Below are 57,671 nucleotides of genomic sequence, written 5' to 3'. Positions count from 1 at the left end.
CCAACCAAATTAGCAACTCTCTCGCTCTGCGCAGCCCTGTCTCAATATCGAAAGTATCGTTCAAATGCGGGTCGTTAATTAAACCTTTCCAACCTGTCGTGGTGCGTGGCTTTTCAAAATAAACGCGCATCACAATATACAGCGTGTCTATAGATGATTCATGCAACTCTTTTAGTTTAAGCGCATATTCTTTTGCCGCTTTAATATCATGAATTGAACACGGACCACAAACGACTAACAAGCGATGATCATCGCCATGAATAATATCAGAAATGATTTTTCTAGAATCAATCACGCCTTGTAAAGCATGCTCACTAACTGGAAGCTCTTTGCTAAGTTCGTCAGGGGTAACTAATACTTCTTCTGATGAAACGTGAATATTATTAACTGTGTCTTTTTGCATTTTTTTACTCTTTATAGGGAAACGGATGAAATGTTAAACGTGAGACGAAAACAGCAAGAGGAGGCATAAAAATATCGTGAACTTTGCTACCAAACCATGATGTAAATTTTTGTTTACACGAGAAATTACACGAAAAATATCGTTATTTGACTTTTTAACAAACTATTGTATCAGCTTCAAGTTGAATATGAATTAATTTGCAATAATTAAAAAAAAGCGCCAATTTAAGAACTAAACTAGCGCCTTTCAGTAATATTGACTCTGTAAGGTAACCATACACCTACTAAAGTTGTGGTAATTAGTAATTGAAGAATTAAGCAAATTCCCAATTCATAATGTTGTATTTATTATCTATACAGCAGGATAAACATAACTTGCTTGTATGCCTAATGGAATACCAATTGCCCAATAAATAAGCAAGAAAATTGTCCAAGCAATGAGAATAGTAATACTAAATGGCAACATCAATGATAGTAAGGTGCCAATACCTGTCGATTTCACATAACGCTGACAATACACCACGACTAAAGGAAAGTACGGCATCAATGGGGTAATAATATTCGAAGATGAGTCTCCTAAACGATAAGCTGCTTGTGTTAAGTCTGGCGAAATTCCTAATTGCATTAACATAGGTACAAAAATCGGTCCCAATAAGGCCCATTTCGCCGATGAGGAGCCAACGAATAGATTCACAAAAGCAGTCAACATGATTATACCAACAATTGTGATCATAGGCGGCAATGCCATTCCTTTAAGGAACTCAGCACCGTTGATAGCCATTAGTGCGCCGAGGTTGGATTTACCAAATGCATCGATAAATAAAGCGCAGAAAAAAGCCATAACAATGTAATAACTCATTCCCTGCATCGCTTTAGTCATGCTATCGATCATATCTTTGGTCGTACTGTACGTACCTGACATGAATCCGTACACCACACCAGGCAACAAAAATAGAAGAAAGATAAGTGGAACAATAGACTGCATAATAGGCGCAGAGAAGCTTGTCAGTTCACCACTTGCATCGCGCATCGGTGATGTCTCAGGGATCAAAATAGCAATTAACGCACCGATCCCAAAAAGCATAACAAGACCCGACACGCGAAGTGCTCTAGTTTGTTTAGCCGATAATTCATCAAAGCGAGGGATTTCATTTGGATCGCCATCGACCTCTACATCTTTCAAACGAGGTTCAATAATTTTATCCGTGATATACCAAGCAATTCCGACAATTAACAACGTTGAAGCTGAATTAAAAAACCAGTTATTTAACGGGTTTACTTGAATATCCGGGTCAATTATTTGTGCCGCAGCTTGTGTGAACGACTGCAGTAAAGGATCGATCGCTGATGGGATAAAGTTAGCGCAAAAACCACCGCTCACACCAGCAAACGCCGCAGCGATCCCTGCAAGAGGATGCCTACCCATTGCGTAAAATATGACACCTGCTAGTGGAATAACCAAAACATAACCGGCATCAGTGGCGGTATGACTGACAATCGCAACTAACACAACCATAGGCGTTAGTAAGGTTTTAGGCGTCGAATCTAACATACGCTTCAAGCCTGCACTGATAAAGCCACTGTGCTCCGCAACGCCCACTCCCAACATGGCAACGAGGACAACACCCAAGGGTGCGAAACCAGTAAAGATGCCAACCATACGACTTAAAAAATCAGCCATTGCCGCACCCGTTAATAAATTTTTAACTTCAATCGCTGAACCAGTGCGGGGATCAACAGCATCGAATGTCATTTGGGAAAATATCGCGGAACATACCCAAATAATGACTAAACAGATAAAGAAAATGATAGCAGGATCAGGTAGCTTATTGCCCACTCGCTCCACTTTATCAAGCGCTCGTGTAACCCAAGTTGCGGATGCTTGTTGCATAGATGTCTCCGTTATTATTATTTTTAAACGGTAATGTGCAACACACCTACCATTTAACTTTTTTTGAATATCAACTCGTTATGCTGCTGAAAACACACACGATAGAGCCAAAAATGTTAATTGCGGATGCAATTAAACATGCTTCTTCAAAAATTATCCACTTGTTTTTAGTTAAGTATGAAGCAGGCAAAACCTGCCCATTGATATGTAAGAGTAGCGATAAGCTCAAATATTACGCGAGCTTCAACAGTAAAACTTGATATGAACAAAAACGATTAATATGAAAAATAATTATTGACTAATTTTAAGCCAACAATATACTGTACAAATAAACATGTATAATCATATTGAGGTGATACAAATGAATGCATCTACTTATTTAAGCGCCAACACAAATACACACAGGCAATTTCCGCTTGGAATTAATAGCAGCTCAGACGCATATTCTGGTTTAGTAATAGAGCGTGTATCTAGCGGAATTAAGAGCATTGACCAATTAATTCAACGCTACGGAGTTTGCTTGAACAGCCGAGAAAATCAACTTGCCGATAATGCTTTTCAAAAATCACTAGTGTTGTATGGACAGGACCAACGACTCGATTACGTCAACTTACCACCCTGCATGTATATAACCATTGCTGAAGCTGATGCTGATACGAAATTTGTTATTCACCGCCTCTATCTGCCATACAAAAACGGTGTTCGCTTTGCCACCTATTTGTTAAATGAAGACGGTGACATTATCGAAAGCGTTTGCTATCAGCGCAATAGTAAATATTTGCAGGCATTCAAAGTAATACGCAAACATATTTTCATGACACATTGTGCCCTTAATACTGAGGCAGCATAAGTTTAGGCCAGCCTACTTGACCTTGACCATCTAAACCTGGTCTGAATATTTAATTGTGCGTCTAAAAATAATCTGTCTCGCCTTTTTTATTTAAGCTAATTTTATGCTTTTTCTTCCCTCATCTTTTGTTAAGCGATTTTTCTGAGTTCAAATCTAACATTACGCTGTATTTTTATTCAAATAGACAAAAAAATGGAATAAGATAAACCAAATCAAAAAAACAGTCTTCAAAATGGAATTATTAACAAGACTAACAGCGTTGCTTATACAAAGTTAATTGTAGCTCAACCGCTATAGGGCACTAAAATTTGATGCTAGAAAAAGAGCTTTTAGATGCGTTGAACTGCGTTCCAGAGCATATTGCTTTAACGTCACTCGATGGTCGTGTTATTTTTTGCAATAAGTTATGGGAGCAAGGTCTTCATAAGTATGCTAAGCAAGAGCTATTCGTTAAAGCTGGAGATACATGGCCTAACCATGACATACCTGACAAAGTATTTTTGGAAAGTATCCAAATTGCACTTAAACAAGCAGCAGCTGACGTAGGCTTATCAGCCTCAGTACAAACAGAGTTTTTCCATCAAAGTTATCAACATAAACTAATTTGTACACTCAACTCTTTTAGTAGCAATAACGAGACAATGCTTGTTATTAGTATGAATATTTTGATGGATGCTGATGCAAGTAAAACTCTACCGTTCAAATTAACTCAGGATGAAGGAATTATTCTGAACAGCTTACTGGAAGGTGTCGTTATTCAAGATGCAAGTGGTGTGATCATTTCAAATAATCCAGCATCAGAAAAAATATTGGGGCTTAGCAGCGCGCAAATGCGTGGGCTAGACAATGCTGATCCTAGCTGGGGCACCATTACTGAGGCTGGCAACCCTTGTCCTCCCGAAGACCACCCCTCATCACTTGCAATATCATTAGGCAAACCCGTTTATGATTTTACCATGGGCGTTAATGATTCGTCTGGCCATGTTCGCTGGCTAAAAATCAATTCTCAGCCTATTTTTGCTAACGGTGCAGATAAACCTTCAGTTTCAATTACATCATTTGTGGATATTACTGAAGAAAAACGCCGTCAAAAATCATTATTTAAACTATCTGAACGCTTAAAATTAGCCCTCAAAGCAGGGCAACTGGGTGTATGGGAGTTTGATACAAAAACGGGCAAAATAAGCTGGGATGAACGGATGTTTGACATCTTTGATGTTAAACCCGCTGAATTCACTGGGCAGTTTTCAGATTTTATAAACACGCTCCATCCAGATGACAAAGAGAGAACAATACAAATATTTGCTGATTCGTTAGAGAAAAAACAGAGCATGGCTTTTGATTTTCGCATTATTGACAGTCACGAGAATATTCGACATCTTTCAGGTACCTCAGAGATCATTCAAGGTAGCAATGGTGAACCAGATATTTGTGTTGGTATTAATCAGGATATTACGCTTCAAAAAAATGCGAAACAATTACTCCTAGACCAACACATTAAATTATTAAATTTTGTCAGCGCGATGCCTGTAGCTGTTTTTTCGGTGGTTAATAATTCCATCACTATTAATAAGCGTGGCGAGCACTTAACGGGTTACTCTAAAACCGAATTGTCCCGTGTGGAAGATTTTTTCAACTGCTTATTTTCTGGAAAGCTGGAGCCGAACCAAGACTTTTATGAAAGTGTTACCAGAAATACTGACTTGCAATCAAAAAGCACGATGCAGATACAACATAAAGATGGTTCACGTCGATGGATTACTTTTGAAGGTTGTAATTTAGCTGACAGACAGGCTTGGGTCATGATAGATATGACAGAACAAGTTAATGCTGAAAAAGAATTAAAGAAACTCGCCTTTTTTGACAGCCTAACAGGTCTCCCAAACAGACATTCGATAGAACAAAAATTGATAGCTTTAGTCGATATAGCGAAATCTACAGGAACACTATTCGGCATATTATTAATTGATTTAGATTCTTTTAAAAACGTAAACGATAATTACGGTCATATTGTTGGGGACCAGCTATTGACTCGAGTTTCTAGGCGTCTGAAGAAGCGACTAAGAGAGGATGATACCTTAGGTCGCATTGGTGGCGATGAATTTATGATTATCGTTCGAAACATAAGAGATAGTGATAAGTTGATTAGTATTGCGAATAGCTTCATTGATGCGTTTACAACTCCCGTTGTCCTTAACAATAGCGTTAGACTATCCTTAAATGTCACGATAACCATTGGCGCCAGCCTTTATCCGATTCATGGTGAAGATTATGTACACTTGTTTCGAAACGCAGATACGTCACTTTATCACGCTAAAGCAGAGGGTAAAAATAGGGCGCAATTATATCAAAGTGAATTTACTACGAGTTTAAAAACAAAATTAGAGCTTGAAGCTAATATAGAGCTTGCGATTGCAAACCAAGCCTTTTCACTTCACTTCCAACCTATTGTAAATTGCTCAAACAATCAGATTTTGAGCGCTGAATGTTTAATGCGCTGGTTTCATCCTGAACTTGGCTACATTACCCCAGACAAATTTATTAGTGCGGCTGAGACGACAGGCCAAATAGTGAGATTAGGTAGATGGGTTATTAGAGAATCGTTTAAAGAGTTCGTAAAGTGGCAACAAAATGGTATTGAACTCGAATATCTAGCCATTAATTTATCTCCTGTGCAGTTTAACGATGGCTCACTGATTAATGATATTTCGATTGCACTTGCTGAAACCGGTATCAACCCGAAAAGTATTGTGTTTGAAATAACTGAAGGGATGTTAGTACACAACCAAAGCTATACAAGTAACATTTTGAAAAAAATGAAAAAATTGGGTATTCGATTAGCCATTGATGACTTTGGTACTGGATATTCCTCCCTAGCCTACTTGAAATATTTCGATGTCGATATTTTAAAAATTGATAGAAGCTTCATTATGGACATACCGGATAACCCCCAAGATATGCAAATTACTGGAGCGATACTTTCAATGGCGCAGGATTTAAACTTAAAAGTTGTTGCCGAAGGTGTTGAAACTGAAGGGCAACTAGCGTTTTTAAAAGCACATAATTGTAATACATATCAAGGCTATTTCAAAAGCCCAGCAATTAGTGGAGATGAATTTGTAGCGTTATTCAAAAACGATAAACAAGTGGTGTAATATTACTTAATTTACGACCAATGTGATGAGCCTAAAAACAAAAAGCCCGCAATTAAGCGGGCTTTTGAATGTTAACGATGACACTAAATTAAAATTAGTTAAGTTTTTCTTTGATACGTGCAGATTTACCTGAACGTTCACGTAAGTAGTACAACTTAGCGCGACGAACAGCACCACGACGTTTCACTTCAATAGAAGAAATTGCTGGGCTGTGAGTTTGGAACACACGCTCTACACCTTCACCACTAGAAATCTTACGTACAGTGAAAGCAGAGTGTAGACCACGGTTACGCTTAGCGATTACTACGCCTTCGTATGCCTGAAGACGTTCTTTTTCGCCTTCTTTTACTCTTACTTTAACAACTACAGTGTCACCCGGGCCAAATGCCGGGACATCAGTTTTGAGCTGTGCTTGCTCAATCATTTTGATGATATTTTGACTTACTTTACTCATCAGATCCTCTCATCCTAGTTAACTGTCTTCTTGCTGCAACTTCTGCTCACGTTTAAGTTGAGTCAGAATTTTTTGTTGCTCCTCAGTCAGAGCTAGGTAATTTAATAAATCAGGGCGTCTTTCCAATGTTCTTTCTAAAGACTTTGTGAGTCGCCACTGCCTAATTTTTTCATGATTGCCACTTAACAACACACTAGGAACTGCTTCACCATTTAGTACTTCGGGCCGCGTATAATGAGGACAATCTAATAAACCATTAGTGAATGAATCTTCCACTGCTGATTGATTATGCCCCAATACATCTGGCAACAATCTCGATACGGAATCCATCAACACCATTGCTGGTAGCTCGCCGCCACTTAAGACGTAATCCCCAATCGACCATTCCTGGTCAACTAAGGTGTTAATAACGCGCTCATCAATGCCTTCGTATCGCCCTGCTACTAATATTATATTAGGTAGCTGAGTTAAAGACTGAACCTCAGTCTGGTTTAGTGTTTTACCTTGCGGTGATAAGTACACAACCAAGCTATTTTCACCTAATGCTTTTTTTGCATCAGATATTGCGTCTGTTAATGGCTGCACCATCATCAGCATTCCAGGGCCACCGCCATAAGGGCGATCATCAACGGTTCGATGTTTATCAGTGGTGTAATCGCGGGGATTAAACATATCCACTTGTATAATGCCGTTTTTTACTGCTCTGCCGAACACTCCTTGATTCAAGAAGGGTTCAAACATTTCAGGAAATAGCGTCACTACACCGAAACGTTGGGTAGGTTTCATTAAAAACCTGGGTCCCAGTCCACCGTAATAGACTTAGCCTGCTTATCAACACTCAACACAACTTGGTCGTGAAGGAATGGCAATAAACGTTCTTTTTGACCGAATGCATCGTTTGTTTTTGCTTTTACAAGCATGACATCGTTTGCACCTGTTTCGAACATGTCCTTAATGACGCCCAAATCGTAGCCTTTATCGGTTACCACCTGCATGCCTATTAAGTCCTTCCAGTAAAAGTCTTCTTCTAACTCGGGGAGAACTGATGTCGGAACCGAAATCTCAGCATTTTTAACATGCTCAGCATCGTCTCGTGAATCTACTCCAACCAACTTAGCGACTAAACCTTTACCTTGCGCTCGCCACTCGTCAATTTGTATCTCTTGATTATCACAACCGTTGCCGTTTAAGCGCCAAGGCGAATAACCAAATATATCTGCTGTGACCTGTGTAAAGCTGTTTATTTTGACCCAACCTTTCACTCCGTAAGGAGCACCGATTTTGCCAACAATAATTGTGTCAGACGCTGAACTCATCTTTACCTCAAATCACTGATACGAAAGCGCTACTAAGCAGCAACTTTTGCATCTTTTACCAAGCGAGCTACGCGGTCAGAAACACCTGCACCTACGCCTACCCAATACTCAACACGCTCTAGGTCTAAACGTAAACGTTCAGCTTGACCTTGTGCAGTTGGATTGAAGAAACCCAAGTTTTCAATGAACTTACCGTTGCGTGCACGACGACTGTCTGCAACAACTACTTGATAAAATGGACGCTTTTTAGCGCCACCACGTTGTAAACGTATAGTAACCATATATGCCTCAAACTCTTTGTAGTGTTACCGTTAACATACCTAGTTCCAGCTGTGCCGGAAAAAAGGTGCGCGAATTATACGCCCCACGGCTTATTTTGCAAGGTAATTGTCATTTAAAAGCCAAACGGAGCAGAGCGAGTCCCCTATCCATAAGAAACCTTCACAAAACAGGGATGTTTTGTGTGAGCGGTCAGGATGACGAAAAGCGCGTTTCTTATGGATAGGGGACTCGCTCTGCTCCGTTTGGCATTTAATTCCGCATACGTTTGAATTTAATTCTGCACGCGTTTAGCTTTTAATTGCACATAAAAAACGGGCTAATTAAGCCCGTTTTTTATCACAGAAATTACCAATTATCTCGGGCCAAATCCACCAGGACCACCCGGAGGCATCATGCCCCCCATCCCGCGCATCATTTTCTTCATGCCGCCACCCGACATTTTTTTCATCATCTTTTGCATTTGCATAAACTGCTTAAGTAGCTTATTCACGTCTTGAATTTGTGTACCCGAGCCGGCAGCTATGCGGCGTTTGCGTGAACCTTTAATAACATCCGGACGCTGACGCTCGCCGGGAGTCATCGAATTGATAATGGCTTCCATTTGATTAAACTGTTTATCATTCGCTTGGTCTTTAATTTTAGCAGTCATGTTACCCATGCCCGGCATCTTATCCATGAGCGACATCATTCCGCCCATGTTTTTCATCTGTTCTAACTGCTCTTTGAAGTCTTGTAGATCAAATCCTTTACCCTTCTTCATTTTCTGAGCAAGTTGCTGCGCCTTGTCTTTATCGACTTTGCGCTCAACTTCTTCGATCAAGCTTAGTACATCGCCCATGCCCAAGATACGACTAGCGATTCGCTGAGGATGGAAAGGTTCTAAGGCATCTAGCTTTTCACCCATACCCAAGAATTTAATTGGTTTGCCGGTAATGTGTTTAACCGATAAGGCGGCACCGCCACGAGCATCACCGTCAGCCTTCGTCAAAATCACGCCAGTTAATGGTAGCGCTTCGTTGAATGCTTTCGCCGTGTTGGCTGCATCTTGACCTGTCATAGCGTCAACAACGAACAGGGTCTCAACAGGCTTAACGGCCTTATGTAGCTCCTGAATCTCTTGCATCATTTCAGCATCAACAGCCAGTCTACCCGCCGTGTCCACAATCAATACATCAATGAACTTTAGCTTTGCCTGAGCGATTGCGCCTTCGACAATATCAATCGGTCGTTGTAATGCTGATGAAGGGAAAAACTCAACATCAACCTCTTCGGCCAAAGTTTGAAGCTGTTTAATAGCGGCAGGTCTATAAACGTCAGCGCTCACTACCATCACTTTTTTCTTTTCACGTTCTTTTAGGTACTTTGAGAGCTTGCCGACACTGGTGGTTTTACCCGCACCCTGCAAACCAGCCATCATAATGACTGCTGGCGGGGTTGCCGCAAGGTTTAAACCTTCGTTCTCAGAACCCATTATTGTTTCAAGTTCACCTTGAACAATTTTAATCAACATTTGACCAGGGTTTAGACTTTTAGAAACCTCGATACCAACTGAGCGCTCTTTAACGCGCGCTACGAAGTCTTTAATGACAGGCAATGCCACATCCGCTTCAAGAAGCGCCATACGAACTTCACGCAAGGTTTCTTTTATATTGTCTTCGGTTATTCTGCCTTTACCACTGATGTTCTTGAGGGTTTGGCCTAATCTGTCTGATAAATTTTGAAACATATAAATAATTTGATTTCGCTATGATTACCCTAGAGTATACAATACTTATGTTGCGCATATCGATACCGTTTTGCTATAAAGTCATCGGTAAGTTAATAAAGGTTAAATGATGGATTATACTTTTGCTGTGTACGTGCCTACCTTTTGTCTATATTTATGGGCAGGTATAGCGCTGACCAAAGCTTTTTTTTCACCTCACAATCAAGTAAGTAAACTGCCCCATTATTTATTATATGCAGCAACGCTTGGTCATTTAGCGATTATTTTATTAACTAATATTAATAACCAATCTGAACAATTGACTATGACGCAAGTTGCCGTTTTGCTTGCGTGGTTAGTTACGGTCACAATGTTGACCGCTAACGCGTATATAAAAAATTTAGTTTTTTTGCCGGTCGTAAGTTTATTTTCCGCCCTGTTTATTACCCTGCAAATTTTTGTACCACAAACTGCTGGTATTCATGTCAACATGAGTTTTGGGCTTATCAGTCATATTATTTTAAGCTTGTTCGCATTTGGTGTGCTAAGTATTAGCTTTTTATACGCTCTTCAGCTTTCTTACATTAATTATCAGTTGAAACACAAACAAATATCATTGGCGAATAATCAACTTCCTCCGCTACTTTCAGTAGAACATATTCTGACAAAATTAATGATAGTCGGCACCATATTGCTCGCTATCGCGCTGGCTTCGGGCTTTATCTTTATACCGAATATGTTTGCTGATGGATATGCACACAAAACAATCCTATCAAGCTCCGCCTTTCTTGTTTATGCACTTGCCTTGCTGCTGCATCACTTCTCGGGATTAAAAGCGCGCATCCTAGTTACGTTTAATTTAGTGGGCGTTACGCTGTTGACACTGGCTTATTTTGGTAGTCGATTTGTACGAGAGATTATCTTATAATATGGCCCAAGTTAAATAAGTTACTCCGCATATATCGCAATGCTTAGTTGCAAAGCGCTTTTTTAATACTAGATACTCGCTTTTGAATAGTGGATACTAGCTCTTAGAAAATAATGACTAAAACACGTACCAAAACGTTTTATTTATTCACACATTTACAACGAGGAAACTCATAGTTGGACGCTATTTCCACTGAAACACTTTTTACTATTCTTGCTGTTTTGATTGTCGTTTCAGCCTATTTTTCAAGTTCTGAAACAGGCATGATGACGATCAACCGATACAAGCTAAAGCACTTAGCGAACGAAGGCGATCCCAGAGCATTGCGCGTTCAAAAATTGATTGACCGACCTGACAAACTTATCGGACTAATCTTAATTGGCAATAACTTAGCAAATATTGCGGCTTCGCTTATCGCAGGTATTATCGCCTCTCGATACTTTGGTGAGTTTTACGGTACGATAGTAACTACATTCGGCTTGACCCTCGTAATGCTGGTATTTGCAGAAGTAACGCCAAAAACCTTAGCAGCAATGTATCCAGAAAAAATAGCATATCCAAGCTCTCTCCTTCTGTTGCCTCTGCTGTTTATATTTACTCCATTTGTAAAGTTAGTGAACGGATTCACCAATATCATCCTAATGATTTTGCGCATAAACCCAAATGGCGACAACGGTGACTCCTTAAGTCGAGAAGAATTGCGCACCGTTGTTTACGAAGCTGGAAACCTTATTCCGAAGAAACACCAAGACATGTTGGTGAGTATCCTAGATCTGGAAAAAGTCACCGCAGAAGACATCATGGTTGCACGCAGTGATATTTACGCCATTGATATCAATGACGATTGGAAAGATATTCAAAAACAGCTTACGCATTCGCAACATACCCGCGTTTTGCTTTACCGTGACAGTATCGATGATGCAGTCGGCTTCATCCACGTGCGCGATGCGCTTAGACTGTTATCAAAAGATCAATTTACAAAAGCGACCATGTTGCGCGCTGTTAAGGAAATTTATTACACACCGGACTCCACATCACTGCATACCTTAATGTATAAGTTTCAAGCGGTAAGAGAACGTATTGGCCTAGTGGTAGACGAGTATGGCGATATTCAGGGCTTAGTGACCTTAGAAGATATATTGGAAGAAATCATTGGCGATTTTACAACTTCAATGCTTCCTGATTACAGTAAGGAAGCGATTGAGCAGCCTGATGGAAGTTACTTGGTAGACGGTAGTGCCAACATTAGAGAACTAAATAAAGAAATGGATTGGTATTTCCCGACGGAAGGCCCAAAAACGCTAAATGGCTTAATATTAGAGTATTTAGAAGAAATACCAGAAAACAACATTAGTTTGCGATTGGCTGGATATCCAGTAGAGATAGTTGATATCAGCGGTAATATGATAAAAACAGTTAGAATTTTACCACTCTATTATAAATCGCTTGCAGATGTAGAAGCGGCATTGAAACAATAAGTAGCTCGAGCCGCCCATCGGTATTAATCTATCTTCGTGAGTTTAGCAGGATCACGTTAGGGGCTTTTTCAACTCGCTTGTCGCGTGCGCGTTGTTTTATAGCCTCAACCTTTTCATTCAAAGCGGTCAACTTTTTTAAAATGTCTTGGAGTTCCTCATCATCGTTAATATCAGCATCTTGAGCATGTTTTTCAAGCGTTTGATACAACGTTAATGGGAGTGACTTTTTTGACATATGAGCAGTTCAAGCACTTGGGTTGATGAGTATAAGGTATGTATCGGTAATATTAGAAAATACTAAATATATGATCGACAAGAAGGTCACAAAAAATCGTAGTACTGTTGAAAAAAGTCTGAATTCTTCCCGTTAATCAATCGCTAGTGAAGAAAAACTAAATTTAGAGCGCTATTAGGTGAGACTTTGATAAAACCCCAACTGGCTCCCCATTGAAAGCACTGGATCGTAGTCAATCATTAATACGTCAGCAGTATCAAATATTCGCGCATTAAATCCATGACAAACAACATCGCTCAACAAACTCACCAGTGGCATATGACTAATTATCAGCAAACATTGAATAGCGTTGTCTTGCAAAAGCTCAAAGTCAATGAGATTTTGAACTTGCTTTGCATTTCCAACGGGCGTGACTTTATCAGTCTTCGCTATTCTTTCTATCGGTAAAAACGCTTCAACGGCAGTCAATGTTTCAATTGTTCTAACATATGGACTCACCAAAGTAAGGTCAACTTGACTTAACTTTGCATTTTCCTTTAATTGTTTAGCCATCCATTTTGCCGCATGCTCTGACTGCGTGATACCAAACCGTGTAAGATGTCTTGATTGATCATCTTGTTTATATGGCTCAGCCTCACCATGACGCATTACAAATATAATCATGAAATATTTATCTTTTTTATGAAGTTTTCTGGCAACTGGACGCTAACACTTTATTAGGCCAGTTCACATTATCTTTTAGTATAAATTTAACGACAGCGGTCGAAAATCCTTTACAACTATTCTAATTACAGGTTTTATTACAACATAAGACAAAAGGAAACGCATTGCCCCAATCAAGACTAACAAATCGAGATTACTCTTCACGCGAACTTGAGAATGGACTCGAGTATGCTTTGATAGCTTGTTCTGATGCGCAAAAAGCGTCAGTTTCTATATCAATTGAGATGGGACATTTTAGTGATCCTGATGACTGCCAAGGCCTATCTCATCTTATGGAACATATGCTTTTTGCAGGCAGCGAGCATTATCCCGATGGTAACTTTTTAAATCAACTGCTAAATACGCATGGGGGCTTCGTAAATGCTTGGACTTCAGCGGAAACTTGTAATTTTCATTTTGATTGTCCCCTAAACCAGTTCTCCAATGCATTAGATGTTCTGATTGATATGCTTACGAGGCCATCCTTAACTGTAGAGGGTATAACGCAAGAAATCGATGCCATTGACGCAGAGTTTTCTATGAGAAAGCAGGATGACGTGCGCCGTCTTTACGACGTTCACAAACAGACTTGTAATCCAAAGCACCCTTTCAGTCGATTTAGCGTTGGCAACAAGCGCATATTTACGCAATTTAGTAAAACGGAACTACAGCAAAAATTGCACATGCATCATCAACGCTATTTTGATGCGAAAAATATGAAGGCTTGCATTGTTTTGCCCAAAGAAGCGGCAAGCGCGGAACTCATAACCTCCATTGAAGCAAAATTTCTTACTATCAAGTGCAGCGATATCAGTAGCGTAACAAAGCGCTATCCAGAGCTTTATTTAGCGCATCATAAAAACTGTTTAATTGAGGTAAAACCCTTTAAATTCGCACAAAATCTGATGCTGACTTTTTGTTTGCCTTCTGTTTCTCAATGGTATCGCAGCAAGCCAATTCTTTTGCTCACTCACTTAATTGAAGACTCATCTGAAAACACATTACAACATTACCTTAAGCGAATGGCGTTTATAATTGATTTGACGGCTAGCGGTGGCATTGAGGGTGAAAATTACCAAGATATCAACATTAACTTACGATTAACCGAACTGGGTTTAGAAAATACCGAAAAGATCATTCAGATAATTTTACAGTGGTTTAACTTTTTACGAGAAAAAGGCATTGAAAAATGGCGATTTGAAGAAAAAGCACAGCAATTAGCTTTGCAAGTTAAACATGCATCGTTGTCTTCAGCAATCGATGAGGCAGCCCTACTCTCCACTAAGCTGCATGAGCTAACGCTGCAACAAGCGTTGGAATCTGAAGTTATAATGGACTACTTTGATAACGCAATTTTTCAACAATTTTTTGCTTATTTCAAAAAAGAAAATTTACGAGTGTACTGCATTAATCCAAAAGCAAAATGTGATGATGTAACAACCCAATATGAAGTGCCATATAGCATCAGAGCTTTGGACGTCATCGATGTTGAGCATGATTTAACATCGATGAAACTACCTCCACAAAATCCCTATATGAGCGAAAACTTTGGATTGGCGGCAAAAGAACTTCAAAGAACACAGATAAAAACGATCCAAAGTTCTGACTTCTTATTAAAATTTGTTCAAAATCATCAATTTAAAACCCCGAAAGGCGATTGCTACCTCTCATTAGAAAATCCTAATATGATTGGGAATGCTCGTAACGTCGCGATAAAAAGACTGTGGATTTCTTGTTTAAGCGAAGCTCTTAGCGAAGCATACAGCGGCGCTGAAATGGCAGGAATTTATTTCAGAGTATACGGTCACCAGGGAGGCATGACACTGCATACGAGTGGTTTTTCTGATAGACAACTCATGCTGTGTCAGGAAATTCTTAGCTTTATTCAAAAACTAAATATAAAACCCGCAACCTTTGCTGCGGTAAAAGAAAAAGTAGCGTCGAGTTTAAAGAACACCTTGCTCAACAAACCAATTAACCAGCTTTTTGCAGACGTAAACATCTTGCTTCAAGAGAACACGTTCAGTCAAGAATCAATATTAGCCGAAGTTGAAACATTAACACTACGTGAGTTGCATCAACAAGCTAGGACCTACTTTGAAAAAATACACATTGAAGGTTTAGCCGTTGGCAATTGGTCTATAGCACAAATACAATCTTTTCATTCTAAAGTTGTTGACTGTTTTAAAGATATGAATAAAGTACTAAAGTCGAGCAGAAATATTGCGCTAATAAGCCGACAAAAACTCTGTATACAACACGGTCAGTCACATAAAGAGCACGCCATTGTTTTTTATTTTCAGGCTCCTTCCAATAGCAAGCAAAACCGTGGTTTATACATAGCCATTGAGAAACTTCTCTCTCCTATTGTGTTTGATGAATTGCGCAATAAAAGGAATCTTGGCTACCTTGTTGGTTGTGGTTACTTCCCAGTGAACAAACGCCCAGGTTTAGCTTTGTATGTGCAGTCGCCAACACATTCAAGTAACAATTTGTATACCGCTATGACTGAAGTGTTGGAAGAATTCGTGCAAAATATTGAGGAGTTTGCTCCCATTTTTGATAATTTCAAAGAGTCATTAAAAAAGCAGTTCCGGGTTTTCGACGCAAACACAAACCAATTAGCTCAACGCCTCTGGATGGATTTCGACGACCTGAATAAATCAACTGAAAACAATCAAATGGAACACGTTATAAACGACTTAACATTCGACTTATTTAAAAAAGGCTGTGAGAATTTGACTGCGGATAGCTTTATTGGTAAAGCTATATTTATAACAGAACCCAAAACCGAGCACGGCAACAGCTTTGCAGGCTTTGAATTCATTGAGGATCCGACGGCCTTTAAACATATTGTTAAATATCAATAAATACGATCGAAAAACAAGCAAAAAGCGTATACATTACATGCATTAAAAAACACAATCTGTTTATTTTTTAAGCAATTAAGAACCAGATTGTTTAAGTTTTAGGCAAACAGTACTAAACTGCTAATAATGGCTTGAGGCAACATCGCTTTTTGGGCATTCTTAGCTAGCTTATAAAATAATAATAATAAAAAATCAGGCGGTAGATCTTGTGACTGGTGCCCTTTCCAAGAAATGGCTCATATTAATGATGCTGATCAGCATGCAGTTCCTGTCCCCGGCAGCTGCAAGGGTATCGACTAGCCTCAATTTTGAGCATCTCTCTGCTCAAAATGGTTTTTCTCAGAGTCAAGTCATACAAACTGTTGAGGATAAATACGGGTTCATTTGGATTGTCAGCAGTGACGGTTTGAGCAAGTATGACGGTTTTCAAAATAAACTATTCAGCGCGGACGCTTCTGTTTCGGGTTCTATTCCAAGTAATTCTGTTAGCGGCATTGTTATAGATGACCAGCAAAATTTATGGATAGCCACTGACCAAGGTTTAGCTCGATATCACTATGAAACAGACAGTTTTACAACAATAAATAGTGAAAACAGCATTTTAAAAGCAAGTGAAATTAGCGCAATTGCCAGTGCATCAGGGAAAGAAATTTATTTTACAGTTCAAAATTCTTTGTATCGACTGAATGCGGAGAGTCAAAAAGTAACGCAAGTCATTAGTCAAAGCCCCTTCCCCACAAGCATCACCTACATTAAAGACGAAAATTCAAGAATATGGATGAGTTCAGCATATTCGGGTATCTTCATTTTCGATAAAATTTCAGGACAGCTCTTTGATTTGACCTTACAAAACCCATGGAACTTCACCCTTCCTAAGGTAAAAATTAACAAAATTGAAGTTGTCGGTAACAAATATTGGATTGCTACTAATAAAGGGTTGATCACACTAGATTTCAGCACAAATAAACAACACAACCTGTCACAAGAAATTAATCCAGACTTACCTTCAAATGTAATAAACGCTCTTAATTTTGACGGTGAAAGTCTATGGATTGGAACCAATAGAGGGCTTGCGATTGCTGACAAGGATTCAAAAATCCAAACGGTTATTAATCACAATAACGCCTTTTCAAGCGGATTACAGGATAGCAATATCACTAGTATTCTTATGTCGAGAATGGGTACAGCTTGGATAGGAACGGCTAGTGCGGGATTACACAACTTTCATCCAGCTTCTAGCCCATTAAAGCTGTTCAAACCAGTAGAGGGCGATAACAAAAGTTTATCAGGACGCCAAGTAATCGCTTTTGCAAAAGACACCGGACAGAATATATGGGTAGCAACAAGGCTAGACGGCCTCAACAAGTTTAATCAAAAACAGGGGTATTACGAACAATACCCACTGAATATTTCAGCAATGGTAAACGACGTTAAAATTGATGCTAACAACAAAGCATGGCTGGCAACGAGTGAAGGAATTTATAGCTATCGGATTAGTGGAGATAGTGGTGAAGGCTTAACGTTCGAAAATCAAATTCACGCTAACAAGTCCTTCGAGGCTCTTCAAATATTTGATAACAGGATCTGGATTTGGCATCAAGATAAAGGGCTATCAAGCATCGATCCAACGAGTTATGAAGAAACCTTCGTCAGCCTCCCAAGTGACATTTCCGTCGCTATTCCCGTATTTGCAGACGATCGCAACAAGATCTGGCTGCAAACAAACGTAGGTGTGCTGATCAGCGATAACGGCAATAGCCAATATACTCGACCTTCTGGTCTTGAAGAGTTTGGCAAATTGAACATCATTCATGTTTACAGCCATCAAGACGCTTATTGGGTCGTTACTGAAAATCAGGGGATTTTTAAACTTGATAAAGTTAGCTTAACCCTGCTGAAACAGCTAAAAGGCTTTAGTGACAGCGCTACTTCTGATATACGCTCAGCTATTGGCGTTGAAAATAGTATCTGGTATGGCAGCAGACAAGGTATCTATACACTTGACCTTAACTCGTCAAATATCGTCAAGCGGCGTTCTAAAAGTGCATTAAACTTCAATGAGTTAGGTCGAAAAGCTATCATTGCTACAGACGACGGCAATCTGCTTATTGGTGGTTCGATTGGTATTCATTATCTGCAAACTAAACAGCAAAATATTAACAAGTATGATAAACCGATAAAACCTCAGTTTTTGAGTTTCTCTGCTCCGAATAAAAATATTGATTCAGAAGCAACTACCCAGCCTGCGTATATGATGGAAGAGTTCAACATGGCGCATTCCGAAAGTCGTATTAACATTGAGTTTGGCGTCATTAACAGCGTCAATTCAAACGCAACCGAGTATCGCTATATGCTCGATGGACTAGATAAAGACTGGACGTATACCACAACTAACCGGCTTGCTTCCTATAGCTACCTATCTTTTGGTGACTATCTGTTTAAAGTGCAAGCGCGTATTAATGGTGGTGATTGGTCCCAGCAAAATGAGCTTGCAATAGCTGTTGAAAAGCCATTTTGGCTGAATACACGCGCACTTATATTTTACGCCTTCTTCATCGTATTCTTAGCGGTTTATCAAGTTAGCAAAATGAAGTCTCGTAAAAATCGCGATCAAACCCTCACCGAAGACGTTGAGCGTTTAACCCTCACTCTATCATCTAGTGGTGATGAATTATGGGATTGGGATATCGCTAGCGGCCAAATTTACCGAGCAAATACCTGGAACACTATCGATTTTCCGCAAGACAGTATGCGCAGTCACACTACTTATGAGAACAATGTTCACGAAAATGACGTTGAGCGTTTAAAGCAAGCGCTTGATGATCATTTAGAGGGAAAAACCCAATTCTTCGAGCTCGCTTATCGCGTTAAAACATTTTCTGGCGACTGGGTGTGGGTGCTCGACAGAGGCAAAGTAGTTAAGCGTGATGCCCATCATAACTCACTGCGCATGACCGGCACCTTAAAAAACATCAATCATTTAAAGCAGGCTGAAGAACAACTCAATTTATTCAAGAGCAGCTTTGAAAACATCACCGAAGGCGTTTTTATTGCCGATCAAGAGTTTAAGTTTATGTCGGTTAATAGCGCCTACTGCAACTGCACTGGCGATACGGTAGAAAAAGCGCTGGCGAGCAAGTTATCTTTCAGCCAGTACCCTGAAGCGTTTACCGAAGAAGTCAAAAAGACACTCAAACATAAAGGCAGTTGGTCTGGTGAAATTGATGCCGTGCGCATTAATGGTGAAAAATATCAGTTGGAAATGACAATTGATGCTATTCGAAACGAAGACAATCATATTAGCCATTACGTAGGTGTTTTTTCCGATATCAGTTCACGCAAGAAAACTGAAAAAGAGTTGTTGAAGCTAGCGAACACAGATCCACTCACCAATTTACCCAATCGTTCCTTTTTTCAAGCCAGTCATGAAAACTTAGTTCGTCGTGAAACTCCGCATGCGCTTATCTGTCTCGACATGGATAATTTCAAACGGATAAACGACTCACTTGGGCACCAAACGGGCGATTTACTAATTAAGCAAATAGCACGTCGCTTACAAAAAATAACGACCTCTAGCTCTACTACTTATCGTTTAGGCGGTGATGAGTTTAGTATGTTGATTGAGGCGACGGCTACTGTACACCGTATTTCTCACATTGCTCAAGACATACTTGATGCGCTATCGCGTCCATTTTATATTAACAAACAAGAGTTTGTGCTGGGTGTGAGTATTGGTATTGCGGCCTACCCTGAAGACGGAACTACACATCAAGAGTTGCTTAAGAATGCGGATACCGCGATGTATTTTGCAAAAAACAATGGCGGCAGTAACTATCAATTTTTCAGTGGTGAAATGAATCAGAACGCAGTACGCCAACTGCAGATTGAAAACCTGATTCGTTTTGGTATCAAAGAAGATTTGTTCAGTGTCTTTTATCAACCTAAAGTAGATATCATGTCCGGCCGCTTAGTGAGTATGGAAGCGCTGGTGAGATTTGAACATCCGCAGAAAGGGATTGTTAGTCCAGGGCAATTTATCCCCTTAGCAGAGCAAACAGGTCAAATACTTGAGATTGGTGAGCAAGTCTTGCGCAAAGCTTGTATCGATACAAAGCGATGGGTTGATGCAGGACTATTTACTGGCCGTGTCGCAGTTAATATTTCAGCTAAACAGTTTGAGCTGCCGGATCTTGACGATCGAATCGAACGAATTCTGAAGCAGGTTGGCTTGAGTCCACTGCATTTGGAATGTGAGATCACTGAAGGCACTTTGATGGAGAATCCAGAACAGGCCCTTAAAATGATGCAGCGTTTGCGTGAGCGTGGCATTCACCTTGCGCTAGATGACTTTGGCACCGGCTATTCGTCCTTGGCTTATCTCAAGAAATTCCCTATTCACACACTGAAAATAGATAAAGCATTTATTGACGATATCGCAACGAGTTCTGTCGACAAGCACATGGCAGAGTCTATTATCAACATTGCGCACAACCTTGGCTTAAAAGTAGTAGCCGAAGGTGTAGAACATGAGAAGCAGTTAGAAATACTAAAACGCTACGAATGTGAAATGATGCAGGGTTATTTGTTCAGCAAACCCGTCAGTGCAACTAAATTTGAACAGCTGCTAGTAGAAGGTAAAAACATGAAACATCTGCTAGAGGCGAGGAAACCTAGCCCAATACGCCCAGCAGTAAGAATTGCCAAGCGTTAGAGCAAATTTGTCAAAAGCTAAGGGCGCAAGTAACAGCTATCAAAACCAACCGTTTTACGAAGCTGCACTTTCTTAGAAATGGTGAACATAGGTAGTAGCATTGGCCCCATTATCATGCCGCCCACTAACCAACGTTTTTTACCCATCGCATTTTTGACAGCTTCAACGTAGTAATAAAGACTACTTGCAAGGAAGCTTGTCACTATCAATAAACCAACTAACATGACGTTGTTCCTCAAGATTAATTCAACAGCAGTGTGCTGCCGCTTTGCCACTCTAATAACAGCGTAATGCTTACCAAACGCCATCATCAAAACGAAAGCGAAGTATACCAAACTGCTGCATAAATAGGCGCTAAATTTGTAATATGATATAAAAAAACCGAGACTAAGCTCGGTTTTTTACACTTTAATAACAATTACTTAGTAAAAAGATTTACCTTCTTTACACATTGTTAACAATATTTCAGCGGGCTGATACTTCTCTGAGTAAGTTTCGGCATAATGCTCTAAACGGCTAACCACATGTTCAATTCCCAAGGTGTCCATATAACGGAAAGGTCCGCCTAAAAATGGCGGGAAGCCAATACCAAAAATAGCGCCGATGTCACCATCTCGCGGGTTTCTAATTACTTCTTCTTGCAAACAAAGTGCTGCTTCGTTGAGCATCATGAGCACACAGCGTTCTACCACCGTGTCGGCTGAAAACTTCTTCTCCGGTGTTATGCCCAATAATCTGTAAACGGAATCATCGATGTGTTTACCAGCATTTTTAGCATCATAATCATAAAAACCAGACTTATTTTTCTTACCCTTACGATCATTCTCGAGTAATTTATCAAAGGCTTCTGGTGCATTAAAACGCTCTCCAAACTGCCCTTTCAAAATTGGAATAATTTTAGTGCCGACATCAATTCCTACTTCGTCGAGTAGTTTAAACGGCCCTACTGGGAATCCAAACTTCATCAACGCTTTGTCAATAGAGTCAAGTGGTTGTCCCTCTATTGCCATAAAGCCCGCTTCACTCACATAAGGCGCTAAAATACGGTTCACATAGAAGCCTGCGCCATCTTTTACCACGATAGGCGTTTTACCTTGACGCTTTGCAAATTCAACGGTAGTTGAGATAGTCTGATCTGATGTTTTAGCGTGAGGAATAACTTCAGCTAGAGGCATTTTATCTACTGGTGAAAAGTAATGTAAACCCACCACATTTTCAGGACGCTTCGCTTCGGCTGCAATCTCAGCAATTGGAATTGACGACGTATTCGATGCAAAAACAGTATGTTCATTACAGTGTTCCTCAATATCAGCAACCATCTTTTGCTTCAATTTGACGTCTTCGAATACCGCTTCTATGACCATATCATTGTTTTGATAACCACTGTAATCCAAACAGCCGCTTAACAGGGAAAGCTGTTTTTGCATTTCAGTTTTTAACATGAAACGTTTTTTCACTTTCTTATTCAAAATGTCATAGCTGTAGCGTATTGCGCCGGCAATGCCGTTTGGATTGATGTCTTTGATGCGTGCAGGTACTTTTGCTTTAGTCGCCGTTACAAAGGCAATTCCACCACCCATTAATCCACCGCCTAGCACGCCAATCTTTTTCACTTTAACAGCTGCAACACCATCAACGCCTGACTCTTTCTTCATGTCGGTTGTCGCAAAGAAAATTTCACGCAGTTGTTTTGATTCTGGTGTCATCACTAGCTGCCCAAATAAGCGGGCTTCAGTAGCGTAGCCTTTGCGTGAATCATTTGTGCCTGCTTCTATACAATCAATAATGTACATAGGTGCGGGATAATTCCCTAATGTTTTAGACAGCGTCTGTTCACGCGCCTTTTTGAACAATATGTTGCGTCCGAAAGAAGTATTCTCTAGCGCTTTTGCCATCATGTCTTTTTTCAACACACGCTTACTGATTTTTTTGTTCGCCATTTCAATCGCAACATCAAGTAGGATTGATTGCGGAACCATGTCGTCAACAATGCCATATTTCTTGGCTTGTTTTGCGCGCACTGGCGCACCAGTCAGCATCATCTTCATTGCTTGTTGAATACCAATGAGTGCTGGCAATCTTTGTGTGCCGCCGCTTCCTGGTAATAGACCAAGCTGCACTTCAGGCAAACCCAGCTGTGTTTTCGGGCTATCAGAACAAACGCGATAATGACAAGCGAGCGCAAGCTCTAAGCCACCACCTAAAGCAGGGCCGTGAATAGCAGCAACAAAGGTCTTTTTCATATCCTGCATGCGATCAAACAGTCTTTGACCAGAAGTAGACAATTCTTCAGCTTCGTCTGCATCATTGCAGGCCGCAAGCATGGTGACATCGGCACCCGCCACGAATGAATCTTTTTTACCACTAGCAACTACGACACCGCGAATGGCATCATCGTTTTCGATTTCGTCCAATATGGCAGTAACTTCATCGCCAAAGTCAGCTTTCAGCGTATTCATGCTGTCGCCCGGTACATCCATAGTTAAAATGGCAATACCGTCTTCTCGTTTTTGTAAGGTAAATGCACCCATTATTCTGTCTCCACTATCATTGCTGCACCCAAGCCACCTGCCGCACAAGCAGTTAATAGACCGGTTCCACCGCCGCGGCGGTTAAGTTCGTTCAACATTTGTGTAATCATTCTAGTACCAGTAGCGGCAAATGGATGTCCATAGGCTAACGAACTTCCCATGACGTTAAATTTATCCATATCAATTTCGCCGGTTGCTTTGTCTCTGCCCAGCTTTTCTTTTGCAAATTTATCACTGCCAAACATTTTGATGTTCGCTAAGGTCTGTGCAGCAAAGGCTTCGTGCATTTCAATTAAGGTCAAGTCGTTCAATGTCATCCCAGCGCGTTCTAGCGCCATTGGAGAAGCGTATGATGGGCCCATGAGCATATCTTCCCACACGTCGATAGCAGCAAAAGCATAGCTCTTCAAATAACCAATTGGCTGATAGCCTAATGCTTTGGCTTTGCTCTCAGTCATCATAATAATTGCTGAAGCACCATCGGTGAGAGGCGTCGCGTTAGCAGCAGTAACCGTGCCGTGTTTTTTATCGAACACCGGGCGCAGCTTCGCATAGCCCTCTAGTTTTGAATCGAAGCGCACGTTGTTATCTCTTGAAACCGCTTTTTTATAGGGCTCTGGATAAGCAGTCATGACTTCGCCATCCAAATTACCGGCTTCCCAATTTTGCGCGGCAAGGCTATGTGAACGATGCGCCAGTTCATCCTGCGAACTGCGGCTAATGCCATGAGTTTTTGCCATCTGCTCGGCAGTCTGTCCCATTGATAAACCCGTTGAGTACTCAGCAACTGCTGGAGGCACAGGCAGTAAGTCTTTTAAACCTAACTTTTTGAGGACTGCCAGTTTTTGACCAAGCGTTTTCGTTTTCTGTAAATCAGTAAGTGCGCGTGCCAGTTTTTTAGACACACCAATTGGCGATACTGATGTTGAGTCTGCACCACCAGCAATGCCGACATCGATATTACCCACTATCATTGACTCAGCGATATTCACCGTTGACTGGAAACTGGTCGCGCAAGCTCGCGATACGCTGTATGCATCGGTGTGAACATTCATGCCTGTGCCCAGCACAATTTCGCGCGCAATATTTGGCGCTTCAGGCATTTGCACAACTTGACCATAAACAACTTGCTGAATAATAGCGGGGTCAATATTATGTTTATGAATTAGCTCATTCACTACCATTTTGCCTAAATCTACAGCAGGAACACCGTGAAAATCGGTTGCCATTTTAGCAAATGGTGTGCGCAGTCCAGCAACGATGGCGATCCTATCGCCCTGCTGAGTTTTTAAAACTTGATTAAGTGACATAGATTATCCTGTGGCTATAAATGAGTCGTTGCAAAAATACTTAGCAACGACCTCTGGTCAGACCTCTAGTGTGCATTGTGGCAAAATAAACGGTAAAATTCAAATTTTACACGTGAAAACCGCAAATATCAGCGCCAAAATACCCTTATATGTACCGCTATATTTCTTAACGTAAACAAAAAGTACAGAACCAATCATAAATTTACGAGTCGAAAAGTTGAATTTTTAAGATAGATCCACATATAAGACTAGCAGAGAATCGAAACGATGCTCAGCGTAACAGTCGATTAAACAAAAGCATAGACAACTCAATATAATGTAAGCAGCGTAACAAAGGCTAAATCAACCATGGCAGTAGAAGAGTTTAAGCAATTACAAGCCCATTTAAACACCCAAGTCATAGGACAACCCTCTCTCACAATGAGCATACTTATTGCTCTGTTAGCAGACGGTCATTTGCTTGTTGAAGGTCCTCCAGGACTTGCAAAGACGAGAGCTGTTAATGCATTGTCAGACGGCATCGAGGCTGACTTTCATCGAGTACAGTTCACGCCCGATTTACTGCCCGCAGATTTAACGGGAACTGATATATATCGTCCAGAAACGGGTGAGTTTATTTTTCAGAAAGGCCCATTGTTTCACAACTTAGTGCTAGCCGACGAAATTAACCGAGCACCTGCGAAGGTACAGTCTGCGTTACTTGAAGCTATGGCTGAACGTCAAATTACCGTTGGTAACACAACTTATAAATTATCTGAGCTCTTTTTAGTAATGGCAACGCAAAATCCACTGGAACAGGAAGGCACTTATCCGCTCCCTGAGGCACAACTCGACCGTTTTCTAATGCACGTTGAAATTGACTACCCAGGAGCAGAGACCGAATTAGAAATTTTACGTCTTACTCGAGGCGAGGCAATAAAAACAGAAAAGCCTATCGTTAGAAAACTAACGCAAGGCGATATTGCAAAAGCAAGAACTGAAATAATGCAGATGCATTTAGCACCGGCTTTGGAAACGTATATAGTACAGCTCATTATGGCGACCCGACGCCCTGAAAGTTACGACGCAGAATTGGCGCAGTGGATTGAATTTGGAGCAAGCCCTCGTGCTACGATAGCCTTAGAACGGTGTGCTCGCTCACATGCGTGGCTCAATGGTAGAGATTTCGTTGGTCCAGATGACGTGCAGGCAGTAATACACAATGTGCTCAGGCACCGAATCATACTGAGCTACCAAGCGCAAGCAGAAGGAATTAATGCCAACGCTGTTCTCGATAAAATCGTTCAACTTGTTCCTGTAGGGTGATTCTTTGTCAGGTGACACTTTGTTAAGCAATTTCTTGGTAAAAAAAGCCTTATTAGGTTCGTCCCTATTAATTAGTGCAGCGCTTAAACGCGATGACTATAAATTGAGAATGATTGATGTCGCTCATGGTTAATAATGAATTAAATAAGAACAACGCAGTAACCCCTAAAGATATTCAGCTATGGTTAGAAAAATATAAAACTAATGGCGTGGATATTGGTCTGCCGGAACTGTTGTCCTATCGTTCCTTGTCTCATTTGCTTAATTTAAGCCCGAGTCGCGATATCGCTGGTGCTCTGTCGGGTGGCGATCGCTCCAAGATCAAAGGCAGAGGGATGGAATTTGATGAAGCTAGGCACTATCAGCCCGGTGATGATATCCGCAGCATTGACTGGCGCGTCACTGCTCGTACTGGAAAGACACACACAAAAGTATTCAGGGAGGAGCGTGACAGGCCCGTCTTCGTATTCACTGACTTTACCCAATCTATGTACTTTGGCACAGCCTATTTATGCAAATCGGTACAAGCAGCCCATCTTGCCTCATTGATAACTTGGAATGCTATTCAGCGCGGCGATAAAGTCGGCGGCGTTATTTTCAACAACACGCAAGATATTGAGCTCAAGCCAAAAGCCCAAGCAAAAAGCGCGTTGTCCTTGATACAAACGTTAGTGGATGTACATAAGCCGGAATTTGAAGCACTACAAATCGATGCGCAAAGCGTATTTTTAAAAGCAACACAGCGTCTTCAATATTTAGCAAAACCCGGCGCATTGGTTTATTTAATTAGCGATTTCAACGGCCTAAATAATGCATCAATGGCGGTTATTAGTAATATAGCTCGCCACTGTGAAGTTAAAGCTATTTTAGTAAACGACCCAATGGAAATCTCATTGCCGAACTCTGCCGTGCAGCAGACATTAACCATCACTAATGGTATTGAGCGTCAGCAGGTAAATTTAGGTGAAGCAGCAAGCAACCAGAAGTATCAAGCTCAGCAGGCTTCTCACTTTCAGGGTATTAAACAACTATTTGCTCGATACGCAATTGGATTGAGAACAATATCATCAGCTTATCCTATCGAGCAGCAGTTGAATCAGCGTGATATGGGGGAACTATTGTGACCTCTCTCACCAATGACCTTATTAACAATATTTTAGATGTCAATGCACAAGCTAATCCAGGCCTTGAAGCAGCACTGGAAAACCTTGCTGATGTCAGCTTAGGGCAAACACCTTCGATATGGCCGCTCGCTTGGGGATGGTGGGTTGTTATCGTTGTCGCAATATTGGCACTAGCCGGTATTTCTTGGTTTGTTGTAGCGTACACTCGCAAGCATAAATTTCAACGCAAAGCGTTAAAAGCGGTTAACAACATTACGAATAATGAACCACAAGCATTAGTCAGCCTGCACGCAGTTTTACGCCGTGCCGTTATGCATTATTTTGGTTCTCAAGAAATCAACAGCTTACAAGGTGGATCTTGGCAGCAATTTTTGCAAGACCAAGCAAAGCACACTAAAAAAATTGATGATAAATCTCTAGCACAACTTGCTCAACTTGAATCTAGTTTATACACAAAAGTACCAAGTATTCATGTGGATGACGCTAAGCAGGCAGTTACGCTTTGGATAAAACACTGCTTACCACCCACCGCGACTGAAATATCAAGGTCTAAACCGATACGTGTTAATAAGCAAGGAGTTCAACATGTTTGAGTTCGCTTGGTTGTGGGTGCTGGCGATCCTCCCACTTCCACTGCTTATCTATTTCGTTACGCCTCGCAAGGCTACTAGTGAGAGCGCGGCATTACTTGTACCGAATTATTTGAAAGTGCAAAGCCACGCCGATCAAAGTCAAAAAAAATCAACGTCTCGGCTACTTTTAGCGACACTAATATGGACTTGTTTAGTCGTAGCTGCTGCAAGACCGCAGTGGTTAGGAGAACCCGTTTCTATTCCAAACGAAGGACGTGATCTTATGATTGCAGTGGACCTTTCAGGATCAATGAAACAAGATGACATGCGCATCAACGGCAGAGCAGTAAATCGACTTGTTATGACGAAATTTGTGCTCAAAGACTTCATTGAAAGACGCCTTGGAGACCGCTTAGGATTAATCTTATTTGCCGATACGGCTTACCTTCAAGCGCCGCTCACATTTGACAGAGACACAGTAAAAACGCTTCTTGACGAATCTGTTTTAGGTTTAGTGGGTGAACGCACTGCAATTGGCGACGCTATTGGTCTTGCAGTAAAACGCTTTGACGATAAAGAAGAGTCCAACAGAGTGCTAATATTGCTAACCGACGGCAGAAATACAGCCGGCAATATCACACCTGAAGAAGCCAAAGAGTTAGCCATTGATAAAGGCGTAACTATTTACACCATTGGTCTCGGTGCTGAAGTGCAAGAGATTGCAAGCGTATTCGGCCGTCGCACTATTAATCCATCACAAGATCTGGACGAACGCCTTTTAGTAGATGTCGCCACGTCAACTGGCGGACAATACTTTAGAGCACGCGACACTCAAGAGTTAGAGGCCATTTACGAAACGCTCGATCGACTTGAGCCTGTTGCAGGGGAAGGACAAAAACTGCGTCCACTTACCGCGTTGTTCTATCTGCCTCTAGCGGTCGCTATCATACTGAGTGCGCTTTATGCTTTATTTTATCTTCTTAAACACGCCTTCACACATTTACAAAAATCAACAACTCAACCGGCAGAGAACGCTGTGAATAGTGCTTCTGGAGACCAAAAATGATCGATTGGCAAGCATTTCATTTTATTCGTCCAGAATGGCTCATAGCCATCGTCCCTCTGCTTGTTATTGCGCTGTTGCTAACTAAAATTTCTAGTAAACAGAGCGGATGGCAAGGCATTGTCTCAAGCCATTTATACAAGCATTTAGTTGTTGCTAAGGATAAAAAATCTTACAAACCGCCGTTCTATTTAGTGGGACTGGGATGGCTTTTAGCGAGCATCGCTATGGCGGGCCCAACTTGGCAAAAATTACCCCAGCCGGTTTACCAAGTATCAACAGGAAAGGTGGTCATTTTGGACATGTCGATGTCAATGCGTGCCACCGACCTGCAGCCGGATCGACTCACTCGCGCAAAATTTAAAACGATTGATTTACTCAATAGCTTTGACGATGGCGAAGTTGGTTTAGTGGTCTATGCTGGAGACGCGTTTACAATCAGCCCGCTTACGTCGGACGTGACCAACATTACTACTTTGATCCCTAGCTTACAGCCTGAAATAATGCCCATAATGGGCAGCGAGCCTTTATATGCAATGGAGCAAGCTGAACAATTATTATTATCGGCAGGCTACAATAAAGGGGAAATCTATTGGATCAGCGACGGTATTGAATTAGACGATGTCGACGTACTTCAAGATCATATTGCAAAGTCGCCCTACCGTTATTCTGTGCTTGGAGTGGGCACGCAAAAAGGCGCTCCAATAAAGATGCTGGATGGCGGTTTTATGAAGGACGCTAGAGGGAATATTGTATTGCCTGTTCTCAATAGTCGTTACTTTTCACAAGTCCTTGGCAATACCAATGGGCGCTACACGCCGATGCAGAGTGATGATAGTGACATACAAAACATGAAATTCACTTCCCTCACAGTTGCGCAAGAACAAGTCAACGAAGACATTATTGGGCAAGGCGACCAATGGCAAGACATGGGCGCATTTATCGTTCTAATTATTCTGCCATTTGCTGCCTATGCGTTTAGACGCGGGCTTTTAGTGATAGTACTAAGCGCAGTGCTGATGATGCCAGCAGAGCCCTCCTATGCTAATGAGCAAATTGCCGAAGAACAAAGCACAGAATCGAACGATTGGTTTAGCAAGGTTTTTAAAAATGCCGATCAACAAGGCATTGAAGCGTTTAAAAAACAAGAATTTGACAAAGCGAGCAGTATATTTGCAGATCCAATGTGGAAAGGTGCAGCCCTCTATAAAAACCAAGACTACGAAGCTGCGTTAGAGGCTTTTCAAAAGGTTCCGGGCGCCGAATCAGCATATAACCAAGCTAACGCATTAGCCCGTTTAGGACAATTAGAGCAAGCCATCGAAAAGTACGATGAGGCTCTGAAGGAGCGTCCTGGCCACACCAATGCGATGGCAAATAAAAAGTTAGTCGAAGATTTGCTGCAGCAACAAGAACAACAGAAGCAAGACGGTCAGCAACAGGACGGTCAAGACAAGCAATCGGGCGATCCTCAAAACAGCGAACAACAGTCCGGCGAACAAAATGAGGAAGAGCAATCAGGAGAGCAACAGTCGGGCGAGCAACAGCAAGGTGAGCAGCAGGACTCCGAACAAAACCAAAATGAAAGTGATTCCGAAAATACCAAAGGCGATGACGAGCAAAAGCAATCTGAACAGCAAAAATCAGAGGAGGAATCTAAAGAAGCTGAGGGTAAAGAGCCTGAAGAGGGCAAAGATGGCGAAAATGCCGAAGGTGTTGAGCAAAAAAGTAATCTGCAGCAGCAGAAGCCGCTTGAAGAAATGACGCAAGAAGAAAAAGAGCAGATGCAGCGCATGCAAATGTTGATGAACAAAATACCTGATGACCCTGCGTTTTTGTTACAACGAAAAATGCTCTTAGAATCACAAAAAAGACGACTTGAGAGATTCTCAAGGCCGAATAAGAAGGATTGGTAGTAATGAAACACAACTCTGTTTGGTATTTTTGCTTAGTGATATTTTTTAGCACTGTCGCGCTTTTGGCACCTATCACGGCAATAGCTAAAATTACTGACTTACGAGTGTCAGTAGATAAAAATCCCATCATGATAGATGAAGCCGTTCAACTGATTATTAGTGCGGAAGGCGAAATCACGTCTCGTCAAATTGATTTATCATCACTAGAGAAAGACTTCCGCATGTCGAGTACGTCAATTAGTCAATCAACGCGCTCGATTAACTTCAATACCACCAAAACAACGACATGGGTAACGCAGCTGTTTCCAAAATCAGTGGGGACTTTTACTATTCCTGAATTTGAAATGGACGGACAAAAAAGCAAAGCGTTTGACGTTATTGTGACTCCGGTAGGCAATGGTCAAGGCGCCGCCGCTCGCGATTTTTATGTTACTGCTAACGTCGATATGACAACGGTTTATTTGCAGCAACAAATCAAATACACCACCAAGCTTCTTATGGCGAAAGACATCCAACGAGGCTCTTTACAAGCGCCAGAATTGGACAACGCAATTATCAAACAAGTGGGTGAAGATAAAGAGTACGAAGACTTTCAAAATGGTGTCCGCTACCGCGTTATCGAACGAACCTATGCGATTATTCCACAATCGAGTGGCTCATTCTCGATTTCTGGCACAGTATTCAATGGTGAAGCGGTCACTGATTCTCGTCAATCATTTGGATTCATTAGTCGCACAAAACCCATCAACCGGGTCGCTCCTGATATTGAGTTAACGGTGCTGCCCATCCCCGACAACTATCAAGATCATTGGTTACCCAGCGAATTTGTACAATTAAATGAAGAATGGCAGCAAGATCCAAAAAGTATTGTATTAGGGCAGCCTATTACTCGCACTATTACATTAACTGCGGCGGGCTTAGTTGAGGAACAATTGCCAGAAATTATGGGTATGTATCCACCGGACTTCAAAATATATCCGGATCAAGCAAGCACCACTACGGTAGATAAAGGTACCGTGCTGTTTGCGCAAAAGATTCAAAGTGAAGCTATCATTCCAAATCGAGTTGGCAAGTTTGTGCTGGGCGAAGTGGTTGTGCCTTGGTTCAATGTCGTGACCAAACAAACGGAGTATGCAAAGCTGCCTGCCCGCTCTGTTGAAGTGCTGCCCCCGAGTAAGGACGCGGTTTCAAATATTGAGCCTATTTCTCCGATCAACCAGAAACCTGCGGCAATAGCAACTTCACAACCGCCGTTATCGGGAGCAAATACCGCATCCGACGAATTTAGAATTGACTGGCTTCATATCAGTTTATTCGCGCTTTGGCTGGTGAGTTTGAGCATCTTTGGCGTGATCATTATCACCAATAAACGCAATGATGATGCGAAACAAATCAGTCCCGTAGAGAGCACCGCCGATGAGACTGCATTGTGGAAAAGACTGCAAAAAGCAATAGACTTAAGCGATGTGAAAGAGACAAACAAGACATTGGAAAAGTGGTTAAGCGTTATAACTGAACGCCCTGTCCATTCAATTAACCAGTGTTTTGAAGCGATGAATGCAAACGAGTGCGCTGCGCAGTACAATACCATGATGAAAAGCACATATGGCGCGAATCAAGCTTCGTGGCAGCGCGAAGAGTTGATTTTGGCGTTGGCGTCTTTCAGAGAAAGTATGATGGACAAAAAGCACGAACTCAGGGACCAGTTTGGCTTGTACCCAAAAACATAAGGGGTCTTAAGTTAGATACTTGAACCACTGCTAACATGTGGATTAGCTAAACCGCAATTCGCTATTATAAATAAAATAATAAAACAATAACGACTTTATAAACGAGTAATATAAAAAGAGGGACATAATGAAACGACTAGTCAAAATAAGCACACCAGCAAAACTATTTGCTGTATCAAGCTTAGTCATTGCAATGGCGGCGTGCAGCCCTGCATCGAATACTGAAAACAAAAACGCGCAGCCAGCTCAAACCGAGACTGCAAAAGCACCCAAGACGGAACCCGAAAGACTAGCGGCCTTCTTTGCTGAAAGCCGTGAAACAGACCTCAAACGCTCACCTATGACGCAGAGCTACATGGGTATCAAGTGGGATTATGACAAGTGGGGTGACTTTTCAGATGCGAATGCCGATGAAACTCGCACCCTTATGGAAACTCGCCTAAAACAAGCGAGCGAATTTGATGTAAGCACTCTTAATGATTCAGAAAAGTTGAGTTTAGATATTTATCAAATTGATTTAAAGCGCAAACTTGCCAATGATGAGTTTAGACATCACACCTATATTATGGATCAGTTCAGCGCTTGGCACACCACTGTTCCAAGTTTCCTAATTAATATTCACCGCATTGAGAATGAGGAAGACGCGAGAGCCTACATTAGCCGCTTAAATAAAGTAGAAGCTTTGTTTGACCAAGTTATTGCACAGCTCAGAGTGCGCGAAAAGCTTGGCGTCATGCCACCAGCGTGGTCCTACGATCAAATGATGCAGGCGGCAGCGAATGTTGTCAAAGGCAACCCTTTCTCCGAAAGGCCGGAAGATTCAACAATATTAGCCGACTTTAAGCAGAAGCTCGATGCAACAGAACTCAGTAACGCTGAAAAGTCTGGTTTAATCACCGATGCCAATGCCGCATTGTTAAGCTCAGTGAAACCCGCTTATGAAAAGTTAATACAAGAACTTGGTAAACAGCGCTTGCTGACGCCCGAAGGCGACGGTGTTTGGCGCCTACCTAACGGCAGCGAATGGTACCAAAACCGTTTAAATTGGTTCACAACCACTGAATTGAACGCGCAAGAAGTGCATCAGATTGGCTTAGATAACGTTACCCGCATACACAATCAAATGCGTGAAATCATGAAACAAGTGAAATTCGAAGGCAGTCTGCAGGATTTCTTTTTATTCATGCGAAACGACGACCAATTTTATTATGCTGACTCAGATGAAGGACGCGAACGTTACATGACGGAAGCCAAAGAGTTCATTGATAAAATGGAAGCTAAGCTGCCTGAGTATTTTGGTCTAACACCAAAAGCACGAATGGTTGTGAAGCGTGTCGAGGCATTCCGTGAACAATCTGCGGGCAAAGCCTTTTATCAGAGCCCATCAAAAGATGGCAGTCGACCAGGAACGTATTATGCGAACTTATTTGATATGCGCAGCATGCCAACCTACCAAATGGAAGCACTAGCCTATCACGAAGGCATTCCAGGACATCACATGCAGCGAGCTATCGCACAAGAACTCGACGGCATTCCTGAATTCCAGAAATATGTATCCTTTACTGCTTACACTGAGGGCTGGGGTTTGTACACCGAAGAACTCGGCAAGGATATAGGCTTTTATGCTGATCCATACTCTGACTTCGGTCGCCTAGCAATGGAGCTATGGCGTGCTTGCAGATTAGTGGTCGACACTGGTATTCACGAAATGCAATGGAGTCGAGAAAAGGCTATTCAATACCTAATTGATAACACGCCAAACCCTGAGGCAGACTCTGTTAAAGCCATCGAGCGTTACATCGCGATGCCAGGTCAGGCAACCGCTTATATGATTGGCAAAATCAAGATAATGGAACTGCGCGACAAGGCTCAGGCCGAGCTGGGAGATAAGTTTGATTATCGCGGCTTCCACGATACAGTCCTTAAAGATGGTCCGGTACCACTGACCCTATTAGAAGAGAACGTCAATAAATGGATTGCTGCTTCAAAGTAGCATCCATGTAGCATCCATATGATGGTCTCAAACTATCGTTGAAGTGAAAAATGGTAAAAATCGCATAGCATTTGCTTATGCGATTTTTTTTCGTCTTTTTTACTGCAAATGTCCATCACACCAATAGCTAAAAAATCATTGTTCGAACAATCCATTTAAATCGCGTAATCTTGCGAAAGGAGATAAAAAGAAGAATATTCATGTTTTTGCGAAATAAAAATCTAAGCTCATCGGTCTCTACTGACATGATGAAAAAACAAAAACGATATGAAGCCCTTGTTAAGGCGCTGCATGCAGATATATTTCGGTATGCAATGTGGTTGATAAAAGACAAAGCGATTGCTGAAGACGTAGTACAAGAAACATTTCTTCGCGCGTGGAAGTCACTCGACTCACTTAAAGATGAAGGCGCGGCCAAGTCATGGTTAATCACCATTTTGCGTCGAGAGAACGCGCGACGCTTCGAGCGCAAGCAGTTTGATCTTGTGGATATTGATGATGTCTCTGTTGCCGATCCAATCAATTTTGGTGATGTGGTGCTGGAGCATCGTGAGTTACGGAGGATCATAGGTGATCTCAGTGAAGAATATAGAGAACCATTAATGATGCAAATTTTAATGGGCTTTAGCGGTGATGAAATTGCCGAACAACTTAATCTAAATAAAAATACAGTAATGACACGATTATTCAGAGCTAGAAATCAAATTAAAGAAGCCTTACTAGGCGATCAAACAAAAGGAGAACAGGTAAATGGATGAACTATCATTCCGTCGCACCATTTATGCTGAGCCAAACACAACCGATCCCGATGTTATTCAGGCGGCTAAAGATGACCCAGCAAAACAAGCATTTTGGGACGAAGTTAAAGCTATGGACGCGCAGTTAGCGCAAGCAATGAATATACCAATACCAGAGAACTTTGCTGAAAAGCTAATTTTGCGTCAAGGTATGGATGAGTTTACTCAAAAACGTCAAAAGCGTCCTTGGTACGTGGCAATAGCAGCCTCGGTAGCAATGGTCGTGGGCGTATCTTACATGACCTTATTCGCCGGCAATAGCGGTTTAGTAAACGATGTATTTGCGCACGTTAGTCACGAGTATATGGCGAAAGAACTTGCCATGAGTAGCCAAACCGTAAGCCAAGAAGCCTTAAACGAAAAGATGACGACCTTCAACGGTACATTGTCTGAGGAGATTGGCGAAGTTGTATCTGCTAATTACTGCTACCTCGATACGATCAGAAGCCTGCACATGATAGTAAAGGGCGAAAAAGGTTTACTCTCTCTTTTTGTGGTGCCGCAGAGCAAGAGCCAAGACTTAAAGGAAGAGTTTAGTAATGATGAACTTGTTGGTACTTCCTTCTTACTAGCATCAGCAAAAATCATTATTGTTGGCAACGACAGAGATGATGTAGCACAACTTCAACAAGTAGCCCAAAGCTCATTTAGATTTTAGAACTTAAAGCTCCCATCTTATTAACCGCAATTGCTTATACATTGCGGTTTTTTTTACACCCGCTTTTATCGACAAAAGTAATTTTCTGACTCTCTTTTATAAATACTGTGAAATTACAGTATTACTCCGCTCCTTATGACAAGTTGAGCTTAAACAGCCTTATCTGTTACCATCAACAAAAGAATAATAACAATAGAGAGCAATATGGAAACTGGCACCCTAATATCCTTGGCAATATATTTTATCGCAATGATTGGGATAGGCGTTTACGCATATAGACAAAACGAAGATACATCATCGGGCTATTTACTGGGCGGGCGAAAATTAAGCGCTCCTGTTGTGGCCTTGTCAGCAGGTGCCTCTGATATGAGTGGTTGGATGCTTCTTGGTATTCCAGGCGCAATGTACTTGTCGGGAGCTTCATCTCTTTGGATAGCGTTCGGATTGTGTTTAGGCGCATGGTTAAATTATATTATTGTTGCCCCGCGACTCAGAGTATTCACTGAGCTGGCAAAAGATGCGATTACCCTGCCCGATTATTTTGAAAACCGTTTTTTTGACTCAAGTCGGTCCTTAAGAATTATTGCCTCTATCGTGATTATCATATTTTTCACACTTTACACGTCATCTGGCATCGCTGCTGGCGGCAAATTATTTGAATCATCTTTTGGCTACAATTACGAAGTTGGCTTATATATTACCGCTGGTGTGGTGGTTTGTTATACTTTGTTTGGTGGCTTCATGGCTGTCAGTTTAACTGACTTCGTGCAGGGCATTATCATGTTTATTGCTTTAGTTCTGGTACCTACTGTCGTCGTTTTTGAACTTGGCGGCATTGGCAATACACTCGACGTTTTATCAAAAACAGATAGTAATCTACTGTCTTTATTTGTCGATGCAAGCACTGGCGCCACAGTTACATTTATTGGCGTTGTGTCGTTAATGTCATGGGGCTTAGGCTATTTTGGACAGCCGCATATCATTGTCCGATTCATGGCTATTTCTAGTATTAAAGAAATGCCGGCTGCTCGTCGAATCGGTATGTCTTGGATGATTGTATCTATCTTCGGTGCCGCAGCTACTGGTCTATTTGGCCTAGCTTATATGAATGCAACGGGCCAATCACTAGATGACCCTGAAACTATTTTCATCACGCTTTCACAGCTGTTGTTTCACCCTCTCGTTGGCGGTTTCTTGCTAGCAGCGATATTAGCTGCAATTATGAGTACAATTTCGTCACAATTATTGGTTACCTCTAGTTCACTAACTAGAGACGTTTACGTTACTTTTATTGACAAAGAGTGTAGCGAGCACAAACAAGTTGTTATAGGGCGCATATGCGTTGCGTTAGTAGCGGCTGTTGCCATTGCGCTTGCTTACGATGAGAACAGCAGCATATTGACCTTGGTAAGTAATGCATGGGCCGGTTTTGGCGCGGCATTTGGTCCGCTCGTTCTGTTCTCTTTACTATGGAAAGACATGAGTCGTATTGCTGCAATTGGTGGTATCTTAAGTGGTGCGGCGACAGTATTGGTATGGATTTACGCACCTTTAGGTGAAAATGGAGGTTCTATTTACCCTGAACTTTATGCCATTATCCCTGGGTTCATTGTCTCAAGCCTTGTTATTGTTGCAATATCGTTGATAAAACCAGAAAAAAATGAAAAAGTTCGCACACTTTTTTCATCTTTTGCCGATAAGTATGCAATAGAAAGCCAAAAATAATTTAAAAGGCCACAAATTAAAATATGGGATTTTTCGCGGCGCGCCAGCCTATCTTAGATAAGAGTAAATCATTATTTGGTTATGAGTTACTTTTTCGCACTAGCTTGGAAAACGTCTTTCCTGACGTTGATCAAGAAAAAGCGACGTCTAAGATGATTGAAAGCCTGCAGTTTGATTTGGGCCTTGACCGCATTTCTGACGGTAAGTTGGCGTTTATCAACTTTACTGAAAAAACGCTCCTTGGTGGTTACCCTGAGCTGCTTCCAAAACAAAAAGTGGTGATTGAAATATTGGAAACAGCGAAACCTACCAAGGCGCTCTATATCGCCCTGCACAGTTTGCACAAAAAAGGCTATATGCTGGCGCTAGACGATTTTATTCACGATAGTAGATGGGAGCCTTTCTATAAGCTGATTGATATTGTTAAAATTGATTACCTCGAGAGCACCCCACAAGAAATCTATGAAACCATTGCCGCAGTCAAGAAATACCCAAACATTAAGTTACTGGCCGAGAAAGTTGAGACCAACAAAGAGTTTAAAGAAGCTGTAGAGCTTGGATTTGATTACTTCCAAGGGTATTTCTTTAGCTATCCAGAAGTGATCAAGAGCGTTACCTTAACACCAGGACAGACCTCGATTGCCACTTTAATGAATAAAGTCGCTGAGGAAAGTCCCGATTTTGAAGAGATTACGAAACTATTTGAACTAGACGTAACGCTTTCATTTAAGTTATTACGCTATACGCAATCGGCGATGTTCAAACGACGCAATCCAATTAAAACCATTAAACAAGCCGTTTTAGTGCTTGGCAAAACTGAACTCGAACGCTTCGTTGGTTTATTGTTTTCTGCACAATTCAGCGGTGATAAACCGCAAGAACTGATTCGACTGTCGATGCAGCGTGCCAAGTTCTGTGAGCTCATAGCGCCCTATTGCTCACAACGAAACAATAGTTCATCGGCATTTTTGACAGGCATGCTGTCGTTGGTAGATGCAATGCTAGACGCCGACCTCATTGCCGTTATCAATGACTTACCATTAAGTGAAGAAATTAAATCAGCGCTAACTAAAAAGCAGGGCTGGCTCGCCGACTGCATTGAACTTTGTCAGCACTTCGAAAAAGGTGATTGGCAGCAAATGGAGGCGACTTGCGAACGCATAAATATTCCTTATACAAACATCCTCGAAGAATATGAAACCGCAGGTGTTTGGGCTGAAGAGAAGCTGGATGAGCTTGGCTAACTAGGCGCTTCGCCATCTGCAGTTTATTAACCACAGAACACCAATTACCTACCTCTGTTTTAAACAACAATACTTGTGTAACTTAGTGCATAAGAGAATTCAATAACCTGAGGATGACCTTAATTTCAGCTCAGCTATCTCTTTTTGCTCAGTCACGTTAAGTTTAGTACTAATAACTTAATTACCGTGTTACGTTGTCTACTACCCCACTCTTAGGGTTATATTCATTTCCTGTTTAAGCTTCTAAAATTCTTATGTTTTTTGCTTTTTAGGTGAGTTTCAAAAAAGCATAAATAAGGAAATATCCTCACTATTAACTTTACGTTATTGCTAAACAATTTTTATAGGGAATACAAAAATTAAAACACTCATTTTACTTAGCTCGCTTTTATTCATACCGGTTGCCAATAGTGGTGAATATAAACATGCTACCGGCTTCGGAATTCAATATGGGGGACTGGTCGGTTATCAATTATCCTATAAAGAATCACAAAGCAATTTTAGAGGCGCAGTTGGACTGGGTGGAGGCAGTGTAGGCTATGATTATTTTATAGCTGACTCTTTTTCGTTAGGTGCAACATACACAGTTTCAGTCAGAAATGTGACCTCTTTGAATTTCAACTACATGCCTGCAGGTAATCTCAATAGGTCTTGGGTTTTTGGCATAGACTTAGCGCATATTGATGGACAAGAAGCCAGCGGGGATGGTTTTTTTAGAAAGCAAGAGAAGGATAGCAAAAACATTGTCTTTTTCAGCGTAGGTTATAAATTTTAAATAGTGATACGAAAAGACGAGCTATCGGAAATAGCAAGATGATAGCTAATATTGCGTTTAATACGCTTCAGAATGTGCTTAACATATTCATCTCTACACTTTATATCGTGTAGAAATGAATTTAGGTACTACTTTCAGATAAAAACCATTAACTATTTCTTAGTCAATGTGGGAAAAATTCTACAATGTTCTAACAATGTGCTCAGCTAATGTACTGTATGCATCCGCTAACTTTGATTTATAAAAATCATCACTTCCTTCTAACCAGGTATCTAAAAATTGTGGTGAACTCTCGTAATCATAATCGTTGGTCTTGCTTTTTTGTCTTCCCAATTTATCAAGATAATTAACTGTTACCGTTGCACTAAGCGCTAAAATGATACGGCCATCGCTATTTGTATTAAATATTAACTGTTCTAATGAAATTGAAATTTCTTTATCAGAAAAGGCATTAACTTGATATTTTTGCTCAGCTAACGCGGTAACGCTTGACACAAATTCATCTTGCGGATTGTTTACTATTAAGTAGCTATTCATTTTAGTAAACAGCTCCTTTCCTTTATCAGAATCTCCCGTTGATGCACCTACCGCTGCACCTACAACCGCTCCACTTGCAGCGCCTATCCCAGCTAAAATAGGAGAACAAAAAACGAAAAATGGGCCACAAAACAAGCCGCTCACTGCTCCAGCGGTAGCTCCTGAATAACCTCCCGTTTTTGCATCATCCATAATCGCGTTACTGTTACTCAATCCAAATATTTGTCTATTACCATTATCCGGTTTTGATATTAATGACACCGTATCGCCTGGCTAAACAATATTCATCCGAGAGGTGGTGCTGCACGCGAATACGGATAAGACTGTTAAAGAAATAATTACTTTGTGGGTCAATGTTTTACTGAAATTCACATCAATATTCTTTTTTAATTATTATGGGAAGCAGAAAGTACGCTCTATATAAGATTTAGTCAATTATATGAAAAATGCTTGGATCGCCTTTTACTTTTGCCACAACGACGCCTTGTTCTGCATCAAGCAAATATGATCGTCTATGCGATCCCCTCCAAATTGCTGCGCCCCATCTGCATATAACAATTTCGTAACAAGTGCGTTATTTTGGTTATTAATAGGCTATTAGACATATCAAATTATCATAATAGAATCTGTTTTAAATATGCTAAAGTTCTATGCATATAGATTTTTAGCATATTAACCTCTTAACATGGAGTCCGTTACAAAAATGACTACCTCAATTCCATCCATTACTCACCTAAAGCAGCTCGAAGCTGAGAGTATTCACATTTTTAGGGAAGTTGCTGCTGAGTTTGACAACCCCGTTATGTTGTACAGCGTAGGAAAAGACTCATCGGTACTGCTTCACTTGGCTAGAAAAGCTTTCGCGCCGGGGGTAATTCCTTTCCCGCTTCTGCATGTTGATACCAAATGGAAGTTCAAGGAAATGATCTCCTTTCGTGATGAAATTGCCAAGAAGCATAATCTGAACTTGCTAGTTCATAGCAATCAAGAAGGTTTGGACCAAGGTGTGGGTCCCTTCACTCACGGTAGCGCAAAACATACTGACATCATGAAAACAGTGGCGTTGAAGCAAGCTTTGAATAAGTATAAGTTTGACGCAGCGTTTGGCGGCGCACGCCGTGATGAAGAAAAGTCACGAGCAAAAGAGCGCGTGTATTCATTCAGAGATGAGAACCACCGTTGGGATCCTAAAAATCAACGTCCTGAACTTTGGAGTATCTACAATAGCCAAATAAATAAAGGCGAAAGCATTCGCGTGTTCCCTATGTCTAACTGGACTGAGCTTGATATATGGCAATACATTTATCTCGAAAATATCGAAATTCCATCACTGTATTTATCCAAGCCTCGCCCTGTGGTGAAGCGTGATGGTACTTACTTCATGGTTGACGATGATCGCATGCCAATGGAACCCGGTGAAGTTCCTGAAATGCGCTCAGTAAGATTCAGAACATTAGGTTGCTACCCGCTTACTGGCGCTGTTGAATCGACAGCAGATACATTACCAGAAGTGATTCAAGAAATGCTGCTGACAAAAACCTCTGAGCGTCAGGGGCGAGTTATCGATCATGACTCATCAGGTTCGATGGAGAAGAAAAAGATGGAGGGATACTTCTAATGGCAACTAATATTGTTTGGCATAAACACGACGTTAATAAAAAAGCACGCTCAGAAGCACTTAATCAAAAACCATCGGTTATTTGGTTAACTGGTTTATCGGGCTCCGGAAAGTCTACCATCGCGAATTTGCTGGAGAAAAAACTGTATTCCGAAAGCAAGAAAACGTATTTGTTAGACGGTGACAATGTGCGTCACGGATTATGCGGTGACCTAGGCTTTGATGACAAAGACCGCGTTGAAAACATTCGTCGAATCAGTGAAGTTGCAAAATTATTTGTGGATTCAGGCACGATTGTTATCACTGCTTTTATCTCTCCCTTTAAAGCCGACCGAGCATACTGTCGTTCGCTGCTAGAACAAGGCGAATTTATAGAAGTATTCGTTGATACACCAATAGAAGTATGTGAACAACGCGATCCTAAAGGGCTATATAAAAAGGCACGCAGTGGCGATATTAAACACTTTACGGGCATTGATTCCGCTTACGAAGTACCTGAAGCGCCAGAAGTGCACTTGACATACGAAGACGAAACGCCAGAACAAACGGCGGAACGATTATTCACTCTATTGTCGACAAAAGGATTTGTATAAATGACGAGTTTTGATTTAACACCAGAACTTGCCGAAAAGGTAAAGCAGATTGCGGTGCAAGCCGGCAAGAAGATCATGGAAATCTATGATAAAGACTTTACCATTTACGACAAGTCAGATTCCAGCCCGCTGACCGACGCCGATTTGGCGGCACATCATCACATTGTTGACGGCTTAAAAGCGATATCACCCTTGCCTATTTTATCTGAAGAGTCGGCAGACATACCTTGGTCTACGCGTAAAACGTGGGTTAGGTATTGGCTTGTCGACCCATTAGATGGCACTAAAGAGTTCATTAAAAAGAACGGCGAGTTTACGGTAAATATTGCTTTAATCGAGTATGGAGTGCCCACCTTTGGTGTGGTACACGCACCCGCGATTGATAAAACTTACGTTGGCCAAGAGGATGTTGGCGCCTACAGTGAAGTGAATGGTACTCAATCCCCAATAAAAGCAAAAAAACACACTGTTGGCGAGACATGGAAAATTGTTGGAAGTCGCTCTCATCAGAGCTCTGAAATAAACAAAATCCTCGACGCTCTTGGTGGCGAAAATGAATTAGTCGCGATGGGCAGTTCTTTGAAGCTTTGCCTAGTCGCCAGTGGAGAAGCCCATATGTATCCGCGCGTGGGACCTACCTGCGAATGGGATACTGGTGCAGCTCACGCTGTTGCTATTGCCGCTGGGGCAAAGGTAACCGTCCTAGATGTTGAAAATCCAATGGACGCAGACGCATCGCCACTTCGATACAACCAAAAAGACTCAGTCTTAAACCCCTATTTCTTGGTAAGTTGCTAACATGAATAACGAAAACGAACTACTTCAAACCGACATATTGTCGTACTTAGACCAACACGAAAATAAAGACCTTCTGCGCTTTTTAACCTGCGGAAGCGTCGATGACGGCAAGAGTACCCTAATCGGGCGGCTGCTATATGATTCAAAAATGATTTATGAAGATCAGCTCGCGGCAATTACTAAAGACAGCGTAAAAAGTGGAACAACAGGTGAAAAAGTTGACCTAGCATTGTTAGTCGATGGCCTGCAGTCAGAGCGAGAACAAGGCATTACTATTGATGTTGCCTACCGCTATTTTAGTACTGAAAAGCGTAAATTTATTATTGCTGATACCCCCGGACATGAACAGTATACGCGCAATATGGTTACCGGCGCATCCACATGCGATCTGGCCATTATTCTTGTTGATGCTCGTGCTGGTGTGAAAACTCAAACTAGACGTCATTCATTCTTAGTCTCTCTACTGGGTATAAAGCATATTATTGTTGCCGTTAACAAAATGGACTTAATGGACTACAGACAAGACGTTTATGAGCAAATACAAAAAGACTACATGGAATTTTCCAAACAACTAACGATCCCAGACATTCGCTTTGTACCGCTGTCGGCACTTGAAGGTGATAACGTTGTTACGCGCAGTGAAAATACGCCTTGGTTTAAAGGTGATTTACTGATGGAGTTACTTGAAAACATCCAAATTACGCAACAGCAGCATCAAGATTTTCGATTCCCAGTGCAATATGTCAACAGACCTAACTTAGACTTTAGAGGCTTTGCAGGAACCATCGTTTCGGGTTCAATCAAACCTGGGGACGCAGTGACTGCTTTACCTTCTGGAAAAACGTCGACGGTGAAGACGATTTATACCTTCGACGGTGATTTAGAGGTCGGCTATGCGCCAAATGCGGTAACGTTAACGTTAAATGACGAAATAGACATTTCTCGCGGTGACATGATCGTCAAGTCTAATGCACTGCCCTTGCAGTCTAATGCATACAAAACACATATGGTTTGGATGTCTGAAGAGGCGCTCATTCCAAATAAGCAATTTAGCTTTAAATTTGCAACTAAGAAAGTGAGTGGCAGCGTGTCGAGTATTGACTACCAAATAGATGTGAATACCTTAGAGAAAAAGAATGCTTTGCACCTCAACTTGAATGAAATAGGTGTTGCTAACATCAAATTAACTCAAGAAGTTGCCTGCGATCCGTATGCTCAAAATCGTAAGACAGGCGCGTTCATTATGATCGATCGCCTTACTAATAGTACCGTGGGTGCTGGTATGATTATTAGTGAAAACGAAGCGATTAGAGGCTCGCATGAGTACTCTGAGTTTGAGCTCGAGTTTAATTCACTCGTAAGAAAACACTTCCCACATTGGAACGCAACCGACATTAGTCAATAGCTAATACTAAATAGCTAAATAGTCCATTAATTAGTTAAGTTTAGGGAATGCAGCGAGAGTGTCGTTGCATTCCCTTTTTATTCGTATCAACTAAACATAAATGTGCTAACAAAGATGTAAATTGACTATACTGGCCACTTCATATTCCTAAAAAATAGGTTATGCTTGGTTTTAATAAGCAAGAAGCTGGCTAGACATTTCGTCATCATTAGAAAAACTCAAACAAATCAGTTGATAACGAGCAATTTTGAACGGATAAGGTACATCATAAAGCATCAGCTGACCGCCTACTTTAGGAACATCCATTGCGAAACAACGCGAGAAACAATAAGAAGAACAATAGGATAGCGACATAATGAATTGGGAACAAATTCTCGTTTTAGTAGTTTTTATTGGCACTATTGGCGGGCTTGCTTTAACTAATAAACGTCCCTCCAGTGTTTTTGCCGTAAGCATGCTGTTATTACTGTTAGCGCAACAAATTTCGCTTGAAGAAATTCTAAAAAATGTCACTAATACAGGCCTCGTAACACTAGTGTTACTCTTACTTCTGAGCCACTCCATTGACAAGACTGCTTTCATAAAACGTCTTGGCAGAGCAATTGTAAGAAAATCATTCACGCAAAGCTTTTGGCGTATGTTTGCCGTTACATTCACATCTTCAGCGCTGCTTAATAACACAGCCATTGTTGCTAGTCTTATAGGACCAATTAAACAAAACCAACTACATGCCCCTTCCCGATTATTAATTCCTTTATCTTATGCGGCAATACTAGGCGGAACCGTGACATTAATTGGTACATCCACCAATTTAATTGTTGATAGCTTCTTGATTGAGCATGGACACCCTGGGTTCAACTTTTTCGATTTTACCTTGTTTGGCCTAACAGCAGGTTTAGCTTGTGGGGTACTGTTGTTTTTTCTATCACCTTTGTTACCTAACATTGCGAGTAATGAAAGCAGCTATCAAAGCTATTTTTTGGAAGCGGATGTTGAAGCAGCATCCGAGTTAATTGGCAAAACTGTTGAGGAAAACCACCTGCGCAACTTGCCCGAATTATTTCTTGTAGAAATAGTACGTCGAAATGTCGTTATGTCACCCGTCACCCCTGATATGGTAATCGAAGAAAATGACAAATTAATCTTCTCTGGCAATGTGCAAAAAATGGATAATATCGCCCATATAAAAGGCCTCACTATGTTTGCGGAAGCCGACGGCCTATTACGCGACAATTTAACTGAAGTGATTGTATCTAATCGTGCGCCTATCATTGATAAAAGCTTAAAAGAAGTTGGCTTCAGGGCTTTGTTTGATGCCGCGGTGGTTGCGATACGCAGAGACGGCGAACAAATATCGGGTAAATTAGGTGAGTTAAAACTGCAAGCCGGTGATTTTTTATTGCTTGCAACTGGCTCTGACTTTGCAGGCCGAGATAATATTTCTAAAAACTTTTTTATTGTGTCGGAGCAAAAAATCACCCGCAAACTCAAGCCATGGCAAGAGGCATTTACGCTTTTCGGCTTTGTTATTACTGTTGTTTTAGCTGCGACATCAATCGTTCCATTAGCGATTGGTCTACTGTTCTTTGCTGCAAGCTTATCACTAATAAAGGTGTCATCAGTTGGAGAAATAAAACGCCATCTCCCGGTTAATCTAATATTAGTCATTGTGGGGGCTCTAAGTCTAGCTACAGCGCTTGAGAGCAGCGGCATTATTGCCTTAGCCACAGACCAATTGACACCTATTATTGGCGATATGTCGCCAATCGTTGCATTGATTTTAGTCTACGTCATGACCTTACTGCTTACCGAGTTTGTGACCAACAACGCAGCGGCAGCCCTAATGTTTCCTTTTGCTTACGGGATCGTGAACGCAATGGGACTGCCATTAATGCCCTTCGCACTCGCCGTTGCTTTCGCAGCTAGCGCTAGCTTTATCTCGCCTTACGGATATCAAACGAATTTAATCGTATTTAGTGCCACTAATTACAAGTTTAAAGACTTTGTTAAGTTAGGCACGCCGGTTTCTATTCTCTACTCTAGTATTGTGTTGTCGCTACTGAGTTGGGTTTATTTTTAAGCTGCATTACGAAGCTGATAAGTAGCGTTCAATAGAGACTAATAATGATTTGCGTCTAATTGGCTTGGTTAAGTATTCATTCATTCCAGCAGCCAAGGCGGCAGCATAGTCTTCTTTCATTGCATTTGCTGATAAACCAATAATAGGAACATCGTTGTAACCTCTTTCGCGAATGGCTTTAGTTGCATCGAGACCGCTTAGCATTGGCATTTGGATATCCATTAATATCAAGTCGTAGTGTGGCGCGTTTGTAAACTTTGTAATCGCTTGATTACCATCTTCGGCGATATCAAACGTTAAACCAAATGAACGCAACATTTCACCTGCCACAAGCTGATTAATACTGTTATCTTCTACTAATAAAACGTGCCCCATAAACTGTGCTTCGGCATCGCCGGACGAGTGCGCTTCCGATAGTGATTGTTGATGAAAGTGCTCATTAGAAGCATCGTCATATCCGTATAATAGTTGGGCGAAATTATAAAACTGATTTGGCGTGAATGGATGTTGCAGCACAGGGCACTGCCATTGCGATTTTAAAATAGTGTTTAGTTGATTCGGCTGGGTATTGACGATGCTTGCAAAGCTTATCTTGCGTTTTTTAAGTTCCTCAATGAGTCCTTGCAGGCTGCGCGCTTGACGACCATCTCGAATATCTAAAATGACCATATGCGGTGGCGTTAAAGTAGTTAGATGCGCCTCCCACTCCAACAGCGGCTGATAGTCGACATGGCTAGAAATATGCTTGATATAGTCACTGTAAAGCACGGGTTCATTGGTGTCACATAGGTACATTATAGGCTTTTGAAAACTTTTTTCAGCATCAGCTAATAAATTCTGCTGTTCATCTTCTTGATGCTGCAGTTTAAAGGTACAAGTGAACACGCTGCCTTTGCCCAGTTCGGACGTGACTGATAACTCTCCACCCATCAGCGTCATTAATTGACTAACAATCGTCAAACCAAGGCCAGTCCCTCCAAACTTCCTACTGATGGATTCATCCGCTTGTTTAAACGGTTGAAAAATCGTATCTATTTGTTGTGCATCTAGTCCTATACCAGTATCTGCAATAGAAACTGTTAAGAGAAAGCCATCCGATTGCTCGTCATTAGTATATAAAAACGATATTTTAATATGCCCGTTATGCGTAAATTTGGTCGCGTTATTGGTTAAGTTCAGCAGAACTTGTGATAAACGTAAGGGGTCTCCGACTGCATTTATCGGAAGCAGTGGATCGACGTAAAGAGCAATATCCAGATTTTTTTCAGAAGCTCTTACCAAAGATACTGACAGCAAGGTGTCAAATAACGACGAAAATGAAAACAGGCTATTTTCAATTTCTAGTTTGCCAGCTTCAATTTTAGAAAAGTCTAAAATGTCGTTTATTACATTCATTAGGATTTGAGACGAATACGAAATTTTCTCAAGATTATTTTTAATTTCAGAACTGGGGTTTTGACGCAAAGAAATATCTACTAGGCCTACAATACCATTCATAGGAGTTCTAATTTCATGACTCATATTTGCAAGAAAAATACTTTTTGATGCATTCGCTTTTTCGGCCAAAAGTTTGGCTTCTTTTAACTGGTTGTTAAGCTGCTGTGAGTGTTCTAGCAACTCCTTTGTTTGAATATTTTTTTGATTAAATACATTTGCTGCGCGAGCGAGTTTTCCAATTTCATCGTTTCTTTTAATAAAAGGAATAGCAAAGTCGCTATCGCCCTTGGCTAGTTGCTCAAACACATTGGTAATAGCCTTTATCGGATTGATGAGTCGGAAAGCACCAAAAAAGGCGACCACAAAAGTCACAATTAAGCCAGTAAGAGACGAAATATTGATTTGAGTTTGTGCCTCCTCAATATTGGCTTTAATACTCTTATTTGTCTGCAAAGAGTATGCTGCCGCTCGGCTCGACAAATCGTTGGCTAAATACAGAAATTCATTGGCAGAACCGGCCATTACCACATTAACTAAAAAGGTATAGCCCTGTTGAGTGTGAGCAAGCTTACCAAATTGTTGCTCTATCGCTGCTACTTGCTGTGTGAGTCGCTCGCGAGCATTGCTGTTCAGCATCGTTTGCTGAATAACACCGCGCGCTGACATTAGTGCATCTACAACAGCCTGTTTCAATTTCGAACTCGGGTCTAAGTGGTATTGAAATGTGAGTGTTTCTGCGTTTAGTAAGTGAAAAAACAGATTTTGTAGGCCTTTTCTTTCACTTTCTACTGACTCATCTTGCAATATTTTTTTAATTTCAAGAAGCACGCCCGTTTCCAAGAACTCATCGCTTTGTTCTTTAGCAGTGACCACGGAAGAAAAATTTTCTTGATACTCATCTAAATGCAGCTGCATTGCCGCTAACTTTTCGATAGTGTTATCGTCAGAGTGATAGGCTGGCAAATTATTAGTGATTAAGTTAAGTCTCTCTCTTAACTCGATAATTAATGCATTAAATTGACTTATCGACGACGAACTACCCGTATCTTTAAAAATTAAAACATAGCGCTGTAGAGCTAATACATCTCGCTCCAATTCTTTAAATACACGTTCTTCCGCTGACGTATTTTGATAATCTTGGAATGCTTTGACCAGTTTGCTTTGATTGTTTTTGGTAAAGAAAAACTGGCCCATTAGAATGAGAATAAAAATAAACAGCAGTAGTAATATTTGTGTTTGTAATGAAGTCTTCATGTTGCCAATATGTGTGCCCTTGAATTTATAGTTTACTCGCTTTTCTGCTTATCGGCGTGAAAGCTTAGGCACTTAAGAACTCATACCATTTTTCTACGCTGTATTCGTAAGTAGGCATTATCGTATTCCATACAGCAACATTTTCGAAGCGTCTTTCATAACTCCCCCCCGTTCGGATATCGCCTTTATGAACGGAGATTTTGCCATCGGTTCCATTCAGGTTTTCACTTGCAGCTTTACCTTGATACCAATAGTCGAATTCGGCCTGTGACAAATACTGCTGAGAACGTTGCGGATTAGAAATATAGTAACCTTGCCTAGCGATAAAGGCACCTGGCCAACCCGATAACCACCAATTCATATATTCATAGGCAACGTCCTGCATGCGCCCTTTAGTTTGAGACGACAAACACATCACTCCATGCCAACCTCTGTAACCTTCTTTCGGAGCTGCGAAGGTAACAGGCACTCCTTGACCATTTAAACTGGAAACTGCAGGAGAAAACATGCTCTCAATGACCACACGTTTTGTTTTCATAAACCGAACCGACTCTGGTACTGAAGTCCAAAAGCCGCTGAAGTGCCCCTCTTGTTTGTATTTAATTAACACATCAAACAACTTGTTCAATTCCTCTTTGGTCATAGCACCAATGTCGTTAAATGCGACCAGTCCTTGTGCCTGAGCAGACAAAGCTAAGTCAAATAAGCCTATTGATGGAGCGTTAATAACCGCTACTTTGCCACTATATTTTTTATCCAATAACCAACCCCAGCTTTCCGTTTCATAGGGAGTGCCCCTTGCTATTACTTCCGTGTTGTAGCCAAAAGAGTCAACGTTATGCACATATGGCAAAAAACTAATGCTATTGGTATCGTTATTCCCGAGAGACTGGTCTTTTTGAATATGTAGCAGTTTATATGGCGCATCGCCAGCTCCAAAATTGGCGTTGGGAGTAATTTTACCTGTTTTGGTAAGTGTATTTATCTCATCCCAATGCGTAATCCTTCGTTTGTCTATTGCTTGAATAGATCCAGAACGCCACAACACATTGATACTATTTGACCATTGCTCATATAAATCAAAGCTGTTGGGCGACATCGCTGCCTTTTGCAAGACAGCGGCACTGCCCTTAGGCTCAAACACTAAGTCAATACCCAAGTCTTGCATGGCTTTTGTGCGCAACTCCTCTTGTAAGGTAACGTGTGTACCTAAAATCCTCAGCTTAGGTTTCGACTGGCCAATCGCAAATGTTGACAAAGGCATGCTCGCTGCTATCGCACCAATCTTAGCGACGCTTTTTAGTGCATTTCGTCTATCCTTTGACATTGGCGCTTCATTATTTACAGGTTTAGTAACAAATGGTTTAGTCATAAGCGAAGCCTTCCCAAAATACATTAGTGGTCAATTAACTTGTCAATTTATAAGCAATCGAACCTTATCCAAACAAGTGTGAAGTTACAAGTATCGTATAACATTGACGACTGCATACATTCTATTGGCAGTAAATATAGGCCAGTTTATGCATATGAACGCAGTGCTTTGCTTGGAAAAGCATTACATTCATTAGGATAAATGACAGAACAAAACAATACCAATAATGTAATATCTTAGATAAAATTTTCATTAAAAATAAAATTAATAGAATACATAACCTCAAAACCCTATTAATACTTCAAATAAGAGAACTAAATACTAGACAACGCTTGTTATCATAAACAACATCAAACGCACCGGATCGCTATCACATGAATAAAATAGCTCAGTCGATGTTCAAAGCAGACAACAAAGATTCGGATAACGAATTTTGGGCGCATATAGCGAGCCAACTCGTTGTTGACCCTAACTACAAGAACAGAATTTATGCTGACTGGACTGCCAGTGGGCGCCTGTTTCGCCCTATAGAAGATCGCATTATTAATATGGTCGGCGGTTTAATGGCGAATACTCACACTGAAGACAGCTACACGGGTAGAGTCATGACTACCTGGTTGCATGAAGCTGAGCAAGTGATTAAGAAACATGTGAATGCCTCAACTGACGACATTTTGCTAAACGTAGGTAACGGCATGACAGGTGCCTTGGCCAAATTAATGCGAATGATGGGTTGGTGGTGCCACGAGCAGCATCGTGCTGCCGTTGTTGCGAGCATGACTGAACGACCTTTGGTTTATATTACTCATCGTGAACACCATAGCAATCATACAATGTGGATTGAAAGTCTAGTCGAACTTAGAATTATCCCTGCCTTGCCGGGCGATGAAATTGATATAGACTGGCTCGCACAAGATTTGGCAAAAGAGACTGGTCGGAAAATTAAAATAGCCTCTATTACCGCTGCATCCAATGTAACCGGTATCGAAACGCCCTATCGTAAAATAGCTAAAATAATGCATGAAAAGTCGGGCTTTTGCTTCGTCGATTTTGCCGCCTCCGGACCTTATGTTGACATCGATCTGCATCCTGCAAAAGATGAATGGCTCGATGCCATATTTTTCTCACCACATAAATTTCTAGGTGGACCGGGTTCATCGGGCGTGCTGTTTTTTAATAAGCACCTTTATCAAAATAAAGTCCCTGAGCAGCCGGGCGGCGGAACAGTACTATGGACTAACCCTTGGGGTGAGCATCGTTTTGTTACGGATATCGAACAGCGTGAAAGCGGCGGCACTCCGGGCATCTTACAAACGATAAGAACCGCGATGGCAATCCAGTTGAAAGAAGAAATGGGTACTAAACGCATTTGTGAACGTGAGCAATATTTAAATACGATTTTCTTTGATCGCCTCAAAGACATAAAAGGCGTGCGCATTCTATCTGATCAACATAGGCATCGCCTCAGCGTTTTCTCAATTGTGTTTAGTGATATTGATTACAAAACCGCAGTTCAACGCCTCAGTGATGATTTTCAAGTAGAAACTCGCGGGGGCTGCGCTTGCGCTGGCACCTATGGTCATCATTTATTGGACATTGATTACTCCACGTCTAAAAGCATTACTGATCAACTTGATGACGAGTTTCAAAGTTTGAAACCCGGCTGGGTAAGAGTTAGCCTGCATCCTTGTATGAGTGAACGTGACATCAACAACATTGCTGATGCAATAGAAAAAGTGGCCAGTGGTGCGGTATCTATCAAGACTGAAGGCCCTGCAAGCCAAAATATTTGGGAAGCCTTTCTGTAAGTGACTAGCCAGACAACACAGCACTGCCTTCACGTTTAGCACTGCTGTATTGAATAGAGCGAAACATTACTAATCCATAAAGTTTCTGCAGCGTTGATGCATAAGATGATATAGATCAATACATAAAAAAAACAATGACCTAGAATGAGCTAAAGCACTCACCATCTAGGATAATTAACATGCAAGTAGAAAAACATACATTACTGAACGATTTCCCCGACCATCACCATACAATTCGCCATCTAAAAATGCACGACGCGCATTTTACAAAGCTGGCGGATAGCTACCATGAATTAGACAGCGAAGTGAGAAAGCTTGAAGAAGGTAATTCGCCGGTTGAAGATGAGTATTTAGAAACACTGAAGAAGCGTCGCCTTCATCTCAAAGACGAATTATTTACCATAATCCAAAAGACTGAAAAGGCGCTGTAGTTTTGCCCCTTGCAAACGGCCAAAAGGAGTGTAGAAGCATGAATAAGTTAAGAGTTAGTTTTAGCAGGGTTGTTGTTACTGCAATTGCGAGCACGATTATCTTAGCAGGGTGCAGCAGTCCATTTGCTGAGTCCATGCGTAAAGTTACTTACGCGCCTGAATTTAAATACACTGAACAGGCCGTTTTGCGCTCAGATATGGACAAACTCGGACAACAAATGAGTTTGCTCGAACAAGCATTAGCAAAGCCATATGGTGAAACCGAAGATGAAATTGAAGCGCAGCGCGAAGAAGTACTTGATGCACTAAGAAATATGAGCGCTATTGCTTCGAGACTCAAAACGGGAAGTGAAGGTGCAAACCATCCATTCATGGAAGACTACATGCAAGACTTTATGAGCAAAGTTGATAAGGCCAGAGTCGCTGCATCGTTTGAACAACCTCGTTACTACTTTGCAGGGAAAGTTGCTGGCGGTTGCACCAGTTGCCATAAAGTAAATAGGTAGAACTAGCAGTGATGTTCAGCTAAAGTAGGTGATTCGAAATACGATGACGGCTGAGCAAAACATTGAACTTAAGTAAAAAGAAGGCTGCCCCTTCATTCGATTGCTATCGCTTTGAGGAATTATCTGGCTTATTGCTTTATAAGGCCTTAAAGCTTCGCAGTGATATATTCGTGGTAGAACAAAACTGCGTATATCCTGATTTAGACAACAAAGACATCCAGCCCGATACATTGCATCTGCTGCTTGAAGTTGAACAAGCTGCTCAGACCAATAACTCTCCTCACTTATCAAACAATGTTGTCGCCTATGCTCGTTGCATAGCACCCGGTGTTTCTTATACAGATTCAAGTATTGGCCGTGTAGCCGTGGCGGCCGCAGCTCGTGGAAATGGCGTAGCTGGGCTATTAATGCAGAAGGCAATGAGTTTATGTAAGCAAAATTGGCCGGAACACAACATACAAATAGGTGCGCAGGTCTATTTACAAAATTTTTATACCCAACTTGGCTTCACCCCGTTCAGTGAGCCCTATGATGAAGACGGCATCATGCATATCGATATGGAATTTAAAACAGCGTTATAAGACGATGAATTGTTGATTTATTGCGGGTCTTATTTATTTACTCAAATCACTTATATCTCAATGTTTCTCATTATGAAAAGTGATATTGTTCTGGCTTTAACCATCGGATAGAAATCGTCAATGAGTGTTCACATGTCAAAACTACTTAATGCCTTATCAAAGCCGCACAAATCACTTATCCCTATATTTTTAATAGGAATTATGTTCGCATCATCGACTATAGCGTTGGCGGCTGACAATAAAAAAGTGCTCCCAAGTTATGTGTTTTCTCCTGCTGAGAATCCCCTAATGCAAGCCAAAACGGCATTAAGTAAAGCAAAGGCTGAAAATAAATATGCATTGATCGTGTTGGGCGCTCAGTGGTGCCATGATAGCGTTACCTTAGCCGAACGTTTTTCAAATGAAGAAATGCAGCCGGTATTGTCAGACACTTTTGTTACACAATTTATAGATGTCGGCTACTTGGAAGACCGACGGGACATCACAACGCTGGTAGGCTATCCTCATTATTTTGCGACACCAACGGTGTTGATTGTTAATCCAACATCCAACGAAATAATGAATATCGACTCACTCAAAGTTTGGCAGAGCGCTGATAGTGTTGAACTGCAAGAATATGTTGAACGATTTTCTAGCTTTAATACAAATGAAGCTGACATTAAGCCTGCTCAAACTAATGACAGCCCAGCTTTAGCTTCTTTTGAAATTCAGCAAAGCGAACGTTTGCAGCAGGGCTATGAGATTTTGGGCCCTTTATTGGCGGTCAGTGACAGTGAAATGAGCAGCAGCATGAGCGGTGATGAACGCGAACGTTTTTTAAAGCTTTGGCGCGAAGTAAAGCAGTTTAGAATGACAATTCAAGCCACCATTCATGAATTAAGAAGCGCCAATTTAGTTGAAGCCGAACTACAAAAGAAACTGGTAGAAGCGACCCCAGAGGCGCAATCTTGGGAAGCAATATCAGACCAACATTAACAGTTCGAGCTGGCAGAGAAATGCACAAAAACCAAACAACAAACGCAAAAATTATCCCACTGCCGCTGTTTGTTATATAAAAAAAACATGAGATATGTAAAACAAAGTGTATTTCTCTTGGGTTTGCTGTTGATTATGCACATCAAGTTATATAACATTCGTGCTCGTAAAAAATTCGCCGCGACAATCGCAAAGAATACGGAACTAATAAGAGCCAACATGAACATTGCAAATTTCAGCCATCATCATCATATGAACGCATAACCTTTCAGGTTCGTGCTGGAAGGGTGTGGTTTCCTTTCCATGGCATTGAAGAAATTTGAAGCCCTCGAGAGGAAACTTTCGGGGGCTTTTTGTTTGATTTTACCGATAGATAAAATCAAATCGATCTCTCTTGGCTTAATTGGGTATTAGATAGAGCTACTACATTGCGTAATTACCTAACCGGTTTTAAATGAACCGCGCTTGTCAGTTGTAAAGTCGAGTTATCAAGAGCAATTTTGTGAACAGCAACATTATTAATAAACAATATAATAAGTAATAGTAATTAAGCGAAAGCATTTAAAGGAACGAGAAATGAGCGATTCAAAAAGATTAAAAATTGCAGTACAAAAGAAAGGTCGATTGAGCGACGACAGCATTGCGCTGTTGAAAGCAATTGGCATCAAACTACAAATTAGAGATCGCTTGCTTATTGCTCATTCAACCAATCAGCCTATCGACTTATTGCTTGTTAGAGACGACGACATTCCTGGTCTAGTGATGGACGGTGTTGTCGATATGGGCTTTATTGGCGAAAATGAGCTTGAAGAGAAAATGCTAGAGCGCCAATCGTCAAAGCGTCCGGCAGACTTTAAAACGCTTCGTCGTTTAGACTACGGCGGCTGCAGATTGTCGATTGCTATTCCAAATGAAATGAAATACGACGACGTTACCTCACTGAATGGTAAAAAGGTTGCGACCACCTACCCTTATTTATTAGAGCGTTATTTTAAAGAAAAAAACATTGACGCAAGTGCTGTCATGTTAACTGGCTCTGTTGAGGTTGCTCCTCGCGCAGGCGTCGCTGACGCAATATGCGACTTAGTCTCAACAGGCGCGACACTAGAAGCTAACGGTCTGCGTGAAGAGGAAGTGATCTTTGAATCTAAAGCCGTACTCATTCAAAAATCTCAGCCACTAAGTGATGACAAGCAGGCACTAGTAAATCGCTTGCTACCTCGTATTGACGGGGTGATGCAGGCTAAAGAAAGTAAATACATTATGCTGCATGCACCCAAGGCATATTTAGAACAAGTCAAAAGCTTACTGCCTGGCGCTGAGAATCCAACGGTATTGCCCTTAGCAGGAAACGAAAAATTAGTCGCGATACACGTGGTTAGTTCCGAAACTCTGTTTTGGGAAACCATGGAAAAATTAAAATCGTTGGGCTGCAGCTCAATTCTTGTTATGCCAATTGAAAAAATGATGGGGTAATCACGATGTCGTCGCAATCAATTATTGAGTGGGGCAATCTAACCGAACAGCAACAGATAGAAGCATTGTTGCGTCCGGCAATGAAAGACAGTGTCATGTTGCGTGATACCGTCACAAAAATACTCAGTCGTGTTCGTCAGAATAAAGACGCGGCGGTGTTTGAATACACGAAACAATTTGATGGTGCTGAATTAAGCAATTTACGCTTGGATACCGCCGTAATTGATGAGGCCGAGAGCAAACTCAAAGCCAAGGTGAAAACCGCAATTGATAAAGCGTATGCGAATATCAAAACTTTTCACGAAGCGCAATTACCGCAAGATATTCGTATCGAAACTTCACCAGGCGTGATTTGTGAGCAGCGCCATGCGGCGCTTGAAAAAGTTGGCTTATATATTCCCGGCGGCAGTGCACCGCTACCCTCAACTGTGTTGATGTTAGGCGTGTCTGCACAGGTGGCTGGTTGCGATTTACCTATATTGTGCACGCCCCCCTCTCCACAAGGTACTATTGCACCGGAGATTTGTTATGCTGCTAAAATTTGTGGCATTCAACATATTTATCTTTGTGGTGGCGCTCAGGCAATTGCCGCCATGGCTTTTGGCACAGAAACAATACCCAAAGTAGATAAAATATTCGGCCCTGGCAACAGCTTTGTCACTGAAGCGAAACAGCAGGTTAGCCAAGCTGTTGGCGGCGCAGCGATCGACATGCCAGCAGGTCCATCTGAAGTGTTAGTTATTGCAGACGCAAATGCAGACGCTGGTTTTGTTGCTGCAGATTTACTATCACAAGCAGAACATGGTGCGGACTCTCAAGCAGTATTAGTAAGCGATGACCGCGCGCTTATTGCAAAAGTACAGCAACAAGTAGTTCTGCAACTCGCCCAGCTTTCGCGTCGCGATATTGCAAGTAAAGCTGTCGACAACAGTCGCTACATCCTTACTGAGAGCATTCAAGAATCCGTTTTAGTCAGTAACGCTTACGCACCAGAGCACTTAATTGTGCAAACCGACAACGCACGCGATCTAATAGAAAGCTTGAAACATGCTGGCTCTATTTTTGTTGGCGCATACTC

45 protein-coding genes (2 of these 45 only partly in view) are annotated in these 57,671 nt (G+C 41.4%); 30 read left to right on the top strand and 15 right to left on the bottom strand.

Annotation, left to right across the window (positions count from 1 at the left end; all coding sequences use genetic code 11):
• On the bottom strand, window positions 1-403 hold the beginning of the coding sequence (locus tag GNIT_RS05805) for a 3-deoxy-7-phosphoheptulonate synthase (protein ID WP_014108224.1). The gene continues 686 nt to the left of window position 1, outside the view; the window shows 403 of its 1,089 coding nt (coding positions 1-403); it begins with the start codon at window positions 401-403; its stop codon lies beyond the left edge, outside the window.
• 351 nt (window positions 404-754) lie between these two features.
• Window positions 755-2,293 carry an AbgT family transporter gene (locus GNIT_RS05800; protein WP_014108223.1) on the bottom strand — a complete coding sequence of 513 codons (1,539 nt, stop codon included), beginning with the start codon at window positions 2,291-2,293 and terminating at the stop codon, window positions 755-757.
• A 361-nt stretch (window positions 2,294-2,654) separates the two neighbouring features.
• Here GNIT_RS05800 and GNIT_RS05790 point away from each other — a divergent pair, with 361 nt between their 5' ends.
• The gene (locus GNIT_RS05790) at window positions 2,655-3,143 is read left to right on the top strand and encodes a hypothetical protein (protein WP_014108221.1); all 489 of its coding nucleotides are present in this window, start codon (window positions 2,655-2,657) and stop codon (window positions 3,141-3,143) included.
• 311 nt (window positions 3,144-3,454) lie between these two features.
• On the top strand, window positions 3,455-6,298 hold the full coding sequence (locus GNIT_RS17645) for a GGDEF and EAL domain-containing protein (RefSeq protein WP_014108220.1): 2,844 nt from the start codon (window positions 3,455-3,457) through the stop codon (window positions 6,296-6,298).
• Between the two features lie 94 nt (window positions 6,299-6,392).
• On the opposite strand, the gene rplS is transcribed toward GNIT_RS17645, so the two are convergent.
• The 5 genes from rplS to ffh form a co-directional block, all read right to left on the bottom strand.
• Window positions 6,393-6,752, bottom strand: coding sequence for a 50S ribosomal protein L19 (gene rplS / locus GNIT_RS05780; protein WP_014108219.1), 360 nt, complete (start codon window positions 6,750-6,752; stop codon window positions 6,393-6,395).
• Between the two features lie 18 nt (window positions 6,753-6,770).
• Window positions 6,771-7,538 (bottom strand): tRNA (guanosine(37)-N1)-methyltransferase TrmD, encoded by a 768-nt coding sequence (trmD, locus tag GNIT_RS05775; protein WP_014108218.1) that lies wholly within the window; start codon window positions 7,536-7,538, stop codon window positions 6,771-6,773.
• On the bottom strand, window positions 7,538-8,068 hold the full coding sequence (rimM, locus tag GNIT_RS05770; RefSeq protein WP_014108217.1) for a ribosome maturation factor RimM: 531 nt from the start codon (window positions 8,066-8,068) through the stop codon (window positions 7,538-7,540). The genes trmD and rimM overlap by 1 nt, the downstream gene beginning before the upstream one ends.
• Before the next feature lie 32 nt (window positions 8,069-8,100).
• Window positions 8,101-8,349, bottom strand: coding sequence for a 30S ribosomal protein S16 (rpsP, locus tag GNIT_RS05765; RefSeq protein ID WP_014108216.1), 249 nt, complete (start codon window positions 8,347-8,349; stop codon window positions 8,101-8,103).
• Between the two features lie 353 nt (window positions 8,350-8,702).
• Complete coding sequence (gene ffh / locus GNIT_RS05760; RefSeq protein ID WP_014108215.1) at window positions 8,703-10,076, bottom strand: signal recognition particle protein; 1,374 nt, start codon at window positions 10,074-10,076, stop codon at window positions 8,703-8,705.
• 109 nt (window positions 10,077-10,185) lie between these two features.
• Here ffh and GNIT_RS05755 point away from each other — a divergent pair, with 109 nt between their 5' ends.
• Together GNIT_RS05755 and GNIT_RS05750 are read left to right on the top strand one after the other, a co-directional pair.
• Entirely contained in the window at window positions 10,186-10,983 is a 798-nt protein-coding gene (locus GNIT_RS05755; RefSeq protein WP_014108214.1) for a cytochrome C assembly family protein, read from the top strand.
• A 176-nt stretch (window positions 10,984-11,159) separates the two neighbouring features.
• On the top strand, window positions 11,160-12,461 hold the full coding sequence (locus GNIT_RS05750; RefSeq protein ID WP_014108213.1) for an HlyC/CorC family transporter: 1,302 nt from the start codon (window positions 11,160-11,162) through the stop codon (window positions 12,459-12,461).
• 28 nt (window positions 12,462-12,489) lie between these two features.
• On the opposite strand, the gene GNIT_RS05745 is transcribed toward GNIT_RS05750, so the two are convergent.
• Window positions 12,490-12,696, bottom strand: a complete 207-nt coding sequence (locus GNIT_RS05745; RefSeq protein ID WP_014108212.1) for a hypothetical protein — start codon at window positions 12,694-12,696, stop codon at window positions 12,490-12,492.
• A gap of 174 nt (window positions 12,697-12,870) precedes the next feature.
• Window positions 12,871-13,359, bottom strand: coding sequence for a phosphohistidine phosphatase SixA (gene sixA, locus GNIT_RS05740; RefSeq protein ID WP_014108211.1), 489 nt, complete (start codon window positions 13,357-13,359; stop codon window positions 12,871-12,873).
• A gap of 164 nt (window positions 13,360-13,523) precedes the next feature.
• On the opposite strand from sixA, the gene GNIT_RS05735 reads away from it, so the two are divergent.
• Complete coding sequence (locus GNIT_RS05735) at window positions 13,524-16,268, top strand: insulinase family protein (protein WP_014108210.1); 2,745 nt, start codon at window positions 13,524-13,526, stop codon at window positions 16,266-16,268.
• 244 nt (window positions 16,269-16,512) lie between these two features.
• A complete protein-coding gene (locus GNIT_RS05730; protein WP_014108209.1) occupies window positions 16,513-20,979 on the top strand; it encodes an EAL domain-containing protein in 4,467 nt (1,488 codons plus the stop codon).
• 17 nt (window positions 20,980-20,996) lie between these two features.
• Here GNIT_RS05730 and GNIT_RS05725 read toward each other — a convergent pair whose 3' ends face one another.
• The 3 genes from GNIT_RS05725 to fadI all read right to left on the bottom strand — a co-directional run bounded on the left by GNIT_RS05725 (window position 20,997) and on the right by fadI (window position 24,820).
• Complete coding sequence (locus GNIT_RS05725) at window positions 20,997-21,203, bottom strand: hypothetical protein (protein ID WP_014108208.1); 207 nt, start codon at window positions 21,201-21,203, stop codon at window positions 20,997-20,999.
• Between the two features lie 198 nt (window positions 21,204-21,401).
• Complete coding sequence (gene fadJ / locus GNIT_RS05720) at window positions 21,402-23,510, bottom strand: fatty acid oxidation complex subunit alpha FadJ (RefSeq protein ID WP_014108207.1); 2,109 nt, start codon at window positions 23,508-23,510, stop codon at window positions 21,402-21,404.
• Window positions 23,510-24,820: an acetyl-CoA C-acyltransferase FadI gene (gene fadI, locus GNIT_RS05715; protein ID WP_014108206.1), complete on the bottom strand. Its 1,311-nt coding sequence runs from the start codon at window positions 24,818-24,820 to the stop codon at window positions 23,510-23,512. The genes fadJ and fadI overlap by 1 nt, the downstream gene beginning before the upstream one ends.
• Before the next feature lie 348 nt (window positions 24,821-25,168).
• Here fadI and GNIT_RS05710 point away from each other — a divergent pair, with 348 nt between their 5' ends.
• The 12 genes from GNIT_RS05710 to GNIT_RS18155 all read left to right on the top strand — a co-directional run bounded on the left by GNIT_RS05710 (window position 25,169) and on the right by GNIT_RS18155 (window position 39,722).
• Window positions 25,169-26,125, top strand: coding sequence for an AAA family ATPase (locus tag GNIT_RS05710; protein ID WP_014108205.1), 957 nt, complete (start codon window positions 25,169-25,171; stop codon window positions 26,123-26,125).
• A 116-nt stretch (window positions 26,126-26,241) separates the two neighbouring features.
• On the top strand, window positions 26,242-27,249 hold the full coding sequence (locus GNIT_RS05705) for a DUF58 domain-containing protein (RefSeq protein ID WP_238526944.1): 1,008 nt from the start codon (window positions 26,242-26,244) through the stop codon (window positions 27,247-27,249).
• Window positions 27,246-27,842, top strand: coding sequence for a DUF4381 domain-containing protein (locus GNIT_RS05700; protein ID WP_014108202.1), 597 nt, complete (start codon window positions 27,246-27,248; stop codon window positions 27,840-27,842). Before GNIT_RS05705 ends, GNIT_RS05700 begins: the two co-directional genes overlap by 4 nt.
• Entirely contained in the window at window positions 27,835-28,887 is a 1,053-nt protein-coding gene (locus GNIT_RS05695; protein WP_014108201.1) for a vWA domain-containing protein, read from the top strand. Before GNIT_RS05700 ends, GNIT_RS05695 begins: the two co-directional genes overlap by 8 nt.
• Complete coding sequence (locus GNIT_RS05690) at window positions 28,884-30,800, top strand: vWA domain-containing protein (RefSeq protein WP_014108200.1); 1,917 nt, start codon at window positions 28,884-28,886, stop codon at window positions 30,798-30,800. Before GNIT_RS05695 ends, GNIT_RS05690 begins: the two co-directional genes overlap by 4 nt.
• Window positions 30,801-30,802: 2 nt before the next feature.
• Entirely contained in the window at window positions 30,803-32,530 is a 1,728-nt protein-coding gene (locus GNIT_RS05685; RefSeq protein WP_014108199.1) for a BatD family protein, read from the top strand.
• A 127-nt stretch (window positions 32,531-32,657) separates the two neighbouring features.
• Window positions 32,658-34,523, top strand: coding sequence for a DUF885 domain-containing protein (locus GNIT_RS05680; protein WP_014108198.1), 1,866 nt, complete (start codon window positions 32,658-32,660; stop codon window positions 34,521-34,523).
• Between the two features lie 200 nt (window positions 34,524-34,723).
• Entirely contained in the window at window positions 34,724-35,281 is a 558-nt protein-coding gene (locus GNIT_RS05675; protein ID WP_014108196.1) for a sigma-70 family RNA polymerase sigma factor, read from the top strand.
• On the top strand, window positions 35,274-35,978 hold the full coding sequence (locus GNIT_RS05670; protein WP_014108195.1) for a DUF3379 domain-containing protein: 705 nt from the start codon (window positions 35,274-35,276) through the stop codon (window positions 35,976-35,978). The genes GNIT_RS05675 and GNIT_RS05670 overlap by 8 nt, the downstream gene beginning before the upstream one ends.
• A gap of 204 nt (window positions 35,979-36,182) precedes the next feature.
• Window positions 36,183-37,703: a sodium/proline symporter PutP gene (gene putP / locus GNIT_RS05665; RefSeq protein WP_014108194.1), complete on the top strand. Its 1,521-nt coding sequence runs from the start codon at window positions 36,183-36,185 to the stop codon at window positions 37,701-37,703.
• Window positions 37,704-37,726: 23 nt separating this feature from the next.
• The gene (locus GNIT_RS05660; protein WP_014108193.1) at window positions 37,727-38,947 is read left to right on the top strand and encodes an EAL and HDOD domain-containing protein; all 1,221 of its coding nucleotides are present in this window, start codon (window positions 37,727-37,729) and stop codon (window positions 38,945-38,947) included.
• Between the two features lie 610 nt (window positions 38,948-39,557).
• Entirely contained in the window at window positions 39,558-39,722 is a 165-nt protein-coding gene (locus GNIT_RS18155) for a hypothetical protein (protein ID WP_158307649.1), read from the top strand.
• A 180-nt stretch (window positions 39,723-39,902) separates the two neighbouring features.
• On the opposite strand, the gene GNIT_RS05655 is transcribed toward GNIT_RS18155, so the two are convergent.
• Window positions 39,903-40,451, bottom strand: a complete 549-nt coding sequence (locus GNIT_RS05655) for a hypothetical protein (RefSeq protein ID WP_148261692.1) — start codon at window positions 40,449-40,451, stop codon at window positions 39,903-39,905.
• 511 nt (window positions 40,452-40,962) lie between these two features.
• On the opposite strand from GNIT_RS05655, the gene cysD reads away from it, so the two are divergent.
• From cysD to GNIT_RS05630, 5 genes are all read left to right on the top strand, one after another.
• Window positions 40,963-41,877, top strand: a complete 915-nt coding sequence (gene cysD / locus GNIT_RS05650; protein WP_014108190.1) for a sulfate adenylyltransferase subunit CysD — start codon at window positions 40,963-40,965, stop codon at window positions 41,875-41,877.
• Complete coding sequence (gene cysC, locus GNIT_RS05645; protein ID WP_014108189.1) at window positions 41,877-42,470, top strand: adenylyl-sulfate kinase; 594 nt, start codon at window positions 41,877-41,879, stop codon at window positions 42,468-42,470. Before cysD ends, cysC begins: the two co-directional genes overlap by 1 nt.
• Window positions 42,471-43,268 carry a 3'(2'),5'-bisphosphate nucleotidase CysQ gene (gene cysQ, locus GNIT_RS05640; RefSeq protein WP_014108188.1) on the top strand — a complete coding sequence of 266 codons (798 nt, stop codon included), beginning with the start codon at window positions 42,471-42,473 and terminating at the stop codon, window positions 43,266-43,268.
• A gap of 1 nt (window position 43,269) precedes the next feature.
• A complete protein-coding gene (cysN, locus tag GNIT_RS05635; protein ID WP_014108187.1) occupies window positions 43,270-44,673 on the top strand; it encodes a sulfate adenylyltransferase subunit CysN in 1,404 nt (467 codons plus the stop codon).
• A 355-nt stretch (window positions 44,674-45,028) separates the two neighbouring features.
• Window positions 45,029-46,753 (top strand): SLC13 family permease, encoded by a 1,725-nt coding sequence (locus GNIT_RS05630; protein WP_014108186.1) that lies wholly within the window; start codon window positions 45,029-45,031, stop codon window positions 46,751-46,753.
• Window positions 46,754-46,759: 6 nt separating this feature from the next.
• Here GNIT_RS05630 and GNIT_RS05625 read toward each other — a convergent pair whose 3' ends face one another.
• Together GNIT_RS05625 and GNIT_RS05620 are read right to left on the bottom strand one after the other, a co-directional pair.
• On the bottom strand, window positions 46,760-49,444 hold the full coding sequence (locus GNIT_RS05625) for an ATP-binding protein (RefSeq protein ID WP_014108185.1): 2,685 nt from the start codon (window positions 49,442-49,444) through the stop codon (window positions 46,760-46,762).
• A 64-nt stretch (window positions 49,445-49,508) separates the two neighbouring features.
• Window positions 49,509-50,816 (bottom strand): ABC transporter substrate-binding protein, encoded by a 1,308-nt coding sequence (locus tag GNIT_RS05620; protein WP_014108184.1) that lies wholly within the window; start codon window positions 50,814-50,816, stop codon window positions 49,509-49,511.
• A gap of 374 nt (window positions 50,817-51,190) precedes the next feature.
• Between GNIT_RS05620 and GNIT_RS05615 the strand changes: the two genes are divergently transcribed.
• The 7 genes from GNIT_RS05615 to hisD form a co-directional block, all read left to right on the top strand.
• Entirely contained in the window at window positions 51,191-52,624 is a 1,434-nt protein-coding gene (locus tag GNIT_RS05615) for an aminotransferase class V-fold PLP-dependent enzyme (protein WP_014108183.1), read from the top strand.
• Between the two features lie 179 nt (window positions 52,625-52,803).
• Window positions 52,804-53,055 (top strand): HP1242/YdcH family protein, encoded by a 252-nt coding sequence (locus tag GNIT_RS05610; RefSeq protein ID WP_014108182.1) that lies wholly within the window; start codon window positions 52,804-52,806, stop codon window positions 53,053-53,055.
• Between the two features lie 38 nt (window positions 53,056-53,093).
• Window positions 53,094-53,561 (top strand): hypothetical protein, encoded by a 468-nt coding sequence (locus GNIT_RS05605; RefSeq protein ID WP_014108181.1) that lies wholly within the window; start codon window positions 53,094-53,096, stop codon window positions 53,559-53,561.
• Window positions 53,562-53,623: 62 nt separating this feature from the next.
• Complete coding sequence (locus GNIT_RS05600) at window positions 53,624-54,142, top strand: GNAT family N-acetyltransferase (protein ID WP_014108180.1); 519 nt, start codon at window positions 53,624-53,626, stop codon at window positions 54,140-54,142.
• Window positions 54,143-54,274: 132 nt separating this feature from the next.
• Complete coding sequence (locus GNIT_RS05595) at window positions 54,275-55,117, top strand: thioredoxin family protein (RefSeq protein ID WP_014108179.1); 843 nt, start codon at window positions 54,275-54,277, stop codon at window positions 55,115-55,117.
• A gap of 576 nt (window positions 55,118-55,693) precedes the next feature.
• Complete coding sequence (gene hisG, locus GNIT_RS05590) at window positions 55,694-56,593, top strand: ATP phosphoribosyltransferase (RefSeq protein WP_014108176.1); 900 nt, start codon at window positions 55,694-55,696, stop codon at window positions 56,591-56,593.
• A gap of 5 nt (window positions 56,594-56,598) precedes the next feature.
• Window positions 56,599-57,671: the 5' portion of a histidinol dehydrogenase gene (hisD, locus tag GNIT_RS05585; protein ID WP_014108175.1), read on the top strand. Its footprint extends 373 nt past the window's final position; only the first 1,073 of its 1,446 coding nucleotides appear in the window; its start codon is at window positions 56,599-56,601; its stop codon lies beyond the right edge, outside the window.

Origin of the sequence: Glaciecola nitratireducens FR1064 (assembly GCF_000226565.1) — a bacterium.
GTDB classification, from domain to species: domain Bacteria; phylum Pseudomonadota; class Gammaproteobacteria; order Enterobacterales; family Alteromonadaceae; genus Glaciecola; species Glaciecola nitratireducens.
Note: the sequence above shows the minus strand (reverse complement) of the source record. Positions and strands in the feature narration are given on the sequence as shown.

Excerpts from the sequence above, each read along its gene's own strand:
- GNIT_RS05595 (WP_014108179.1), top strand. The coding sequence starts at position 54,275 with ATGTCAAAACTACTTAATGCCTTATCAAAGCCGCACAAATCACTTATC.
- GNIT_RS05670 (WP_014108195.1), top strand. The coding sequence starts at position 35,274 with ATGGATGAACTATCATTCCGTCGCACCATTTATGCTGAGCCAAACACA.
- GNIT_RS17645 (WP_014108220.1), top strand. The coding sequence starts at position 3,455 with ATGCTAGAAAAAGAGCTTTTAGATGCGTTGAACTGCGTTCCAGAGCAT.
- GNIT_RS05625 (WP_014108185.1), bottom strand. The coding sequence starts at position 49,444 with ATGAAGACTTCATTACAAACACAAATATTACTACTGCTGTTTATTTTT.
- GNIT_RS05680 (WP_014108198.1), top strand. The coding sequence starts at position 32,658 with ATGAAACGACTAGTCAAAATAAGCACACCAGCAAAACTATTTGCTGTA.
- rpsP (WP_014108216.1), bottom strand. The coding sequence starts at position 8,349 with ATGGTTACTATACGTTTACAACGTGGTGGCGCTAAAAAGCGTCCATTT.
- sixA (WP_014108211.1), bottom strand. The coding sequence starts at position 13,359 with ATGATTATATTTGTAATGCGTCATGGTGAGGCTGAGCCATATAAACAA.
- putP (WP_014108194.1), top strand. The coding sequence starts at position 36,183 with ATGGAAACTGGCACCCTAATATCCTTGGCAATATATTTTATCGCAATG.
- fadJ (WP_014108207.1), bottom strand. The coding sequence starts at position 23,510 with ATGGGTGCATTTACCTTACAAAAACGAGAAGACGGTATTGCCATTTTA.
- GNIT_RS05660 (WP_014108193.1), top strand. The coding sequence starts at position 37,727 with ATGGGATTTTTCGCGGCGCGCCAGCCTATCTTAGATAAGAGTAAATCA.
- trmD (WP_014108218.1), bottom strand. The coding sequence starts at position 7,538 with ATGAAACCTACCCAACGTTTCGGTGTAGTGACGCTATTTCCTGAAATG.
- GNIT_RS05690 (WP_014108200.1), top strand. The coding sequence starts at position 28,884 with ATGATCGATTGGCAAGCATTTCATTTTATTCGTCCAGAATGGCTCATA.
- fadI (WP_014108206.1), bottom strand. The coding sequence starts at position 24,820 with ATGTCACTTAATCAAGTTTTAAAAACTCAGCAGGGCGATAGGATCGCC.
- GNIT_RS05800 (WP_014108223.1), bottom strand. The coding sequence starts at position 2,293 with ATGCAACAAGCATCCGCAACTTGGGTTACACGAGCGCTTGATAAAGTG.
- cysD (WP_014108190.1), top strand. The coding sequence starts at position 40,963 with ATGACTACCTCAATTCCATCCATTACTCACCTAAAGCAGCTCGAAGCT.
- GNIT_RS05620 (WP_014108184.1), bottom strand. The coding sequence starts at position 50,816 with ATGACTAAACCATTTGTTACTAAACCTGTAAATAATGAAGCGCCAATG.
- rplS (WP_014108219.1), bottom strand. The coding sequence starts at position 6,752 with ATGAGTAAAGTAAGTCAAAATATCATCAAAATGATTGAGCAAGCACAG.
- cysN (WP_014108187.1), top strand. The coding sequence starts at position 43,270 with ATGAATAACGAAAACGAACTACTTCAAACCGACATATTGTCGTACTTA.
- GNIT_RS05605 (WP_014108181.1), top strand. The coding sequence starts at position 53,094 with ATGAATAAGTTAAGAGTTAGTTTTAGCAGGGTTGTTGTTACTGCAATT.
- rimM (WP_014108217.1), bottom strand. The coding sequence starts at position 8,068 with ATGAGTTCAGCGTCTGACACAATTATTGTTGGCAAAATCGGTGCTCCT.
- GNIT_RS05730 (WP_014108209.1), top strand. The coding sequence starts at position 16,513 with ATGATGCTGATCAGCATGCAGTTCCTGTCCCCGGCAGCTGCAAGGGTA.
- hisG (WP_014108176.1), top strand. The coding sequence starts at position 55,694 with ATGAGCGATTCAAAAAGATTAAAAATTGCAGTACAAAAGAAAGGTCGA.
- GNIT_RS05615 (WP_014108183.1), top strand. The coding sequence starts at position 51,191 with ATGAATAAAATAGCTCAGTCGATGTTCAAAGCAGACAACAAAGATTCG.
- GNIT_RS05705 (WP_238526944.1), top strand. The coding sequence starts at position 26,242 with ATGTCGCTCATGGTTAATAATGAATTAAATAAGAACAACGCAGTAACC.
- ffh (WP_014108215.1), bottom strand. The coding sequence starts at position 10,076 with ATGTTTCAAAATTTATCAGACAGATTAGGCCAAACCCTCAAGAACATC.
- cysQ (WP_014108188.1), top strand. The coding sequence starts at position 42,471 with ATGACGAGTTTTGATTTAACACCAGAACTTGCCGAAAAGGTAAAGCAG.
- GNIT_RS05710 (WP_014108205.1), top strand. The coding sequence starts at position 25,169 with ATGGCAGTAGAAGAGTTTAAGCAATTACAAGCCCATTTAAACACCCAA.
- GNIT_RS05685 (WP_014108199.1), top strand. The coding sequence starts at position 30,803 with ATGAAACACAACTCTGTTTGGTATTTTTGCTTAGTGATATTTTTTAGC.
- GNIT_RS05695 (WP_014108201.1), top strand. The coding sequence starts at position 27,835 with ATGTTTGAGTTCGCTTGGTTGTGGGTGCTGGCGATCCTCCCACTTCCA.
- cysC (WP_014108189.1), top strand. The coding sequence starts at position 41,877 with ATGGCAACTAATATTGTTTGGCATAAACACGACGTTAATAAAAAAGCA.
- GNIT_RS05610 (WP_014108182.1), top strand. The coding sequence starts at position 52,804 with ATGCAAGTAGAAAAACATACATTACTGAACGATTTCCCCGACCATCAC.
- GNIT_RS05655 (WP_148261692.1), bottom strand. The coding sequence starts at position 40,451 with ATGGATGATGCAAAAACGGGAGGTTATTCAGGAGCTACCGCTGGAGCA.
- GNIT_RS05630 (WP_014108186.1), top strand. The coding sequence starts at position 45,029 with ATGAATTGGGAACAAATTCTCGTTTTAGTAGTTTTTATTGGCACTATT.
- GNIT_RS05755 (WP_014108214.1), top strand. The coding sequence starts at position 10,186 with ATGGATTATACTTTTGCTGTGTACGTGCCTACCTTTTGTCTATATTTA.
- GNIT_RS05745 (WP_014108212.1), bottom strand. The coding sequence starts at position 12,696 with ATGTCAAAAAAGTCACTCCCATTAACGTTGTATCAAACGCTTGAAAAA.
- GNIT_RS05675 (WP_014108196.1), top strand. The coding sequence starts at position 34,724 with ATGTTTTTGCGAAATAAAAATCTAAGCTCATCGGTCTCTACTGACATG.
- GNIT_RS05725 (WP_014108208.1), bottom strand. The coding sequence starts at position 21,203 with ATGTTAGTTGGTTTATTGATAGTGACAAGCTTCCTTGCAAGTAGTCTT.
- GNIT_RS05790 (WP_014108221.1), top strand. The coding sequence starts at position 2,655 with ATGAATGCATCTACTTATTTAAGCGCCAACACAAATACACACAGGCAA.